Source organism: Gordonibacter urolithinfaciens (assembly GCF_900199375.1).
Lineage (GTDB): Bacteria > Actinomycetota > Coriobacteriia > Coriobacteriales > Eggerthellaceae > Gordonibacter > Gordonibacter urolithinfaciens.
In genome coordinates this window covers 2,868,770-2,925,699 of the sequence record NZ_LT900217.1, presented here as the reverse complement: position 1 = coordinate 2,925,699, position 56,930 = coordinate 2,868,770, and the positions used below count along the sequence as shown (strand labels likewise).

Annotated in this window: 47 protein-coding genes and 4 tRNA genes (1 of these 51 cut by a window edge); 13 read left to right on the top strand and 38 right to left on the bottom strand. The window is 68.3% G+C overall.

Features of this window, described 5'->3' with window-relative positions; genetic code table 11:
- The 4 genes from BN3560_RS12525 to BN3560_RS12510 all read right to left on the bottom strand — a co-directional run.
- Positions 1-659, bottom strand: the 5' portion of a protein-coding gene (locus tag BN3560_RS12525) for an HAD family hydrolase (RefSeq protein WP_087190546.1). 94 nt of this gene lie to the left of the window's left edge; 659 of the gene's 753 nt are visible here — the first part of the coding sequence; it begins with the start codon at positions 657-659; the stop codon falls past the left edge of the window.
- An 84-nt stretch (positions 660-743) separates the two neighbouring features.
- Complete coding sequence (locus BN3560_RS12520) at positions 744-2,624, bottom strand: ABC transporter ATP-binding protein (protein ID WP_096228308.1); 1,881 nt, start codon at positions 2,622-2,624, stop codon at positions 744-746.
- The gene (locus BN3560_RS12515; RefSeq protein ID WP_096228307.1) at positions 2,621-4,783 is read right to left on the bottom strand and encodes an ABC transporter ATP-binding protein; all 2,163 of its coding nucleotides are present in this window, start codon (positions 4,781-4,783) and stop codon (positions 2,621-2,623) included. Before BN3560_RS12515 ends, BN3560_RS12520 begins: the two co-directional genes overlap by 4 nt.
- The gene (locus BN3560_RS12510; RefSeq protein WP_096228306.1) at positions 4,774-5,301 is read right to left on the bottom strand and encodes a MarR family winged helix-turn-helix transcriptional regulator; all 528 of its coding nucleotides are present in this window, start codon (positions 5,299-5,301) and stop codon (positions 4,774-4,776) included. Before BN3560_RS12510 ends, BN3560_RS12515 begins: the two co-directional genes overlap by 10 nt.
- 211 nt (positions 5,302-5,512) lie before the next feature.
- Between BN3560_RS12510 and BN3560_RS12505 the strand changes: the two genes are divergently transcribed.
- The 3 genes from BN3560_RS12505 to BN3560_RS12495 all read left to right on the top strand — a co-directional run bounded on the left by BN3560_RS12505 (position 5,513) and on the right by BN3560_RS12495 (position 6,168).
- A tRNA-Asp gene (locus tag BN3560_RS12505) sits at positions 5,513-5,589 on the top strand.
- Between the two features lie 111 nt (positions 5,590-5,700).
- Positions 5,701-5,777, top strand: a tRNA-Asp gene (locus tag BN3560_RS12500).
- A gap of 211 nt (positions 5,778-5,988) precedes the next feature.
- Positions 5,989-6,168 carry a hypothetical protein gene (locus tag BN3560_RS12495; protein WP_096228305.1) on the top strand — a complete coding sequence of 60 codons (180 nt, stop codon included), beginning with the start codon at positions 5,989-5,991 and terminating at the stop codon, positions 6,166-6,168.
- Positions 6,169-6,445: 277 nt separating this feature from the next.
- On the opposite strand, the gene BN3560_RS12490 is transcribed toward BN3560_RS12495, so the two are convergent.
- From BN3560_RS12490 to mreB, 8 genes are read right to left on the bottom strand one after another with little or no spacing between them, the layout of a single operon-like run.
- Positions 6,446-7,165, bottom strand: coding sequence for a TIGR03936 family radical SAM-associated protein (locus BN3560_RS12490; protein ID WP_096228304.1), 720 nt, complete (start codon positions 7,163-7,165; stop codon positions 6,446-6,448).
- Entirely contained in the window at positions 7,158-9,122 is a 1,965-nt protein-coding gene (locus BN3560_RS12485; RefSeq protein WP_096228303.1) for a TIGR03960 family B12-binding radical SAM protein, read from the bottom strand. Before BN3560_RS12485 ends, BN3560_RS12490 begins: the two co-directional genes overlap by 8 nt.
- Positions 9,123-9,153: 31 nt before the next feature.
- The gene (locus tag BN3560_RS12480) at positions 9,154-10,410 is read right to left on the bottom strand and encodes a YcjF family protein (RefSeq protein ID WP_087190539.1); all 1,257 of its coding nucleotides are present in this window, start codon (positions 10,408-10,410) and stop codon (positions 9,154-9,156) included.
- Positions 10,394-11,629 (bottom strand): rod shape-determining protein RodA, encoded by a 1,236-nt coding sequence (gene rodA, locus BN3560_RS12475; protein ID WP_096228302.1) that lies wholly within the window; start codon positions 11,627-11,629, stop codon positions 10,394-10,396. The genes BN3560_RS12480 and rodA overlap by 17 nt, the downstream gene beginning before the upstream one ends.
- A gap of 14 nt (positions 11,630-11,643) precedes the next feature.
- On the bottom strand, positions 11,644-13,818 hold the full coding sequence (gene mrdA / locus BN3560_RS12470) for a penicillin-binding protein 2 (RefSeq protein ID WP_096228301.1): 2,175 nt from the start codon (positions 13,816-13,818) through the stop codon (positions 11,644-11,646).
- Between the two features lie 10 nt (positions 13,819-13,828).
- Positions 13,829-14,353 carry a rod shape-determining protein MreD gene (gene mreD / locus BN3560_RS12465; protein WP_087190536.1) on the bottom strand — a complete coding sequence of 175 codons (525 nt, stop codon included), beginning with the start codon at positions 14,351-14,353 and terminating at the stop codon, positions 13,829-13,831.
- Entirely contained in the window at positions 14,350-15,294 is a 945-nt protein-coding gene (mreC, locus tag BN3560_RS12460) for a rod shape-determining protein MreC (RefSeq protein ID WP_096228300.1), read from the bottom strand. Before mreC ends, mreD begins: the two co-directional genes overlap by 4 nt.
- 18 nt (positions 15,295-15,312) lie before the next feature.
- Positions 15,313-16,368: a rod shape-determining protein gene (mreB, locus tag BN3560_RS12455; protein WP_080142680.1), complete on the bottom strand. Its 1,056-nt coding sequence runs from the start codon at positions 16,366-16,368 to the stop codon at positions 15,313-15,315.
- Positions 16,369-16,476: 108 nt separating this feature from the next.
- Between mreB and BN3560_RS12450 the strand changes: the two genes are divergently transcribed.
- Entirely contained in the window at positions 16,477-17,352 is an 876-nt protein-coding gene (locus BN3560_RS12450; RefSeq protein ID WP_096228299.1) for a transposase, read from the top strand.
- 76 nt (positions 17,353-17,428) lie between these two features.
- Here the strand turns inward: BN3560_RS12450 and BN3560_RS12445 are convergent, their stop codons facing one another.
- The 10 genes from BN3560_RS12445 to BN3560_RS12400 all read right to left on the bottom strand — a co-directional run bounded on the left by BN3560_RS12445 (position 17,429) and on the right by BN3560_RS12400 (position 27,293).
- The gene (locus tag BN3560_RS12445; protein WP_096228298.1) at positions 17,429-18,721 is read right to left on the bottom strand and encodes a Ni/Fe hydrogenase subunit alpha; all 1,293 of its coding nucleotides are present in this window, start codon (positions 18,719-18,721) and stop codon (positions 17,429-17,431) included.
- A 9-nt stretch (positions 18,722-18,730) separates the two neighbouring features.
- Entirely contained in the window at positions 18,731-19,516 is a 786-nt protein-coding gene (locus BN3560_RS12440; protein WP_015539889.1) for an NADH-quinone oxidoreductase subunit B family protein, read from the bottom strand.
- A gap of 1 nt (position 19,517) precedes the next feature.
- The gene (locus BN3560_RS12435) at positions 19,518-20,429 is read right to left on the bottom strand and encodes an FAD/NAD(P)-binding protein (RefSeq protein WP_041239489.1); all 912 of its coding nucleotides are present in this window, start codon (positions 20,427-20,429) and stop codon (positions 19,518-19,520) included.
- Positions 20,419-21,456 (bottom strand): 4Fe-4S dicluster domain-containing protein, encoded by a 1,038-nt coding sequence (locus BN3560_RS12430; protein WP_015539888.1) that lies wholly within the window; start codon positions 21,454-21,456, stop codon positions 20,419-20,421. The genes BN3560_RS12435 and BN3560_RS12430 overlap by 11 nt, the downstream gene beginning before the upstream one ends.
- A gap of 74 nt (positions 21,457-21,530) precedes the next feature.
- Positions 21,531-21,935 (bottom strand): nucleoside-diphosphate kinase, encoded by a 405-nt coding sequence (ndk, locus tag BN3560_RS12425; RefSeq protein ID WP_096228297.1) that lies wholly within the window; start codon positions 21,933-21,935, stop codon positions 21,531-21,533.
- A 73-nt stretch (positions 21,936-22,008) separates the two neighbouring features.
- Positions 22,009-23,370: a tetratricopeptide repeat protein gene (locus tag BN3560_RS12420; RefSeq protein WP_096228296.1), complete on the bottom strand. Its 1,362-nt coding sequence runs from the start codon at positions 23,368-23,370 to the stop codon at positions 22,009-22,011.
- A 52-nt stretch (positions 23,371-23,422) separates the two neighbouring features.
- The gene (locus BN3560_RS12415) at positions 23,423-23,956 is read right to left on the bottom strand and encodes a peptidylprolyl isomerase (protein ID WP_015539885.1); all 534 of its coding nucleotides are present in this window, start codon (positions 23,954-23,956) and stop codon (positions 23,423-23,425) included.
- 195 nt (positions 23,957-24,151) lie between these two features.
- Positions 24,152-25,177, bottom strand: coding sequence for a 5-methylcytosine restriction system specificity protein McrC (locus BN3560_RS12410; RefSeq protein ID WP_331712904.1), 1,026 nt, complete (start codon positions 25,175-25,177; stop codon positions 24,152-24,154).
- Positions 25,178-25,253: 76 nt separating this feature from the next.
- Positions 25,254-27,098 (bottom strand): AAA family ATPase, encoded by a 1,845-nt coding sequence (locus BN3560_RS12405; protein WP_096228294.1) that lies wholly within the window; start codon positions 27,096-27,098, stop codon positions 25,254-25,256.
- Between the two features lie 119 nt (positions 27,099-27,217).
- Positions 27,218-27,293: transfer RNA gene (locus BN3560_RS12400), tRNA-Arg, on the bottom strand.
- 64 nt (positions 27,294-27,357) lie between these two features.
- Between BN3560_RS12400 and rlmD the strand changes: the two genes are divergently transcribed.
- Positions 27,358-28,716 carry a 23S rRNA (uracil(1939)-C(5))-methyltransferase RlmD gene (rlmD, locus tag BN3560_RS12395; protein WP_096228293.1) on the top strand — a complete coding sequence of 453 codons (1,359 nt, stop codon included), beginning with the start codon at positions 27,358-27,360 and terminating at the stop codon, positions 28,714-28,716.
- 14 nt (positions 28,717-28,730) lie between these two features.
- Here rlmD and BN3560_RS12390 read toward each other — a convergent pair whose 3' ends face one another.
- Together BN3560_RS12390 and BN3560_RS12385 are read right to left on the bottom strand one after the other, a co-directional pair.
- On the bottom strand, positions 28,731-29,150 hold the full coding sequence (locus BN3560_RS12390; RefSeq protein WP_096228292.1) for a GtrA family protein: 420 nt from the start codon (positions 29,148-29,150) through the stop codon (positions 28,731-28,733).
- A gap of 40 nt (positions 29,151-29,190) precedes the next feature.
- Positions 29,191-31,404, bottom strand: coding sequence for an ATP-binding protein (locus BN3560_RS12385; RefSeq protein ID WP_231897403.1), 2,214 nt, complete (start codon positions 31,402-31,404; stop codon positions 29,191-29,193).
- Between the two features lie 233 nt (positions 31,405-31,637).
- Between BN3560_RS12385 and BN3560_RS12380 the strand changes: the two genes are divergently transcribed.
- Positions 31,638-32,630, top strand: coding sequence for a glycosyltransferase family 2 protein (locus tag BN3560_RS12380; RefSeq protein ID WP_301155081.1), 993 nt, complete (start codon positions 31,638-31,640; stop codon positions 32,628-32,630).
- A 317-nt stretch (positions 32,631-32,947) separates the two neighbouring features.
- On the opposite strand, the gene BN3560_RS12375 is transcribed toward BN3560_RS12380, so the two are convergent.
- Both BN3560_RS12375 and BN3560_RS12370 read right to left on the bottom strand, forming a co-directional pair.
- Positions 32,948-36,598: a UvrD-helicase domain-containing protein gene (locus BN3560_RS12375; protein WP_096228291.1), complete on the bottom strand. Its 3,651-nt coding sequence runs from the start codon at positions 36,596-36,598 to the stop codon at positions 32,948-32,950.
- A 3-nt stretch (positions 36,599-36,601) separates the two neighbouring features.
- Positions 36,602-39,583, bottom strand: a complete 2,982-nt coding sequence (locus BN3560_RS12370; RefSeq protein WP_096228290.1) for a PD-(D/E)XK nuclease family protein — start codon at positions 39,581-39,583, stop codon at positions 36,602-36,604.
- Positions 39,584-39,633: 50 nt separating this feature from the next.
- On the opposite strand from BN3560_RS12370, the gene BN3560_RS12365 reads away from it, so the two are divergent.
- Positions 39,634-40,554 (top strand): EamA family transporter, encoded by a 921-nt coding sequence (locus tag BN3560_RS12365; RefSeq protein ID WP_231897402.1) that lies wholly within the window; start codon positions 39,634-39,636, stop codon positions 40,552-40,554.
- Between the two features lie 81 nt (positions 40,555-40,635).
- On the opposite strand, the gene BN3560_RS12360 is transcribed toward BN3560_RS12365, so the two are convergent.
- A complete protein-coding gene (locus BN3560_RS12360) occupies positions 40,636-40,851 on the bottom strand; it encodes a helix-turn-helix domain-containing protein (RefSeq protein ID WP_096228687.1) in 216 nt (71 codons plus the stop codon).
- Between the two features lie 64 nt (positions 40,852-40,915).
- A tRNA-Glu gene (locus tag BN3560_RS12355) sits at positions 40,916-40,990 on the bottom strand.
- A gap of 417 nt (positions 40,991-41,407) precedes the next feature.
- On the opposite strand from BN3560_RS12355, the gene BN3560_RS12350 reads away from it, so the two are divergent.
- The 3 genes from BN3560_RS12350 to BN3560_RS12340 all read left to right on the top strand — a co-directional run bounded on the left by BN3560_RS12350 (position 41,408) and on the right by BN3560_RS12340 (position 45,767).
- Positions 41,408-42,898, top strand: coding sequence for a glycosyltransferase (locus tag BN3560_RS12350; RefSeq protein ID WP_096228288.1), 1,491 nt, complete (start codon positions 41,408-41,410; stop codon positions 42,896-42,898).
- A gap of 75 nt (positions 42,899-42,973) precedes the next feature.
- On the top strand, positions 42,974-43,882 hold the full coding sequence (locus BN3560_RS12345; RefSeq protein WP_123649931.1) for a hypothetical protein: 909 nt from the start codon (positions 42,974-42,976) through the stop codon (positions 43,880-43,882).
- Between the two features lie 259 nt (positions 43,883-44,141).
- A complete protein-coding gene (locus BN3560_RS12340; protein ID WP_096228286.1) occupies positions 44,142-45,767 on the top strand; it encodes a DEAD/DEAH box helicase in 1,626 nt (541 codons plus the stop codon).
- Between the two features lie 318 nt (positions 45,768-46,085).
- Here the strand turns inward: BN3560_RS12340 and BN3560_RS12335 are convergent, their stop codons facing one another.
- The 3 genes from BN3560_RS12335 to BN3560_RS12325 form a co-directional block, all read right to left on the bottom strand.
- The gene (locus BN3560_RS12335) at positions 46,086-46,340 is read right to left on the bottom strand and encodes a hypothetical protein (RefSeq protein WP_087190648.1); all 255 of its coding nucleotides are present in this window, start codon (positions 46,338-46,340) and stop codon (positions 46,086-46,088) included.
- A gap of 77 nt (positions 46,341-46,417) precedes the next feature.
- A complete protein-coding gene (locus tag BN3560_RS12330) occupies positions 46,418-46,792 on the bottom strand; it encodes a DUF1667 domain-containing protein (protein WP_231897401.1) in 375 nt (124 codons plus the stop codon).
- Positions 46,789-49,887 (bottom strand): FAD-dependent oxidoreductase, encoded by a 3,099-nt coding sequence (locus tag BN3560_RS12325; RefSeq protein WP_096228285.1) that lies wholly within the window; start codon positions 49,885-49,887, stop codon positions 46,789-46,791. Before BN3560_RS12325 ends, BN3560_RS12330 begins: the two co-directional genes overlap by 4 nt.
- 86 nt (positions 49,888-49,973) lie before the next feature.
- Here BN3560_RS12325 and BN3560_RS12320 point away from each other — a divergent pair, with 86 nt between their 5' ends.
- Positions 49,974-50,366 carry a NifB/NifX family molybdenum-iron cluster-binding protein gene (locus BN3560_RS12320; protein ID WP_331712899.1) on the top strand — a complete coding sequence of 131 codons (393 nt, stop codon included), beginning with the start codon at positions 49,974-49,976 and terminating at the stop codon, positions 50,364-50,366.
- 190 nt (positions 50,367-50,556) lie between these two features.
- Here BN3560_RS12320 and rplT read toward each other — a convergent pair whose 3' ends face one another.
- The 3 genes from rplT to infC are packed head-to-tail and all read right to left on the bottom strand — an operon-like array spanning position 50,557 to position 51,713.
- Positions 50,557-50,910, bottom strand: a complete 354-nt coding sequence (rplT, locus tag BN3560_RS12315; RefSeq protein WP_096228284.1) for a 50S ribosomal protein L20 — start codon at positions 50,908-50,910, stop codon at positions 50,557-50,559.
- Positions 50,911-50,931: 21 nt separating this feature from the next.
- The gene (gene rpmI / locus BN3560_RS12310; RefSeq protein ID WP_015540216.1) at positions 50,932-51,129 is read right to left on the bottom strand and encodes a 50S ribosomal protein L35; all 198 of its coding nucleotides are present in this window, start codon (positions 51,127-51,129) and stop codon (positions 50,932-50,934) included.
- The gene (gene infC, locus BN3560_RS12305) at positions 51,129-51,713 is read right to left on the bottom strand and encodes a translation initiation factor IF-3 (RefSeq protein ID WP_172623289.1); all 585 of its coding nucleotides are present in this window, start codon (positions 51,711-51,713) and stop codon (positions 51,129-51,131) included. Before infC ends, rpmI begins: the two co-directional genes overlap by 1 nt.
- Positions 51,714-52,192: 479 nt before the next feature.
- On the opposite strand from infC, the gene BN3560_RS12300 reads away from it, so the two are divergent.
- Positions 52,193-52,606 carry a YbaN family protein gene (locus BN3560_RS12300; protein ID WP_087190516.1) on the top strand — a complete coding sequence of 138 codons (414 nt, stop codon included), beginning with the start codon at positions 52,193-52,195 and terminating at the stop codon, positions 52,604-52,606.
- Between the two features lie 180 nt (positions 52,607-52,786).
- The gene (locus BN3560_RS12295) at positions 52,787-53,608 is read left to right on the top strand and encodes an arylamine N-acetyltransferase family protein (RefSeq protein WP_096228283.1); all 822 of its coding nucleotides are present in this window, start codon (positions 52,787-52,789) and stop codon (positions 53,606-53,608) included.
- Positions 53,609-53,794: 186 nt separating this feature from the next.
- Here the strand turns inward: BN3560_RS12295 and BN3560_RS12290 are convergent, their stop codons facing one another.
- From BN3560_RS12290 to BN3560_RS12275, 4 genes are read right to left on the bottom strand one after another with little or no spacing between them, the layout of a single operon-like run.
- Positions 53,795-54,982 carry a histone-lysine N-methyltransferase gene (locus BN3560_RS12290; RefSeq protein WP_096228282.1) on the bottom strand — a complete coding sequence of 396 codons (1,188 nt, stop codon included), beginning with the start codon at positions 54,980-54,982 and terminating at the stop codon, positions 53,795-53,797.
- 32 nt (positions 54,983-55,014) lie between these two features.
- The gene (locus BN3560_RS12285) at positions 55,015-55,377 is read right to left on the bottom strand and encodes an SURF2 Surfeit locus protein 2 (protein WP_096228281.1); all 363 of its coding nucleotides are present in this window, start codon (positions 55,375-55,377) and stop codon (positions 55,015-55,017) included.
- Between the two features lie 40 nt (positions 55,378-55,417).
- Positions 55,418-56,212 carry an ABC transporter permease gene (locus tag BN3560_RS12280; protein WP_087190512.1) on the bottom strand — a complete coding sequence of 265 codons (795 nt, stop codon included), beginning with the start codon at positions 56,210-56,212 and terminating at the stop codon, positions 55,418-55,420.
- Positions 56,209-56,898, bottom strand: a complete 690-nt coding sequence (locus tag BN3560_RS12275) for an ABC transporter ATP-binding protein (protein WP_096228280.1) — start codon at positions 56,896-56,898, stop codon at positions 56,209-56,211. Before BN3560_RS12275 ends, BN3560_RS12280 begins: the two co-directional genes overlap by 4 nt.
- Positions 56,899-56,930: the final 32 nt, after the last annotated feature.

Below are 56,930 nucleotides of genomic sequence, written 5' to 3'. Positions count from 1 at the left end.
ACCGCGCGATCTGAGTGGTGGTCGCCGTAGGCGCTGTCCAGCACCCAGTTCCCCGGCCCGAAGCGGTTGTCGCCGAAGCGCTGCACGGCCGCTATCTTCTCCTCGCCCTCCACGGGCAGGCCCTCCACCTCGCGGGTGTACGTGCCGTCGGGCGCCTTGCGCATGCGCGTGGATATTTGGAACGCGAAGGGATGGTGCTCCATGGCGCGCAGGATGATGGGCTCGAACGTGGCCGAGATGACCACCACCGTGTCGCCCGCCGCCGCATGGGCGCGCATGGCGGCATCGGCTTCGGGGCGGAACAAAAGCGCGATGCGCTCGTCGTAGAAGTCGGCCAGGAATCGGTCCACCTCCTCGGCCGATCGCCCTTCGAACGCCGTGAACACCAGGCTGCGCACCTTGCTCTCGTTCTGGGGCAGGCGCAGCTTGTAGGCCGCCGCCCACAAGAGGATGCGGAAGATCACCCGCTTGCGCAGCATGCCGCGCTCCATGAGGTGCTGCACGAGCAGCACGGGCGAGTTGCCCTCGATGCTCGTGCCGTCGAAGTCGAACACTGCGAGCCGCGCCGGCCCGGTGCCCTCGCGGCCCGTGTCAGGGCCGGCGAACGGCACGCCGTCGCCCTGGTGTTCTTCCGTATTCGTCTCCCCCGGTCGGGACATAGGCCATCCTCATCGTCGCGACGAGGTCCGGCCCGCATGCCCGGCCGCGGGCCCGCGCGCGGCCGGGCCCCTCCCGCGGTCGCGCTAGTCCTCGATCTCGTCGATAGTCTCAGCGAACTGTGAATTATACAGCTCCGCGTAGAAACCGCCAAGTTGAAGCAGCTCCTCGTGCGTGCCCTGCTCCACGATATCGCCGTCGCGGATGACGAGGATGAGGTCCGCGTTCTTGATGGTGGACAGGCGGTGCGCGATGACGAACGAGGTGCGCCCGGCCATGAGGTTGTCCATGGCCTTCTGGATGCGCTCCTCGGTGCGCGTGTCCACCGAGCTTGTGGCCTCGTCCAGGATGAGCATGCGGCGGTCGGCCAGGATGGCGCGCGCGATGGTGAGCAGCTGGCGCTGTCCCTGGCTGATGTTGCTGGCGTCCTCGTTGATCTCGGTGTCGAAGCCCGCAGGCAGCGTCTGGATGAAGTGGTGCACGTAGGCCGCCTTCGCCGCCGCCTCCACCTCCTCGTCGGTGGCGTCCAGCTTGCCGTAGCGGATGTTGTCGCGGATGGTGCCGTGGAACAGCCACGTGTCCTGCAGCACCATGCCGAACATCGAGCGCAAGTCGTCGCGCGCGAAGTCGCGGATGTCGTGGCCGCCTATCTTGATCGAGCCCGACTGCACGTCGTAGAAGCGCATGAGCAGCTTCACCATCGTGGTCTTGCCGGCGCCGGTGGGGCCCACGAGCGCCACGGTCTGCCCCTCGGTGACGCGCGCCGAGAAGTCCTCGATGACGGGCTTGGCCGGATCGTAGCCGAAATGAACATGGTCGAACTCGACCTCGCACTCCACCTCGCCAGACGTCACCGTCGCATGGTCCGGCTCCTCCTCGGGCTCGTCCAGGAACTCGAAGATGCGCTCGGCGGCGGCGGCCATCTGCTGCAGCACGTTCGACACCTGCGTGAGCTGCGTTATGGGCTGCGTGAAGTTCTTCACGTACTGGATGAACGCCTGGATGTCGCCCACGGTGATGACGCCCTGCACGGCCAGGAAGCTGCCGGTGATGGCCACGGCCACGTAGCCGAGGTTGCCCACGAAGTTCATGATGGGCTGCATGAGGCCGCTGAAGAACTGGCTCTTCCACGCCGAATTGTACAGGCGCGCGTTCGTCTCGTTGAAGTTGTCCACCGTGCCGTCCTCACGGTTGAACGCCTTCACGATGGCGTGGCCGGAGAACGTCTCCTCCACCAGGCCGTTGATCTCGCCCAGCGTGCGCTGCTGCGCCAGGAAGAACTTCTGCGAGCGCTTCACCACCACCATGATGAGCACCACCGACACCGGAAGGATGACCACGGTGATGAGCGTCATGAGCGGGTTGATGGTCAGCATCATGACGAGCACGCCGACGATGGTGGTGACGGACGTGATGAGCTGCGTGACGCCCTGGTTCAGGCTCTGCCCGAGCGTGTCCACGTCGTTGGTGATGCGCGAGAGCGTGTCGCCCACCGAGTTGCGCTCGAAGTAGCCCATGGGCATGCGGTCGATCTTCTCGGCGATGGAGCGGCGCAGCTGGTAGCTGGTGCGCTGCGACACCGACGACATGATCCAGCCCTGCACGAACGAGCAGGCCGCGGACAGCAGGTACAGCCCCAGCGTGAACAGCAGGATCTGCGCGATGGCGTCGAAGTTGATGCCGCCCGAGCCGTCGATCTTCGCCACAATTCCGTTGAACAGCTCGGTCGTGGCCGTGGACAGCACCTTCGGCCCGATGATGTTGAACACCGTGGAGCCGATGGCGAACACGAGCACCACCACGAGTGCCGCCTTGAAGCGGCCCATGAAGGCGATCATCTTCTTGAGCGTGCCCTTGAAGTCCTTGGCCTTCTCGCCGGGCATCATGCCGTGGCCGGGCCCGTGGCCGCCCATGGGGCCGCGGCGCAGCGGGCGGCGCGTGGCCGCCCCATTCGCCTGAGCGCTCATGCCGCATCACCTCCGTTCAGTTCCTCGGCCGAGAGCTGCGACATCGCTATCTCCCGGTACTCCTCGCAGCTCTCCATGAGCTCGCCGTGCGTGCCCTGGCCGACGATCCGGCCGTCGTCGAGCACGACGATCTTGTCGGCGTGCAGGATGGTGGAGATGCGCTGGGCCACGATGACCACCGTCTTGCCGCCCAGGCGCGTGTGCAGCTCCTGGCGCAGCGCCGCGTCGGTCTTGTAGTCCAGCGCCGAGAAGCTGTCGTCGAAGAGGTACGCCCGGGCCTCGGTGGCGAGCGCGCGGGCGATGGCCAGGCGCTGGCGCTGGCCCCCCGACACGTTCGTGCCGCCCTGCGAAACCTCTGCGTCGAGCCCCTCGGGCTTAGAGGCGATGAAGTCCGATGCCTGGGCCACCTGGGCCGCCAGCTCGACGCGCTCCTCGGGCATGCCCTCGTCCGAATAAGCGATGTTCGATTGGATGGTGCCGCTGAACAGGAACGCCTTCTGCGGCACGTAGCCCAGCTGCGCGCGCAGCGCCTCCTGGCTCACGTCGCGGACGTCCACGCCATCCACGGTGATGGAGCCGCAGGTGACGTCGTAGAAGCGCTCGATGAGCTTCACCACCGTCGACTTGCCCGACCCGGTGGAGCCGATGATGGCCGTGGTCTGCCCCGGCTCGCAGGCGAAGTCCAGGTTCTCCAGCACGCATTCCTTCGAGTCGCCGTACTTGAAGCTCACGTCGTCGAACACGATGCGGGCGCCGCCCGTGCGGCCGGCCAGCTCGGCGTCGCGCGCCGTCTCGGGCGCGGGGTCGCAGATGGTGGGCTGCTTCTCCAGCACCTCGTTCACGCGCTGCGCGGCCACGTCGGCGCGCGGCAGCATGATGGAGATCATGCCGATCATGAGGAAGCTCATGATGATGACCATGGCGTAGGTGATGAACGCGATGAGGTCGCCCGTCTGGATGGTGCCGTTGTCGATGTAGCCGCCGCCCACCCACACGATGAGCACGGACACGCCGTTCATGATGAGCATCATCAGCGGCATCATGAACGTCATGACGCGGTTCGTGAACAGCTGCGTCTTCATGAGGCGCGTCGAGGCCTCGTCGAAGCGCTGCTCCTCGAAGGGCTGGCGGTCGAACGCGCGGATGACGGGCAGGCCCGTGAGCATCTCGCGCGAAACGAGGTTCACGCGGTCGATGAGCTTCTGCATGATCTTGAACTTGGGCATGGCCACCTTCATGAGCACGACGATGAGGATGCCGATGACCACCACGGCCAGCACGATGATCCAGCTCATGGCCAGGTTCGTGCGCGACACCATGATGATGCCGCCGATGGCCAGGATGGGCGAGTACAGCACCATGCGCAGCAGCATGACGGTGACCATCTGGATGAGCTGCACGTCGTTGGTGCCGCGCGTGATGAGCGAGGCGGCCGAGAACGACTGCACCTCGGCGTCCGAGAACGACACGACGCGCCGGAACAGCTTCGCGCGCAGCGTCGCGCCCACCTTGGCGGCCGTGCGGGAGGCGAGGAAGCCCACGAGGATGGCCACCGCCATGCCGAGGGCCGCGAGGCCCAGCATGGTCAGGCCGATGCGCACGAGGTAGCGCATCTGGATATCGGACAGGTTGTAGCCGAGCTGCTCGTACTCGGCGCGCGCGGCTGCGATGGCCTGCTGGTCGACGATGGAATCCCCCATGTCGCCCATCTGCTCCTTCGCCTTGTCCAGCATGTCGAGTATCTGCTGCTTCTGCACGGCGCCCGCCTGGTAGGCTTGCAGGGCCTGGTCGAGGTCGAGGTCGGGAACCTGATGGGAGTAGTGGATGGCCACAAGCGGCAGAGACACCATGCGGTCGAGCTCGGCCTGCTCCTTCTCGCCCTGGGCGTTCAGCTTGTACGTGCCCCGGTCGGTCTTGGCGTAGGCGGCATCGAACGTCTTCTCGTCGCCCTCCGGCAGCATCATGGCCACGAGGTCGTGGGTGCGGGCGGTCATCTCCTCGGTGGCGGCGTGCTCAACGCCCGACTGCTGGATGCCCACGTCCACGATCTGGGACGTGTAGTTCGGCAGCGCCAGGTCGGTGAACGCCTGCACGATGAGCAGGCACACGATGAGCACGACTGCGATCTTGGAGTTCTTGAGGTAGCGGACTATGCGCACGGGGCATCTCCTCCTTCGGGGTCGCGCGGCACAGAGGACGCGGCGCCAAAGGGGCATGGCGCCGACCCGTCGCTCGTGTGCGTGAGGTCGTGGAACGCCACGACGCGTTTGAGGATGCGCACGAGGTGCGCCATGTCCTCCTCGCCCACGAACGCCATGACCTGCTCCATGTGCTCGTCGCGCATACGGCGCCCCTCGGCGGCGAACCGGCGCCCCTCGGCGGTGAGGTTCACCGTGACGGCGCGGTAATCATCTCCCGAGCGATGCCGCTCGATGAGGCCCTTCTCCTCGAGCGCCTTGAACGTCTGCGACAGCGCGCTGGGGGTCGTGTGCGAGAGCTCCGCCACACGACCGGGCCTGATAGGCTCGCCGTGCTCCTCCAGCATCGCCACCGTCATCATGGTGCGCGCCTCGGAGGGCGTCACGCCTTCGGGCGTGGGCGGGGTGATGCGGTCATGCCGCATGCGCTGCATGAGCTCGTACAGCTCGCGCTTCGTCTCGGCGAACGATTCGTCCACGGCGTCTCCTTTCCCTGCTCCTTATAGTTTAGCTGCTAAACCTTAGCATAATTTATATTTTAGACTCTAAATTGTTTACACGTACACACAACCTGCACGGATGCCGCGCGGCCGCCCTCTCGGCAAGGCCGAATCGCGATCCGAAATATTTCAAAATAGGGTATTGCGCCGAAGGGGCGCTACCGGTAGAATAATCCGCGCTGCAAAGCACGGGGTGTTAGCTCAGTTGGTTAGAGCGCCGGCCTGTCACGTCGGAGGTCGCGAGTTCAAGTCTCGTACATCCCGCCATTCGAATCTGGAAAGCCCGCCTTCGGCGGGTTTTTTCTTTGAGGCGAAAAGTCTGGATTAGGGTATTGCGCGAGAAGGCAACACCCGGTAGAATAACCACCACTGCTTCACGGGGTGTTAGCTCAGTTGGTTAGAGCGCCGGCCTGTCACGTCGGAGGTCGCGAGTTCAAGTCTCGTACATCCCGCCATTCGAACCCAAAGGCTCCGAGCGAAATCGCTCGGAGCCTTTTTCTGTTGGCGATGCCCCGGGGCGCCTCCGGGCAGCCCATACGGCCGCGGGATGGGGTTGCGCTGGAATTAGTCCTCTGGGCATATACCTCCGTCCGGTCGCATTCACTATACTCGGGGAAAAGCGCCCTACGGCGCGCCTGCGCACTCGCAACCGAAAGGAAGGTCCCCGTGAAGGAGAAGCCCCTCGCCTCGCCCGGCGCCGCACCGGCAGACGGCTCCATCCCCGAACCGCGGAAGAAGGTCGCGCGACCGTCGCGCGACGGCATACCCAGCCGCAGCGACAAGGAGGCTTACGAAGCGTGGCTCAAGCAGCTGAAGGCGCCCGACCGCTCTAACTGCCGGGCTTGATAGCCGTCCGCGGCATCGGTCGATGCCGGAAGAACCCCGCTTCGCCGCAAGCGGTCGAAAGCGAGAAAGGGAACGGGAACGGAGGCTGCACCGAAAGCTTAGCCTCGCCGCTTCTAACAGGTTGGGCGTAGGGCAAGGGCCCTTCCCTTGCCGGCAAGCGGGACCGCCCCGCAGGCTGCGGCAGGGGCAGGGCCCTTGCCTACGAGGCGATCCCATGACGGGCCTGCGTTTTAGGGCTTTCGATACGGCCCCCTGCCTCCCCCCATCGAGCAGCGTGTCAGGCGCGTTGCTCGATGCGCGTGAGGGTGACGATGCGCAGGCGCTCGCCCGGCGCGCAGGGCTCGGCGGAGAGGCCGCCCTCCGGAAGGCCGCCGGCCACCGCATCCGCCGCAGCGCTGCCTGCGGGCATATCCGCCTCCGCGGCGTTGTACGCGTCCACGCAGGCGCGCAGCAGCACGTCGGGGCGCAGGGAGCCCGTGGGCTTCGCCTCGAGGGTGAACGTTGCCACGGCGCCGGCAAGCTCGATGCCGCCTACGAGGAAGCCGGCCGTGCGCAGAACCTTCTCCTTCTTCTTGCGCACGACGGTTATCTCGTCGGGCACGGGCAGCGCGGCGGGCGCGCACGACAGCAGCGCGCGGTACGTGCTCAGCGGGTACGCGACGGAGGCGGCGGGTGCGGAAGCCTCGATGTAGCGGCATTCCTTCGCCATGAGATCGGGGGCGCTGGCCGCCTGGAGCGCCTCGAGCGCCCGCTCGGGCGGCACGTAGCGCGTAAGCTGCAGGTCGAACACCTCGTGCAGCCCTCCCACGCCCACGGGCAGGGCGGCCCCGAAGGCGATCTTCATGTGGGGCGAGAAGCCCTGGCTGATGGCGAACGGCAAACCGGCGCGCCGCACGGCGCGCTCGAGCGCACGGGCCACCTCGAGGTGGCTCAGCAGCGCCAGGCGCCCCTGCTTGCAGAACTCAACGCGCAGGCGGAAGTTGCGAGGATCAGCCACGGGAAGCCTCCTTACCTTCGGCGGTCGCAGGCGCGGCCTCATCGCGGCCTCCTCCGGCAGGCTCGCCCGCGGCACGCTGCAGGGCGGCGGGCGCCGTGCGCGGCGCGGCCAGCTCGTTGTCGGCCCCGAGCGCGGGGCAGGCGCCGCACGCCGAGCACCGGCCGAACGTGCAGTCCGGCGTCGTGCGGCCCTCGTCGGCCAGGCGGCGCTCCCGTGCGAGGAAGCGCGGGGACACGCCCGTGGAGATATGCTCCCACGGCATGACGCGGTCCGTCGGGTAGCCCGTCTGCGCGATGGCCTCGGGGTCGACGCCCGTCTCGTCGGCAGCCGCCCGCCACGCCTCGCCGTCGAAGCACTCCGTCCAGGCGTCGAAGCGAGCGCCGCGCCGCCAGGCGGCCTCGACCCACGCCGCCGCCTCGCGGCCCGCGCGGCTCATGACCGCCTCCACGAAGCTCGTGGCCGGATCGTGCCAGTGCACGTCAACGGCCTTGTACTTCACGCTGCGACGCAGGATGCCCACGCGACGCAGCGCCTCCTCGGGCGTTATCTGCCCGTCCCACTGGAACGGCGTCTGGGCCTTCGGAACGAAGAGCGCGCACGACACGCTCACGCGCACGTTGCCCCGCTGCTCGGGCGGCACGGCGGCTTTCGCGCGGTCGTAGGCACGGCTCGCCAGGCTCGCAATGCCCTTGATGTCGTCGTCCGTCTCGGTGGGCAGGCCTATCATGAAGTACAGCTTGACGCGCCGCCATCCGGCCGCGAACGCCGCGTCCAGGGCGCCGAACAGATCCTCCTCGGTCACGTTCTTGTTGATGACGTCGCGCAGGCGCTGCGTGCCGGCCTCGGGCGCGAACGTGAGTCCGCCCTTCTTCTGGCCCGCCACCAAACCCGCCATGTCCACGCCGAACGCGTCCAGGCGCTGCGAGGGCACCGAAATCCGCACGCCCTTGCCGTCGCAGGCATGGTTGAGGCGCGTGAGGATGTCCGCGATCTGGGAGTGGTCCGTCGACGAGAGCGACGTCAGGCTCACCTCGTCGTAGCCCGTCGCGGCGAGCCCCGCCAGCGTGGACGCCACCACGTTGTCGGCCGAGCGCTCGCGCACGGGGCGGTACATCATGCCCGCCTGGCAGAAGCGGCAACCGCGGGCGCACCCGCGCAGCACCTCCACGTTCAGGCGATCGTGCACCACCTCGGTGAACGGCACGATGCACGGCTCCCAGCCAGGGCTTTCCGCAAAGCCCCCGAACAGGCGCTTCTCTATGCGCACCGGAAGGCCCTCCTCGAGGGGCTCGATCCACGAGCCCGCTTCCTGGGCCTCGGGCTCGCTGCGCCAGCGGTAGAGCGACGGCACGTACCAGCCCGGTTCGTGGGCAAGCGCCCGCAGGATGGCCGCGCGCGGCGCGCCCTCGGCGCGCAGGCGCCTGACGAGCGCGAGCGCCTCGGGCACGGCTTCCTCCCCCTCGCCGATGCTGAAGGCGTCGAAGAACGGCGCGTACGGCTCGGGGTTGAACGCGCAGGGGCCCCCGCCCAGCACCAGCGGGTCGCCCTCGCCGCGCGCGTCGGCACGCAGCGGGATACCGGCCAGGTCGAGCGTCTCCAGCACGTTCGTGGCAGCCAGCTCGTGCGGCAGCGTGATGCCCACCGCGTCGAACTCGGCCACGGGAGCGCAGCTCTCGATGGAGAACAGCGGCAGGCCCTCGGCGCGCATGGTGTCGCAGAGCGTCGGCGCCGGCAGGAACGCGCGCTCGGCGGCCATGCCGTCCACTGCGTTCACCGCGTTCACGAGGATGCGCACGGCCTGGTTCGCCTGCCCCAGCTCGTAGGTGTCGGGATAGACCATGCAGAAGCGGAAGTCCGCGTCGGGCTTGTACACGCATCCCCATTCGCGGTTGATGTAGCGCGCGGGACGCTCCGCATCGCCGAGCAGCGCCTCGAGGCGCGGCCAGAGATCCGTCATTGGATTCGACCTTCTTTCGTTGGGAAGCGCGCTAGTGCGCGGAGGGACGCGTGACCTTGAGACGCGAGCGCGCGGCGCCGGCCACCGAGCGCGCGGCGCTCCGGGCCGCCGCAGGCGCTTCCACACCGGCAGCCTGGGCGCCGGCCTGCACGACCGACGAGGCGAACGGCACGGCCGACCCGGCGGCGCTGCGCGCGACGCCGGCCACCCTCGTCGCGGCCGAGCGCGCGGCATCGGCCACGCGACCGCCGCCCCGCACAGGCGCCGCAGCATGGGCCGGCGCGGGAGAAGGCTCGCCGCACACGGTCTCGCGGGCGTCCTCGGCCAGCTCGACGGCTTTGTCGCGGGCCCGGACCACCACCCCGGCGAGGCCCGCCATGCTGCCGCCCTCCTCGAAGTACTCGATGGCGGCGCGGCCCATGGCCTGGGTGCCCGTGTAGCCGATGGCAGCCTTCACGGCCCAGCCGAGCGCGGGCACGAACGCCACCACTTGGCGTGCCACCGAGCGCAGCGCGAATGCGCCGCCCACGACGGCAGCCAGCTCCTTCACGCGCTCCATGCTCATGGGCTCGCCGTACGCGGCGGCTATCTGGAGCAGCATCTTCGCCTGGTTCAGCGTCATGATGGGCAGGTCGGCGCCGGGAATGAACACCACGAGGCCGACGCCGGCGTTCTGCATGGCCGTTGCGTTCACGGCGTCCACGGACAGCGGACGGCGCACGAACGGGAACGCCAACGCGAACGCCAGGCGCTTGTCATGGCAGGCGGCGATGATCCACTCGCCCATACGGCGGTCGAGCGAGGCGGCGGCGTGCTCGTCGAGCACGTACGGCTCGGCGGCGGCCACGGGCGCCGCGCCGTCCGTGCGGGCGGGCAGCAGGCGCCCCCCGCGCCCCGGCGCATCGGGCGCCACCACGTCGGCATGCGGGATGGGATGGCCTTGCGACTGCGCGATCTCGGCCACGAGCGAGGGCATGGTGGTGGCAACCATGACGGGCACGCCTGCGGCGCGCAGCTCATCGGCATAGGCTCCCACCTGGTCGGAGAAGCCTGCCACGATGACGGCCATGTCGTCGCCGGCATACGGCGCGAACGGACGCCCGTCCAAGTACATCAGCGACACCCGCGCATGCGGGCTCGCGCTGGCGAACGCGCCGCGCACCCGCGCGACGACGTCGCCGGGGGCGCTCTCGTCGATGTACACGCTCACCGATAGCGGCGTCTGCCGCGCCTCGTCGATGTTCGTCGCCTCGTCGATGACGGCCTTCACGTCAACGGGTATCTGCATAGCTGCCCTTCTTCCCGGTCGCAGTGTTGTGGGCCCATACCGAGCCTACGAGCCCCAGCATGATGAAGTTCATGATCGTGCCCGTCGAACCGTAGCTCATGAACGGCAGGGGTATGCCCGTGATAGGCATGAGCCCGCAGGTCATGCCAATGTTCTCAAGTATCTGGAACAGCCACATGCCCACCACGCACATAACGATGAGCAGGCCGAACAAGTCGCCGGCCGAGCCGGCTATGCGGAAGCTTACCAAAACGAGCGCGAGGTACAGCCCCAGCAGCACCACTACACCGAAAAACCCGAGTTCCTCGGCCAGCACGCAGAAGATGAAGTCGGTGGGCGCCTCGGGCAGTATTCCCAGCGCATGCTGGGATCCCTGCATGTAGCCCTGGCCGAACAGGCCGCCCGACCCGATGGCTATCTGCGCCTGCTTCAGGTTGTAGCCGTCACCTGTGGGATCGAGCTCGGGGTCGAGGAACACGAGCAGGCGGGCGCGCTGGTAGTTCTTGAGCAGCTTGTACTCCACGGTGCCGTCGGCGTTGCGCACGGCCAGCACCTCGTCGAGCGCGAACACGCAGGCCACGGCCACGATGCCGGCAGCTAGCGTGACCAGCAGGAACTTCGGCCGCGCGCCGCCCACCACGAGCGCCACCGCGCCGATGAACAGGTACACGAGGCCCGTGCCCAGGTCGGGCTGCGTCATGATGCACAGAAACGGGATGAGCATGATGCCGAGCGCCTTGAGGTACTCGCGCAGATCGTCGAGCCTGCCGCCGTAGCGCGCCATGACGCTCGCGTCCAGCAGGATGACGGTGATCTTCGCGAACTCGCCGGGCTGGACCTGCGGGAGCGGGCCCATCTTGATCCACGACTGGGAGCCCATGCCCGCATCGGTTCCCAAGCCGGGGATGTGCGGCGAGAGGATGAGCACCACGTTCACGATGAGGAACAGCGTGGTGAACTCGGACAGGCGCCGGTAGTCGAAGCGCCAGAGCACGATCATGACCACGGCGCCCGCCGCCACCAAGGCTGCCTGGCGCGGGAAGCTGTAGTCGGGGTCGCCGTACACGGCCGAGTACACCACGACGAGGCCGTAGCCTGCGAGCAGCGCCACCACCACGACGAGCGGCAGGTTGAGCGAGGGGAAACGGCGCGAGCGCGTGGCATCGACGACGGCCTTGTCGGGCGTCCTCACCGAGTTTATCTGCGGCGGCTGGGCCATGGCTGCCTCCCTTCCTAGTCCGTTCGCCCCGACGAGCCGGACGTCGCCAGCTCCTGCGACTTGCCCGTGGACCCCGCGACGGAGCCCACGTCCGTGAGCGCGCCCGCATCGGCGTTGAGCGCGGCGGCCAGCACCTCGATGCCGAGCGGCGCGCCGACGGCCGAGCCGCCGCCGCCCTGCTCGACCACGCATGCCACGACGTACTTCGGGTCGTCGAAGGGCGCGTAGCAGGCGAACCAGGCGTAGTCCTCCTTGCCGGAGACCTCGCCCGTACCCGTCTTGCAGGCCACCGTGGCGGGATCGAGGCCGAACTTGTTGAACAGCGCCACGAGCTCAGCGTTCTCGGTGGACACACCCTTCAGGGCGTCGCGCATGACGGCCAGGTTCTCGGGCTTCACGTCGGGCGTGCCCACGACCTCGGGCTCGAACGACCTCACCACCTCGCCCGAGGAGTTGCGCACCTCCTTCAACAGGTGCGGCTTCATGAGGTTGCCGGTGGCGATGGCACCGTAGGCAACGGCCACCTGGATGGGCGTTACCAGCACGTCGCCCTGCCCGATGGCCATGTTCGTGTTGAAGCCGCCCTTCCACACCGCCTCCGTCGGGTAGTCGCGGAAATGCTCCGCACGCCATTCCGGCGTGGGGATGCGGCCGACCTCCTCGATGTTGCCCAGGTCGATGCCCGTCTTCTTGCCGAACCCGTACTTCGCGATCTCGTCCTGCATGGCCGTGTCGCTGATGGAGCCGCCCTGGCTCCTGCTGGCCTGGAAGAACTGCTTGCCGATATCGTAGAACACGACGTCGCACGAGTTCACGACGCCCCCGCGGAAGTCGAGCACGCCATGCCCGCTGTGCTTCCAGCACATCTGCCGCTGACCGGTATTGAAGCCGTCCCACGAGCCGCCGCAGTCCCACGTCCTCTTCGTGTCGGCGAACCCGTAGGCGAGCGCCGCGAGGCCGGTGAACGCCTTGTAGGTGGATGCGGCGGGGTACGTGCCCGAAACGGCGCGGTTCAGCATGGGGTGGTACGACTCGTCGGTGTTGAACAGGTCCCAGGTCTCCAGCGATATGGTCCCCGTGAACGTCTCCGGCGAGAACGTGGGGTAGCTCGACAGCGCCACGATGCCGCCGTCGCGCACGTCCATGACCACGACGGCGCCGGCGCAGCCCTTGCCCGTGCCGATGACGCCGTCCTTCGGGGCGATGAGCTCGGCGAGGGCACGGTCGCACACGTACTGCACGGGGGCCTTCACGCACAGGTACACGTCGCTGCCGCGCTCGGGCTGCGTCTCGCTCGCCACCTCCACCACGTTGCCCTCGGCGTCGGCCACGACGGTGCGCTGGCCGTGGTCGCCCGCCAGCAGGTGGTCGTACACGCTCTCCACGCCCGCGCGGCCCACCGTGTCGCCCAGCTCGATCTCGCGCCCGTCGGGGATCACGGCCAGGTCGTCGGCCGTCACGGAGCCGGTGTAGCCCACCGCATGCGCCGCGAGGGCGCCGTAGGGGTAGTCGCGCACGGTGCGCGTCTGCACGGCCACGCCGGGGAACGCGTCGGCGTGCTCGGAGATGAAGGCCACGTCGCGCAGGCGCACGTCGCTGGCCACCACGCGCTGGCTCTGCGCGCCGCCCGTGGCGTCCTGGATGCGCTGGCGCACCACGTTGTACGGCACCCCCAGCACGGTGGACAGTCGCTGCACCACGTCGCGGTCGTTCGCCACCTCGGCGTCCGCCAGCACGGTGAGCGACGAGCGGTTCTTCACGATGGCCACGCCGTCGGCGTCGTAGATGTAGCCGCGCGGGGCGGGCGTGGGCACGACGGTGAACTTGTTCTTCTGGGCCGCGCTGGAGAACGTCTCCGAGGCCAGCACCTGCATGCTCCAGAGCTTCGCTCCGAGCGAGCCGAAGATGGCCGCCGTGAGCACGCCCATGGCGAGGAAGCGGGGCTTCAGCCCCTCGGAGGCCGCCTTGGAGGCCGGCTGCGACGAGTTCACGCGCGGTGCCGCAGCGCCGCCCGCGCGCTTGCCCGCGCCGCCCAACGTCGAGGACACGCCCACATTGCCCACCGAGCGCACGTCCTTCTTCTGGCCGGCGTAGGGGGTCTTCGTGCGGCTGCGCACGACGAGCACCGCCACGATGACGGCGACGGCCGCCACGAGCGTGACGGCGGCTGCGATGAGGGCGGCGATCACGGGCGGCCTCCTAGCGCAGGCGCGGCGTGCCGGGTTGGGCCGGCGCGGCGCCCGCAAGGACGCGCGCGGCAAGCGGGTAGAGCACGAGGCCTATCACGCAGTCGTAGAGCGCGCACGGCAGCGCGCGGTACAGGAACACGTCGAGCGCGCCGGCGTCGAAGCCGAGCGCCAGCAGGAACGCGGCGTAGAGCGCCTCCACGAGCACCGTGGCCGCCACGAAGATGACGAGCGGCATGAACAGCGTGTCGTTGTCGAGCACGGCGAAGGCCCGCGCGGCCAGAAACGTCATGAGCACCAGCAAGAAGGCCATGGCCCCCACCGGGCCGCCGGACACCAGGTCGAACACGAGGCCCAGCACGAACGGCATCACCGGGCCGGCCGTCGCCGGGCGCACGATGGCCACGAGCAGCGCGTAGGCCACCACGAAGTTGGGCATAGCGCCGAACAGGGCGATGTTGGGAGCCACGACGATCTGGAGGAGCACCGCGATCACGGCGCCCACCGCGACCGCTATGCCGTCGCGCGTCACGTTCACGATTCACCGCCTCCTTCGCCGTCTCCGTTTTCGCCCGCCGTGTCGCCGCCTGTCGCGCCGGAGCCGCCGGCGCCGGCCTGCGGCGTCGAGCCGAGCGCGCCCTCGGAGTTCAGTCCGCGCACCACCAGCACCTCGGAAAGCGACTCCGCCGTGTCGTTGGGCTTCACCACGATGCGGCCCGTGGCGTTGCCCGCCGCGGCGTCCACCCGCACCACCGTGCCGATGATGAGACCGCGCACGTAGCTGCCGCCCAGCCCCGAGGTCACGATCACGTCGCCCACCACGGGCCAGTTGGCCTCGTCCACGTTCTCCAGGTACAGCAGGCCCTCGAGCGAGCCGCGCACGATTCCCTCACCGCGGTTCGACTGGATGATGGCCGCCGCGCCTGAGTTCTGGTCGGTGAGCAGCCGCACCTCGCAGGTGCGGGCGTCGGTGCTCCTCACCTGGCCCACGACGCCGGTCGCGCCCATGACGGTCATGCCGCTCTCCACGCCGTCGTCGCGGCCCACGTCCAGGGTCACGGTCTGGTTGTACGCCTCCACGCTCTTGCCCACGACGCGCGCGGCCACGCCGTCGATGTCATAGGATTGCTTGAGGTGGAGCAGGCCCTCCAGGCGCTCCGCCTCCTGCTTGTACTCGTCGGCCTCGGCAAGGCGGCGGCGCAGCTCCTCGTTGCTCTCGCGCAAGCCGGAGAGCGTCGACTCGTCGGCCGTGAGGTTCTCGATCCCCTCGCCCGCCGAGGAAACGCCCGCGTCGGCCGCGGCGCCGACGAGCTTGAAGGGCCCGACCGCCACCGCCACGGCCCCCTGCACGGCGTGCAGCGGCCCGCCCTCGCCCTCGCGCGCGTACAGCGTGGCGAGGGCCAAGGAGACCACGAGCAATGCGACGAGCAGCACCCGCTTCGCCGATGCCGATCCGCTCTGTTGGAAGTTGAGGGCCATGCGGTGAGGGGCGCTGCCTTACTTCGACCGCATGAGCGTCTGCTTGAGCGCCGTGGGCGTCTCGAGCACCTTCAGGCATCCGGTGACGACGTTCGTGAGCGCCGTCTCGCTCACCCACACCGGGATCTCCAGCTTGTCGGTGAGGTAGCGGTCCAGCCCGGACAAGAGGCCGCCGCCGCCCGTGAGCAGGATGCCGTTCTGTATGATGTCGGACGCGAGGTCCGGGTTCGTCTTCTTGAACGTCTCCTTGATATGGATGACCATCTCCTCGCAGGGGCCGATGAGCGCGGCGCGCACGTCCTCGGACTGGATGGTCACCTCCTTCGGCTGCTCGGTGATCACGTCCTGGCCGGAGATGATCATGTCGCGTTCGCGGCCGTCCTCGAACGGCAGGATGGAGCCGATCTTGATCTTGATGATCTCGGCCGTGCGCTCGCCGATCTTGATGCCCAGAAGGTCGCGTAGGTGCATAGCGATGGCCTCGTCCATGCGGTTGCCGGCCAGGCGCAGCGACGACGACGTGACGATGCCGCCGAGCGAGATGACGGCCACCTCCGTGGTGCCGCCGCCGATGTCCACCACCATGGAGCCCGTGGGCTCGGTGACGGGCAGGTCGGCGCCCATGGCCGCGGCCATGGGCTCCTCGATGAGGTAGGCCTGGCGCGCGCCGGCCTGGATGGCGGCCTCGAACACCGCACGCTTCTCCACCGACGTGGCGCCGCACGGGATGCAGATGACGATGCGCGGCTTGGCCTGCCACGGGTACTTGCGCACCGCGGCCTTGTTGATGAACGCCGAGAGCATGGCCTCGGTCACGTCGTAGTCGGCGATGACGCCGTCCTTGAGCGGATGCTCGGCCGAGAACGCCTCGGGCGTGTGGTTGATCATGTTCTTCGCCTCGTGGCCCACCGCGAGCACCCGGTGCGTGCTCTTCTCGATGGCGACGACGGAGGGCTCGTTGATGACGATGCCCTCGCCCGTGATGGCGACCAGTGTATTGGCAGTCCCGAGGTCGATGGCCATGTCCGTAGACATTTGGCCGGTCAGCCCGGAGAACGCGTCTAAAAAGGACATAGAGGCAAACCCCTTGAATTCTCGTATTCCAAGTAAAAACGCATTCTAGCACAGGCGTTGCCCCGGCGTTGAAAATCCACGAGGGGCACACCCCGCCCGGCGGGCGGAATGAGACACGGGGACGGGGATGATGTCTCATTCTGGATTCGCGGACACAACCCCTCCTTGCCGAGCACAACCCCCCCCCATCGTGCAATAATCACGGCATCGCGAATAGCGCCGAGGACAGGAGCCGACATGCCGAGACAAGCCCGTCGAGAATCGAACAGCGGCATATACCATGTCACAGCGCGAGGAGCGGGGCGACGCAGGCTGTTCGAAGACGACAAGGACCGTCTGCGTTTCGTCGAAAGGCTCCGCGCGCTTCCCGAGAAAGACGACGTCAGGCTGCTTGCCTGGTGCCTTATGGACAACCACGCACACCTCCTGGCACAGGCTTCCGTCGCCTCTCTGTCCAACGGGCTCCATCGGTTGGCAACATCGTACGCCCACTACTTCAACGGAAGGCACGGACACGTGGGCCCCGTATTCCAAGGCCGTTTCGACAGCGCCCCCGTCGAAACGGAAGCCCACCTTCTCGCCGCGATCCGCTACATCCATCTCAATCCGCTGGACACGGGGGCCTCGCATCCACGCGACTGCCCCTGGAGCAGCTACGGCGAATACGTCGGAAAGCCGCGAATCTGCGACACATCGCTGGTGCTGGAGCTGGTTGGGGGCGCAGAATCCTTCGAGGGATACTGCGACCCGTCCCAAGGCCACGACTACCTGGTAAGCCTGAAGGAGCGGGGGCCCTATTTAAGCGAAGCCGAGGCGGAGCGGGTAGCCGCCTCCCACCTCGGAGCCGATTTCGCAGACCGGCTGGCATTGCTCGACAAGAGCGAGCGGGATCGCGCCCTCAGGAAGCTGCGGGCGCTGGGACTTTCCGTACGACAGATCGAACGGCTCACGGGTGTCGGACGCAACATCGTTGCCCGAGCCTGACGGGCGCAGCGCACAGCCAACGCGTTGCAGGGGGACGGGGATGAGACATCATCCCCGTCCCCCCCCCTGTCTCATTCTAATGAACGCTGCAGGACAGGCAGGGGTCGTAGGCGCGCACGAGCTTCTCGATCTCCAGGCGCACGGCGTCCTCTTCGGCGCCTTCGGCCACGAGCTGCTCGGCGAGCACGCGCATGTCGGCCTCGAGGTTCGCCACGTTCTGGGCCGTGGGCGTCATGATGGAGGCATGCACCACCCGTCCCTCGCCGTCCAGCTCCAGGTCGTGGAACAGCGCGCCGCGCGGGGCCTCGGTGAAGCCCACGCCGCGGCCGGCCCGCACCTCGAAGCCCACCGGCTCGCTCGAGCCCTCCACGGCGCCCGGCTCGGCCAGCGCGCGGCAGATGCCCGCGCAGCGGTCGAGCGCGTCGACCAGCTCCACGGCCTGGGCCACGTTGTTCATGAAGGGGTTGCGCTCGGGCGGGCGCAGCCCGGCCTTGGCGGCGGCCACCTTGGCGTTCTGCCCCAGATGCTGCCACGAGGCGTTGATGCGGGCGAGCGCGCCCGTGAAGAAGGGCGACCCCGTCTCCCTCACGCGCGCCAGCAGCGCGGCGGAATGCGGCACGGCGTACTCCTCCAGGTGCGCGCCCACGTCGTTCGCGTCGAACTCGATGCCGGCGTCCAGGAAGCGCGCCGTGTCGGAGCACTCCACCGGGTAGTAGTCGGGCTCCACCATGGCCAGCATGTCGCCGGCCGTGGCGATGCGCGGCACCGGGAAGCCGGCGAACAGGTCCACGGCCGCGGCCGCGAACGCCGCGAACGAGTCCATCTTGTCGGCCAGGGCGCGGTACTCCCCCGCCCCTATCTCGTGGGTGAAGCCGCCCACCACCGCCGTGATGGGGTGGATGGACCGGCCGCCCACGGCCGTGCACAGCTCGTTGCCGAGCGCCTTCAGGCCGAGCGCCCCCTCGAACAGCGCCGGGTCGCTCTCGGCCAGCGGGAACACGCTCTTCTGTCCCACGAAGTCGGGCGCTGCCAGCACGAACAGGTGCGTGGCGTGGTTCTGCAGGTACGACCCGTACACCAGAAGCTCGCGCAGGGCCCGGGTGCGGGGCGTGACCTGCACCCCGAAGATGCGCTCGATGGCCTTGAGGTCGGTGACCACGTGGCTGGCCGAGCAGATGCCGCAGATGCGCGAGGAGATGTAGGACACCTCGCGCCAGCTGCGGCCGCGCACCATGCTCTCGAACAGGCGCGCCGGCTCCACCACGTTCATCTCCACGGTCTTCACGGCGCCGTCCTCGATGACCACGTGCACGTTGCCGTGGCCCTCCACCCGTGCGATATGGTCCACGTGTATGGCGGTTTTCGTCATGGAAGCTCCCTACTCGCTCGCCGCTAGGGCGGGATTCACCTGGTTGAACATCTCCAGCGCCTTGTCGAAGTCAGCCACCGGCACGCCGTAGCGCTCGCACGCCTCGCGCGCCGAGGGCAGGTTCGCGTCGGGCGACAGCCCGCGGCACCCGTTGCAGGGCCTCCCCAGGTTCACGCAGCGCGCGCCGCACCCGGCCCGCGTCACCAGACCCAGGCACAGCTGCTGCTTGCCGAAGAAGCAGCTCGTCTCGTTGCGCTTGCAGTCGCCGCACATCGTGCGCGTGGGCACGGCCTTGTTCGAGCCGTAGAGCGCACGCTGGAGCACGTCGATGAAATCGAGGGAGTCCACCGGGCACGTGCGCACCTCGAAGTCGACGTCGATGACGGACCCCACGGGCTGCGGCGCAACCATGTCGCCGCAGGCCTCGGGCACGAGGTCGTACACCTGGCCCGGCCGCTCGGAGAAGCCCGCCGCCGCCATGCCGGGTATGCCGGCCGTGGTGGCGCAGGCGCCGATGGCGATGACGGCGCCGGCGCGCTCGCGCAGCTGCCGCACGGTCTCCTCCGCCTCCACGGTGGTCACCGCGCCCTCGATGACGGCGACGTCGAAGGCGTCGGGCATCGGCTCGCTCGAGGTGAGCTGCCAGTAGCGCAGGTCGATCTGGCCGAGCACGTCCAGCAGGTGCTCCTCGACGTTCGTGATCTGCAGCTGGCAGCCGAAGCAGCTGGCCAGGCCGACCACCACGACGCGGGGAGGCTGCGGTTTCTCTTGGCAGGCTATGCAGTATCCGCTCATATCACATCGACCCCTGAATGTTCTTCGCTTCCCAGTAGTTGAACACGGGCCCGTCGATGCATACGTACTGGTGCCCGATCTGGCAGTGGCCGCACTTGCCCATGCCGCACTTCATATGGCGCTCGAAGCTCACGTAGATACGGTCGTAGCTGATGCCCTTCTTGCGCATCTCGTCGATGGCGAACCGGTACATCACCGGTGGCCCGCACAGCGCCCCGAACGTGTTGGGCGCGTCGATCTCCAGATGCTCGAACGGCTTCGTGACCAGGCCAACCTCTCCATCCCACGTATCGTCGGGATGGTCGACGGTCAGGTAGAGGTCGAAGTCCTTGCGGTGGCGCCACATCTCGAACTGCTGGCGGAACATCACCTCCGAGGGGTTCTTCGACCCGTAGATGATGGTGACCTTGCCGAACTCGGAGCGCTCGTCGTGGATGTTGTTGATGAGCGAGCGCAGCGGCGCGATGCCCAAGCCGCCCGCCACCAGCAGGATGTCGTGGCCCTTCATGTCCTCGATGGGGAACCCGCGCCCGAACGGGCCGCGCAGCCCCACGACGTCGCCGCACTGCATCTCGTGCAGCACCTTGGTGAACGCGCCGGCGCGGCGCACGCACAGCTCGATGAAGCCGCGCTTCGTGGGCGAGCTGGAGATGGAGATGGGCGCCTCGCCCACGCCGAAGATGGAGACCTCGACGAACTGGCCGGGCTCGTGGGAGAACGCGTCGCGGATGCGGTCGTCGATGAGCCGGAACTCGAACAGCTTCTCCGTCGCCGTCACGTCGATGATGGACGTGATGCGGGCCGGCCAAGGCCGATACGGGTTGGCGGCCATCATCTCCTCGCCGGTGAGCGGTGCGGGCCCGCCCTCCAGCGGATGCACCTGAACCGTGGAAACCGCGCAGCTACTCGGCATCGCAGGCCCCCTTCCTCTCGAAGAACTCCAGCACCTCGATGGGGTTGATGTTCGCCTTGCACGCCGTCACGCAGCGCCCGCAGCCCACGCAGAGCATGCGGTCGTGGTTGGCCAGGAAGCCGTTGAGCTTGTGGTACATGCGGTGCCGGACGCGGTTGCGCCCGTCGGCGCGGAAGTTGTGCCCGCCGGCCACCTGGGCGAACTGCGGCGAGGTGCACGAATCCCACGTGCGCTCGCGCACGCCGGTGCGCCCGTCGGGGTCGAGCGTGTCCTGGATGTCGAAGCAGAAGCACGTGGGGCACACGGCCGAGCACGCCGTGCAGGCCAGGCAACGGCCCCCGAGCTCCTCCCAGTACGGGTCCTTGTGGAACGCGTCCATGAGCATGGCCACGTCCTGGATGTCGGGGATGTCGCCGTTGAACGCCTCCTGGCGCCGCCTCGTCGCATGGCGGAACTCGATGCGGTCCTCGTCGGTGGCCACGCGCGGGCTGCACGCCGCCTCCAGGATGTTCGCCGCCTCCACGCTGGAGATGCTCACGAGGTACTTGCCGCCGATATCCTGCAGGAACAGGTCGTAGCCGAAACGGGCCTCGTCGGCGCCCCAGAGGTGGCAGAAGCACGTGTCGGTGGGCATGCAGCTCACGCCCACCACGAGCGTGGCCGCCCGGCGCGCCACGTAGTAGGGGTCGGGGTAGCGGCCGTCGCGAAACACGAGGTCGAGCCGGTTCAGCGCGTTGATGTCGCAGGCATGGGCGCCGAAGATGACGCGGGGCGTGATCTCGGCGGCGAAGGACGCCACCTCCTCCGCGCGGGCATCGAAGGGAAACAGCGTCTCGGTGGGCGGCAGGAAGTACTTCTTGGGCGATGAGACGGTCGTGTCGTAACCCAGCTCTATGTCGTGATAAGATTCCACGGCCTCGAACACGTAGCTCCGGTCGCGCTTGACCGGAGCTACCACTTCATAGGATTCCATGAAAGCCGACACGAGCGAGGGAAGTTCTGAGGCATCGATGACGCGATAGAGCATGCTCTCGTCCTTTTCTCGTCTGGTGACCTGCTAATGCGTAACAGAATACCCGCCCAGCGGACCAGCCGCGAGAACTATTCGAAGAAGATGCCGATTTCTCGCTCGGCGGACTCGGGGCTGTCGGAGCCGTGGATAACATTCTCGTCCATGATGAGGCCGAAGTCGCCGCGGATCGTGCCGGGGGCCGCCTCCGCCGGGTTCGTGGCGCCCATGAGCGAGCGGCACTTCGCCACCGCGCCCTCGCCGGACACGACCATCTTCACCACGGGGCCGCTGGTGATGTAGGAGATGAGGCCCTCGTAGAACAGCTTGCCCTCGTGCTCGGCGTAGTTGGCCTTGGCCTGCTCGTCGGTGACCATGCCCAGCTCCATGCGCTCGACGGTGAGGCCCGCGCGCTCGAAGCGGTTGACGATCTCGCCGATGTGGCCGTTGCGCACGCCGTCGGGCTTGATCATGGTGTAGGTCTTCTGCACTGCCATGTGGTTCCCTTTCTCTCTTTTATACAGACATGAAGAAAGTGCGCGCACGCGCGCGCACTTTCGGTGAACCCGGTTAGTTCTGGCTCGGGAAGTAGAGCTCGACGCTCGACACCTTCCAGCCGATCATATCGCGCACGAGCGACACCTTGTACTGCACGTCGCCGCCCTGCTCGGTCTTGGCCGTCACGTACACCGTGGAATCGCTCATGGACTTGTCCACGCCGTCGATGGCGGGGTTCGCGTCGGCCACGAGCGGCTCGACCATGGTCTTGGCCTTATCGGCATCGACCTCCTTGGCGAACACGGTGGAAGACGCGGCCTCGGGGTTGGCGAACAGCTCCTTGACCACGGTCTCCTGCGTCGGGTAGCCCCAGCCCTGCGTGTACAGGAACACGGCCGCGCCGAACGCCACCACCACCAGAAGCACGATGGCCACGAGCACCTTCAGCCCCACGTTGCGGCGCTTGCGGTCCTGCTTGGCCAGGCCCTTCGACCATTTCTCCAGCTCTTCGTCGCTTGCGTTGAAGAAGTGGTCGCCCGCCTCGGTGCCGGAGTACGCCTGCTCGCCGTAGGCGTCGGCGTAGTAGTACGGGTCCTGCTGGCCGTAGGCGTAGGCGCCCTCGTCGGCGTACATGGGGGCGCCGTCGGCCGCCACGTCCAGGCCGGACAGGTCGCCGGCAGAGGCCACGGCGGGCATGACCTGCGTGATCTCGGAAGTGCCCTGGGCCACGGCCGCGATGGCGCGCTGGTAGTCCACGCTCGCGGAGTCGGAGAGGTAGTACGTCTTGTCGGCGATGGACTGCTCGAAGGCGTTCACGGCCTTCTGCATCTGGCCGCACGCCACGTAGGCCTGCCCGAGGTTGGCATAGAGCTTGTTCTTCGTGTCGGGCTGCATGCCGAACTGCAGCGCGCTCTCGTAGGAAGCCACGGCGTCGGCCGGACGGTCGAGCGCCATGAAGCACACGCCCAGGTTCAGCAGCGCCTTCGTGGGGTCGGGGTTGCCCTCGTCGAGCGCCGCCTCGCGGAACGCCACGCCCGCCTCGGCGGACTTGCCCAGCTTCAGCAGCGCGTTGCCCATGCCGGTGTAGGCCTTGTACGGCGTGTCGTACTTGGCGTCTGACACGGCTATCTCGAAGTGCTTGACCGCGTCCTCGTAGTCGTGCAGCGCCGCGTAGGCCATCCCTAAGTTGTAGTTCACCGCGCCGCACGCGTCGTAGGCCGCGTCGGCCGTGGCCTGCGTGTAGGCATGGATGGCCTCGTTGCAGTCCTTGAGCTTGACGAGGCAGTTCCCTATCTGGTGGTAGAGCAGCCCCATCTCGCCCGGCGCGAGCGGGTGGCTTCCATCCTGCAAGCACTGCGTGAACGCCTGGAGGGCGCCTGCATAGTCCTTCGCGGCATAGGCCGCGCGGGCTTGCTGGAATAGGTCGTTGTTCATCTGCTTCCTTACGTTTGGTCGAGGGCGCCCGGCTGGCGGGCGCCCTGATGCGCTATTCGGCGGCGTTCTCGATCTCCACGTGCTCGATCACATCGCCCACGCGCAGGCTGCCGATGACGTCCAGGCCCTCGATCGTGTCGCCGAACACCGTGTAGCCCGAGTCGAGCATGGGCTGGGCGCCCAGGCAGAAGTAGAACTGCGAGCCGGCGGAGTTCGGGTCCTGCGAGCGGGCCATGGCCAGCGTGCCGTCGTTGTGCTCGTTGTGCGGGTTCGTGGTGTACTCCTCCTTGATGGAGTAGCCCGGGCCGCCCGTGCCCAGACGGGAGCGGGGGCTCTTCGTCACGTTCACGACCTCCTCGGAGGACAGCTCGCGCGTGTTCGGGCAGCCGCCCTGGATCACGAAGCCCGGCACGTAGCGGTGGAACTTCAAGTCGTCGTAGAAGCCCTTGCGCGCCAGCTCCACGAAGTTGCCCACGTGGATGGGGGCGTCCTTGCCCTTGAGCTGCACGCGGATCGTGCCCTTCGACGTGGTGATGACCGCGATCTCGTCGCCGGTCGGCTGGTATTCGGGCGTGTACTGCGCCATGGTGGCTCCTTTTCCTCACTTGCGTTACGTCGCGTCGCACCCCGGCCGGAGCCGGTTGCGCCGCGTTGGCGAATTACCACATACGATTGGGAATTTTAGCAGGTAACGCCCGGCCCAGGTGAAAAATCGTATAACATTCACGCGCCTGTGGACGGGGCGTTTCCCTCAACCAATAGACAGCAGAAGCCCGTACTTTCACCCGTCCATGCTGTCGAAAAGCTCGAGCATATTGGCGGCGATATCCGTCCACTCGTTATCGAGATCCACCGTCCTCACATGCATGTCCCCAACAGCAAGGGCAACATCCTCACACAAAGGCGTACCGTTGAGCGGATAGAGAAGGCAGCCATGAAGGTCTTCGAGATTTTTGCCAAGCTCTAACTTGGCATTGCAAAGGTAGCTGAACAGCTGGTAGAGATGAGGCGACCGGAAGGTCGTGCTCCCTCCCAAGGCATCGTGATAGAATTTTGCGTCGATGACGAACAAGCGCCTCCGCCTGTCATCCAGTACCCTCTCGATCCAGACATCCGTGATCATCCTAGGCATGAGGGCACTTTGGGGGCTATCTGGCTTCACTGCCCATGAGACCTCTCGGCCGCCCTCCCAAACCGAATAGCTGGACCCTTTCGATCTCGGCAGCTCCTGACGATAAAACGAACGTACAAAGCCTTCGAAAAGGTAGTTGAGCCGAGTGCGCTCCACCTCACTCATGATCTGACCTCCCATGCGATCGATGGGAAGCCGCCGGTCATGGAGCAAACTGCAAAGCGATATGACGAATCGGTATCGGGACGTGCGACGATCGAAGGATAGCCGGGCAATGCGCTCCCGCGTCGGCTCAACCTTCCTGATACCGTCGAAAAGCGGACGAACCTCTCTAAGGAAGGCGTCTGTCTTGGCATGCCCTCCCTTGATCCGATCGAGTGTGAAGGCGATCATGCCGTTCATGTCCTGGTCGGCAGTATAGTCATCGCTCTCGCATGCCAAGGCAAGCTTTTTCCGTGCGCAAAGGGCAAAAGAAGCAGCCATCTCGATACGCCCGCGTGGAGTTTGAAGCTCTTCTGACTTCTCATGGTAGTCTCGTACCAGGCCTGATTCGACGAGTCGGAACGACTCGCGGGCAACGAGGAAGGACATCAGCTCGGTAACGCCTTCAAACTCCCCATCGTCGTCGCTCGGGCAAGAATCCAACAAGTCTTGGCATCTCAGCGCGTAGCACATCATATAATAGATATTTCGCACGGGAATGCCCCGGCAGCGTGCTCGAAAGCGCTTCGACATATCGTTTCGCCCCGAATCAGCGTTCGCCGGAGGCGAGAGACAGAAGTCCCCGGACATAGCCCTTGATCTGATCGGACGATGCGTCGAACCAGTACTCACGAAGCAACGGCACAATCTCGTACTCCACGATGGACAAAAGCCAGACGCGACACTCATCCTCGCTCATTGCCCCATCGGATGAGGGAAAGCTGAGGAAGTAACTATGTCCTATCCGGTACGCTCTGCCACGCTCGTTTTCTATGCGGGCGTTTAACGCGATCATCTCCTGCACGAGGATGCGAGCGAAGTCTTCGGGCATGCGCTCGGATAGATCACGAAGCAAGCTCTCGCGTCCGAATGCGGGTTCCAGCTCGAAGAAGGCAAAGCGGCGTCGCAAGGCATAGTCCATCATGGCAATAGATCGGTCCGCCGTGTTCATCATACCGATGATGTAAACGTTATCGGGAACGGAAAAACCGTTTCGGCCTCCTTGCAGGCGAACGTCCACGATAGCCGCCCGATGGCTTTTCTCGACGGCAACGAGCATCTCGCCCATTACCTTGGATACGTTAGCTCGGTTAATCTCATCGATAATGAAGAAGTGCTTTTTGGACGCAGAGTTCGCCGCCTGCTCGCAAAACCTCGTGAATACGCCGTTCCTCAAATCGAAACCGCCGCTTTCGGTGGGACGATACCCGACGATCATGTCCTCGTAGGTGGTGTTCTGGTGAAACTGGACGAAACGTATCCGGGTGTCGGCTTGCTCGCCCATTAAAGACCAAGCCAGCCTCCGCGCCGCAAACGTCTTGCCCGTGCCTGGCGCACCTTGAAGTATCACGTTGCCCTTGCGCTCGAGCAAAGATACGAGCTTCGCATACTCCTGCTCGTCCATGAACACCTCGCGCAGAAAATCTTCTGCGTTGTAGGCGCCCGGCATCTCCTCTTCTTCGACATCACCCGAAGGCTCGATCACCCCCTCCTCAACGATGGAGTCGTATTGGCCGGCCCAATAGGGATCGGCAAGGAAAGCCTCTATATCCTGCACGTCATCGGCAAACGCAAAATCGAGCAGGGCACCCCGCTTCCAGTCTTCGAGATCGCGCTCAATAAGATAGAACGTCTGGCGCAAAGTGAGGAAATACCAATCGCGAGGCTCGTACCCTTTCTCCCAATCGACACGGAGGGTCTTACCGTCTCGAGGATTGTAACGAACCACGCCCCGTGCCTTAATCCTCATAGCTGATACGTTCTCGCCATGGTTGTCGAAAGGAAGGTTGTATTTACGGGTAAACGTGGCTTTGATGACGATGCGGTCTCCAGGCTCGATCCTATTGATCTGATCGGCATACTTCGCCTCATAGCCACAACGCCACGTACCCTGCTCAACGAACTCGTCGGTCTTGTCCTGTCCGTCAATCGAAGCACCGACAAAATAGGCCTTTTCGAGAGAGTCAAGGCTCTCGGAGCCTTGCGGATCCAAACCGTCGAGATCGACCGAATATTCCGGATCGCCCTCGACGGCTCGAGAGCTTTTGGAACCAGTCCTCTCCAGCGCGCGCATCGCCCTTATGCGTTTCACAACTTCAGAAGAATCCCCGTTAGCCGCCTCAATGCCTTCGGGCTTTATTTCCCAAACGCCCATAGAGGGATTGTCGATCATCCCAACTTTTTTCAGGTCGGTTCGAGCCCATGCCAAGCGGTAGGCAATTTCGGTTCTGCTCGTATCACCATGAGGAAAAGAAGCAACTTCGTTCGATAGGCCCATAATGTCGATAACCCGCTGATCGATATCGGCGTAGGGTGCCTTTCCTCCGAGTTCTTGCAAGGCTTGGAGAACGTAGGGCGCCATCTTCAAGTGCGTCGGTCCGGTGAAGCCAGGCATCGCATACCCTCCCCAAAAATAACAAAAATCCGTGATCGCTCCAGTATAAGCGCTTTACTCATTGTATGCGAGACGGAGCACGGCTGCCTCAAAAGACATGCAATGCGAGTTAGAAAGATTGGTGCCCTTGACAGGATTCGAACCTGCGGCTTTCTGCTCCGGAGGCAGACGCTCTATCCCCTGAGCTACAAGGGCACGACGGCAGATTATACGCTATGATGGTCGAAAACGTCGATCAAAGCTAAGGAAATCCAAATTCATGGAAGAGACGCTGCGCATCGAGCGCATGGGGAACGGGGCCGAGGCCGTGGGGCGCTTGGCGAGCGGCAAGGCGGTGTTCGTGGCGGGCGGCGCGCCCGGCGACGCCGTGCGCGTGGAGGTGGTGGAGGAGAAGGCCTCGTTCGCGCGGGCGCGCATCGTGGCGGTCGAGGAGCCCTCCCTCCAGCGTGTGGAGCCGCGCTGCCCGCAGGGGGGCGCCTGCGGCGGCTGCCCGTGGCAGCACCTGTCCTACGAGGCCCAGCTGGAGGCGAAGCGCGCCAACGTCGTAGGCGCGCTCGTGCACACGACGGGCTTCGACGCCGCGCGCGCCGAGGACCTCGTGCGCCCCTGCCTGCCGAGCAAGCGGCAGTGGGGCTACCGCAACAAGCTGGAGCTGGGCGCCGCGCGCGCGGAGAACGGCGAGTTCCTGCTGGGCTTCCATCGCGAGGGCACGCACGAGATAGCCACGCCGGCCGTCTGCCCGCTCGCCCATGATGCCGTCGCCAAGGCGCCCAAGGCCCTGCGCGGCGCGTTGCGGTTCGCTCAGGGCTCGGCCGACCTGGGGATCTTCCGGGTGGGCGTGCGGCACAGCCTGCGCACGCGCGAGACCGAGATCGCGCTGTGGACCAAGCCCGGCGCGTTCCCCCGCGCGCATGTGGCGAAGACGCTCAAGAGCGCGCTCAAGGCCACGAGCATCGTGCGCGTGCTGGCCGACCCCGGGCGCGCGCGCAAGATAAAGGGAGTGGAGACCCTCGACGGCAAGGGCTGCTGGGGCGAGGAGCTGGCCGGTGCGCGCTTCCTGACCAGCGCGCCGTCGTTCTTCCAGGTGAACACCGCCCAGGCAGAGAAGCTGGCCGCCGAGGTCGTGGAGGGCCTGGGCGGCCGGATGGGCGAGGAGGGCCCCGAGGGCCTGGACGGGCTGCTCGTGGCCGACCTGTACGCCGGCGGCGGCACGTTCTCCGTGCCGCTCGCGCAGGCCGGGGCCGACGTCATCGCCATCGAGGCCGCCGGGTCGTCGGTGCGCGACCTGCGCCGCAACGCCGAGATGAACGGCGTGGACATCGAGGTGGTGGGCGGCGACGCCGCCCGCGAGCTGCCCGAGCTGGGCGGGCTGGACGCGCTCGTGGTGGACCCCCCGCGCGCCGGCCTCGCCGACGGCGTGGCGGAGAGCATCGCCGAGGCGGCCCCCGCGCGCGTGGCCTACGTGAGCTGCAACCCCGCCACCTGGGCGCGCGATGTGGCCCGCTTCGAGCAAAACGGATACCGCCTGGTGCGCGCGCAACCCGTCGACCTGTTCCCCCAGACGCACCACGTGGAGGTGGCGAGCCTGTTCGAGAACGTCAACCGTAGACGATTGTGAATGATTTGCGCTCCCTACTCGATGTCCGAGAGGATCTCGCCCGGCTCGTCGCCGGCGTCGAGGAACTTCTTGCGCGTGACGAAGTTCCACACCATGACCACGAAGGTGGCGAATATCTTCACGATCAGGTAGTGGACGCCCAGAAGCTCCACGCCCGCCCACATGCAGAGGTTGTTGATAAGAAGGCCGATCACCGACAGCACCACGAAGATGACGAACTCGCGGCGGCGGCTCATGCCCTCCTTGTGCCTGAACACGTAGCGCATGGACGCCACGTAGTTGAACACCACGGACACGGTGAACGAGACGGTGGCGCTCACCAGGTAGTTCACGCCGAACGCCTCGGTCAGGAGCGCAAGGAGGCCGTAGTCGATCGCGAAGGCGATAACGCCCACCACGCCGAACTTCATGATCTGGGCAATGAGCTTCTTCACGTTCGCGCCTCCCCGCCGCCGGCCGCACGGCGGCCGGGCCTCAGCGCCCGTTGCGGCGCTTCTCCAAAAACCCGTCTATTGTGGCATAAACGCGGCGAATATCAAGGGGCTTGCTCAAGTGTCCGTCCATCCCGCTCTCCGCGCTGCGCTCCTCGTCCTCGGTGAAGGCGTTGGCCGTCATGGCCAGGATGACCACCGTGGAGGCGTCGGGGCGATCCATGGCCCGGATGGCGCGCGCCGCCCCGTATCCGTCCAGCTCGGGCATCTGCACGTCCATGAGCACGAGGTCGAAATGGCCCACGTCGGAGGCCGCGAACGCCTCCACCGCCTCACGGCCCGTGGAGGCCGTCTCGACGCTTGCGCCCGCCATGGTCATGAGCTCCACGGCAATCTCCTGGTTCAGCGCGTTGTCCTCGGCCACGAGGATGTGCGTGCCCGCGAAGTCGTGCGCTTCCGGCTGGATGCCGACGGGCACGGCCCCCTCCTCGGCGTCCGGCTCCTCGACAATGGAGGGCTCGCCGGTGGCGCGGCCGAGGGGCACGTCCACCGCGAACGACGAGCCGTGGCCCACGACGCTGGCCACGCGGATGCGCCCGCCCATGAGCTCCACGAAGCGCTTCGTGATGGCCAGCCCCAGCCCTGTGCCCCCGTGCTTGCGCGCCACGGAGGAGCCGCCCTGCTCGAACGAGGCGAATATCTTGTCCAGGTGCTCGGGCTCGATGCCGCAGCCCGTGTCGTCCACCGCGAACCGCAGCCAGATGCAGCCGTCCCCCGCATCCGCGAGACGCTCGATGCGCAGCGTGACGCTCCCGCCTTCGGGAGTGAACTTGAACGCGTTGCCCATGAGGTTGTAGATCACCTGGTTGAGCCGCAGCGGATCGCCCACCACATGGCCGGGCACGTCGCCCTCCACCACGGCGGCGAAGGCGACGTCGCGCTCGGAGGCCTGCGCGCGGAACACGGCCGCCAGCGACCCGATGAACGTGGACAGGTCGAACGGCTCTTTCTTTATCTCCACCTTGCCGCTCTCGATCTTGCTCATGTCGAGGATGTCGTTGATGAGCGACAGCAGGTGCTCGGAGGACAGCGTAACCTTCTCCAGGCACGTGCGCACTTTGCCGTCGTCGCCGATGCTCTCAAGCGCGATGGCCGTCATGCCCATGATGCCGTTCATGGGCGTGCGTATCTCGTGCGACATGCGCGACAGGAACTCGGTCTTGGCCAGGCTCGCCTGCTGGGCCTCGGCGAACGCGCGCTCGGCGCGGTCCTTCTCCTCGGCCAGCAGGCGCGTGTTGCGCCTGGCCATCCGGTAGTAGATAAGGAACACCAGCAGCACGAACAACAGCACGGCCACGCCCACGATGGCGGCGTTTGCGGCGATGGTGCCGCTAAGGTCGCCGATATCTCCCTCGATGACGCTGTAGGGCATGACGGTGCACAGGTACCATTCCGCATGCCCGAGCGGGTAGAAGTACAGGTACTCGCTGCGTCCATCGAACACGATGGGCACGTTGACGGTGTCGCCACGCGCGAGAACCGAGCGGATCCTTTCCTCCTCGGCGCTGCCTCCGACAAAGGAGCCCCGCTCGTCGATCAGCGAGAACAGGCTCTCGCCTGGATTCAGGCCGCTGTTCCGGTCGCTCACCACGCAATCGCCGTTGCGGTCGATCATGATGGAGCGCGAGAAGCCGTCGAACAGCGTGAGGTTGAGGCGGTCGCCCACGCCCAGGGAGGCGAAGCCGCAGACGGCGGCCACGATCGTGTCGTCGCCGCAGCGAAACGGCTCGACGTCGTCCACCAGCACTATCATGTCATCGTACAACACGACCCGGCGCCCCTGCGCATCGCGGTACGCGGGCAGCTCACCGTCGTCGTCGCAGGCGCACACGTCGCCGTCGGCGGAGACGAGCTCGCCGGAGGAGGTCCGCACGGCGAGAAACGCGTAGTCGTCGTTGCCCGCCTGCGTCCGCAGGTAGCCCGCCATCTGCTCCCGGCTGTCGGGAGCAGCCAGCTCTAGACCGCTCGCCACCGTCTCCAGCTGGCTGAACTTGTTCTCCACGCCCGTATCGAAGTGGAAGACCAGCTGCTTGCTAAGCTCGCCGAGGTACACTTCGCTCACGTTCGCGATGACCTCGTCGGTGGCCTTGCGCGTGGAGACGATGGTGTAGGCCAGCACCAGCGCCACGGCCACGGCCACCGCCACGATAGCCGCCGCCACGCGCCTGCGCCCGTGCGAATCGAAATGCACGCCCATGCTGAAAGCCTCACCCATCTTCGTCGTCGGAACCTCGGGCATTCTACCATCGCCGCGGGCGGCACCCTCCCCCGCCGTCCTACCGCTTGGCAACGGCTTCCTGACGGCCGGCCGGGAAAGGGCGCCGGGGAAGGCTCCGCCCTTGCGAATCCACGGTGAAACGCCCCGCGACGGCTGGCGCGCGAGGGGCCTTTCGGGTAGGATAGGCGCATACGAGAATCGAGGAGCGAAACGTGCAAGAGACGAAGGACGCGCAGGCCGGGGCGCCGCGCACCCAGAACGTGCCCGAGCAGGGCAGCGTGGCCGTGCTCATCCCCTGCTACAACGAGGCCGTGACCATCGGCAAGGTGGTGGACGACTTCCACCGGGTGCTGCCCGATGCCACCGTCTACGTCTACGACAACAACTCCTCCGACGGCACGGGAGAGATCGCGCGCGAGCACGGGGCCGTGGTGCGCGCCGAGCGGCGCCAGGGCAAGGGCAACGTCGTGCGCCAGATGATGCGCGACATCGACGCGGACTACTACCTCATGGTGGACGGCGACGACACCTACCCGGCCGAGGCCGCGCCGGAGCTCCTCGCCCCGCTCATGGCCGACGAGGCCGACATGGTGGTGGGTGACCGCCTCTCCAACGGCACCTACGGCGAGGAGAACGACCGCGCGTTCCACGGCTTCGGCAACGACCTCGTGCGCGTGCTCATCAAGTGGATCTACGGCTTCGAGTTCTCCGACGTCATGACCGGCTACCGCGCCTACAACGCCGTGTTCGCCAAGACCATGCCGGTGCTCAGCCCCGGCTTCGAGATAGAGACGGAGCTGTCCATCCACGCGGTGGACAAGCGCTGGCGCATCGCCGAGGTTCCCATCGACTACCGCGACAGGCCCGAGGGCTCGGAGAGCAAGCTGGACACGTTCTCCGACGGGTGCAAGGTGCTGCTCATGATCCTGTCGCTGTTCAAGGACTACCGGCCGCTGGCCCTCTTCAGCTGGGTGGCGCTGCTGTTCTGCGTGCTGGGGCTCGTCGCGGGCGTGCCCGTGGTCTGGGAGTTCGCCGCCACGGGGCTCGTGCCGAAGCTGCCCTCCGCGCTTTTGGCCGTGGCGCTCGTGTTCATCGGCATCTTGAGCTTCACCTGCGGGCTCATCCTGGACACCGTGGTGAAGGGCACCCGCAAGCAGTACGAGCTGCAGGTGACCGAGGCGTACCGCGAGCACGGCAGGCGGTAGGGCACGTTCGCGCGCGGTCCTCGAAAGCGCAGGGGCGGATACACGATGCTCGCGTCGGGCTGATGCGTTGCCTCGCTCTCTTCCGCCCCTCTTTGCATTCCGCATAATACCTGCTCGTCCTTCAAAATTGCAGTCGTGATTAGTCGCCCCCGACTTCGCATAATAAAAGGTTCGGGCTTTTTCATTCAGGCATTGGGCGATGATATCGCTACGTAACCTTTAGGTTACACTACGAGCACAGGAGGCGGGAAGGAGGCTCTCGCAGCGAGCGGGAGCACCAAGGCGACCGGTCTTAGCGAGCCGCAGTTCGGTCGTGCTCAGGTGCTGGCGGCACGGGCTCGCACTATGGCATCCCGCAGGGCCTCGAGGTCGGGTTGGGCGAAGCGGTACGACACAACCTGGGGTTCGCCAGGACCGTCCGCGGACGCGGTACCCGCCCCGCGCGGGCGCTCGGGGCGCTCGACGCGCACGAAGCGCAGCTCCGCCTCGTCGAAGCCCTGCGACAGCAGCGCATAGGCATAGCATTGGGCCTGCAGCAGGTGCTTTCCGTTCAGCTGCGCGGGGGTCTCGGCGTCCGAGCCGCCCGTCTTGTAGTCGATGGCGAGCGCCGTGCCGCCCGGTTCGGCGCCGTGCGTACACAAAAGGTCGATCTCGCCCTCCATGAGCGCATCGTCCAGCGCCACGACGAAGGGCACCTCGGCGCGGCGCAACTCCCAAGCATGGGTTTCCGCGCAGGCGGCGCTGCCGAACCAGCGCGCGCAGGCATCGGCAAGCCGGCCGCGCTGCGCAGGCGAGAGCGCGAGGGCTTCGGCGATCGCCGCGAGCCGCGCGTCGTCGGGGACGGCGCCCGCCTCTACGGCGAACTGCGCGGCGCGGTGGAACGCGCTGCCGAGCGCCGTGGCCTTGTCAGCGTCGGCTTCCAGGTGCGCCTCCTCCCCTTCGTCCCGGAGCGTCGACGGCAGCGCACCGACGATGGGGTCGACCGAGGACGGCGCACCGACACCCGCCACCGTGGCGCCCCCCGGCGCTTCGTCGAAGGCTGGTGCGTATGCGGGGGCTATGGACGAGTAAGAGAAAGCATCCTCGCCGGCCGGTCGCCAGGGTCGGCGCGGCAGAGGCTCGAACCCGGCCATGCGCGGCACGGCGAACGGCGCGCGTGCCGCATCGGAGCCGCAGGCCGGCCCTTCCGCCTCCGCATCGGGATCGGCGTCGCCGAATGCGGCACCCGCCGCCTGCACGGCGATGCGCTCGAAGCGCGCCGGCGCGCTGCCGCCGTACTCCAGCAGGGCCTCGCCCTCCGGGAAGTCGGCCGCGTCGCAGAGCGCGCTGCGGACGTCGTCCACGAGCGCCGGATACGCGGGAGGCTTGCCGGCCGCGGGCGCCTTCGCGTCCATGGCCACGACCAGCGCCTCGCTCGCCCGGGTGAGCGCCACGTACAGCTTGCGGCGCGCCTCGGCCAGCTCCTCGGCCGCTGCGCGGCCGCGCAGCGCCGCGCGGTAGGCGTCCTGGGTGCACGCGGGCGCGCCCCGGCCGTCGCGCGCGGGGCCGCCCTCCTCCAACAGGCGCCGGGCGGCGGCCAGGTCGGCATCCTCATCGTCCTCGAAGCCACCGGCGCCCGCCCGCTTCGCCACGCCGGGAAAGGCGTCCAGCGAGCCGCCCGCTGCAAGCGAGGCGTGCGCGGCCGCACCGCACGTCTCCACCACGAGCTTGCCCGGGGGCAGCGCCGGGCCGGCGAAGTCCGCCACGGCCACGATGGGGAACTCGAGGCCCTTCGAAGCGTGGATCGTCATGATCCTCACCACGTCTCCGCCGCTGCCCGAGAGCGCGCCGGGCGCCTCCTTCATCCCCGCTGCCAGCTCGGCCGAGAACGCGCGTGCCGCGCTCGCCAGGCCCAGGCCGCGCTCCCCCTCCAGCTGCTCGATGAGGCGCACGGCCTTGAGCACGTTGGCTGCGCACGCCAGGCCAGCGGCGCCCTGGCCCTCGAGCCGCGCCATCCAGCCCGAGCGCACGACGGCATCGCGCACGACGCGCGAGAGGGGGCGGGTGCGCGCGTCGCGCTGGGCGCGCGCGAGCAGGCGCACGGCATGGGCCAGGCGCGGCGGAAGCCCGTCCGCGCGCTCCGCCAGGCGAGCGAACCCCTTGTCCAGGTCGCGGCGGCGCAGCTCGCCCGTCTCGTCGTCCCGCTCGGTCGCCAGCTCCAGAAGGTCGTCGGCCGACAGGCGCACCATGTCGCTCGTGAGCACCTCGAACAGCGCCGCCGTGTTCGCCGGGTTCGCCAGCGCCTCCACGAACCGGGCCACCACGCGCACCTCGGGAGCCGCCGCGAACAGCGACCCTCCCGTCACGGCGCACTCGAAGCCCTCGTCGCGCAGCGCCCGGGCGTACGTCTCGGCACGCGACATCTTGCCCAGCAGCACCACCATGTCGCCCGGCGCGTGCCCGCACGCCCGCAGCGCGGCGAACCGCCGGGCGATGGCGCGGGCGCAGGCGGCCTTCGCGTCGTCGACCCCCACGCCGCTCCCGCGCGCGGCGGGGCGCAGGGCCAGCACCAGATCGATGCGCGGGCCGTCACCGCGGTACGCCGACGGGCGCCCCTCGTGCGGCTCGAGCGACATGAAGCCGTCCCCGAATACGTGGGGCTGCTCGAACACACGGTCCACGAACGCGAGCACGTCGGCATGGCTGCGGAAATTCTTCGCAAGCTCCACGTAGAGCGCGCCCACCTCGCCCGAGCGCATCGTGCGCTTGTGGGCCTCGTACACGTTCACGTCGGCCCCGCGGAAGCGGTAGATGGACTGCTGCGCGTCGCCCACGGTGCACAGGCGCGCAAGCCCCGGCCCGGCCAGGTGGGCCACCAGGTCTATCTGCAGCTGGCTCGTGTCCTGGAACTCGTCCACCATGACCAGCTTGAAGCGGTCGGCGTAGCGGCCGGCCACGTGCGGGTGCTCCTCGAAGGCGGCCAGCGTCCTCACCAGCAAATCATCGTTGTCCAGCTTGCACAGGGCGCGCTTCTTGTCCTCGTAGCGGCGCGCCACGTCGCGCGCGAGCGCCATGAGCTCGGCCGCGCGCGGCCAGGCCAAGCCCAGCGCCAAGCTGCGGCACACGTGCGCGTGGACCTGCTGGTATGCCGCCACCCGCTCCTTCACGTCGGAGCCGCCGAACGTCTTCGGCAGAAACGCGCACCCGTCCACCACGGCCGCGAGGTCGCGCAGGCAGCCGTCCGGCTGCCCGGCGATGAACGCCGAGAGCGCCTCCTGGGCCTCGGTCGCCTGCACCCGCGCCCGCTCGGCCGCGGCGCTCTTGCCGGCCTGCTCGAGCGCGCCCGCCACGTCCTCGTACGCCAGCAGCAGCTCGCGCGCGAGCGCCGATGCTGCCGGCGGCTCCGGCCCCAGCTCAACGGCGTCCAGCCCGCCCCTCAGGCCCACGGCCTTGTCGAGCAGCGTCTGCAGCATCGACGCCACCGAGGGCGCCGAGGGCAGTGCCGAGCGCGCCGGGAACTCGTCGAACAGCGCCCCGTACGACCCGCGCTCGATGATGTCGTTGTCGGCGCCGAGCGCCTCGTCGATGCTCGCGGCCACGAGGTCGGCGCGCTCCGCGTCGCCCACGATGCCGAACGCCGGATCCAGCCCCAGCTCCAGCGCGTGCGTCCGCAGGATACGCGCGCACATGCCGTGGATGGTGGATATCCAGGCGGCGTCCACCTTCAGGGCCTCCTCGCACATGCCCTCGGCGCGCAGCGTGCGCTTGACGCGGGCCTTGATCTCGGCGGCCGCCTTCTCGGTGAACGTGATGGCCAGCACCTCGTCGATGCCGTCCGCCGCCGGCCCGCTCTCGGGCAGGAGTGCGTAGGCGATGCGCTGCGTGAGCGTGAACGTCTTGCCCGAGCCCGCCCCGGCGGACACGAGCAGCGGGCCGTCCACGCGCATCACGCTCTCGCGCTGGCCCGGCGTGCAGGAATCCAGGTTCACGGCCTAACGCCTCCTCTCGCAGGCGAGCACGGGGCAGAAGCCGCACGGGTCAGCGCCGCGCGGGTCGGGCGACACCTGCCCCGCCCCCATGCTGCGGGCCGCCCGGGCGATGCCCTCCTCCACCCGGTCCGCCAACTCGGCGAACGACCCGGCGCCCACGGCCTCGGCGGCCGGCCCCGGCGCCCCGCAGGCTTCCGCGTCGATGCCCGGCACGTCGGCCGCGCCCACGAAGGTGCGGTCGAAGGCGCCGGCGACGCGCCCGTCCCTCCCGTACGACACGTAGAGCGCTCCCACGACCTCCAGCCCCAGCAGGCGGCGGGCCACCTGGGCGTACACGAGCGCCTGCACCTTGTGCGGCAGCACCGCCCCGCCGGCGGTGGCCGCCGGCGACGCCGAGGCCAGCGCGTAGTCGGGCGAGAGCGATCCCTTGTAGTCGATGACCACGGCCTGGCCGCGCCCGTTTACGTCGATGCGATCGACGCTGCCCCGCAGCTCGAAGCCCCCGTATGCGAACGGCTCCTTCGCACCGAAGTCGAGCTCGAAGTAGGCGGGGGCAAAGCCGGGCAGCAGCGCGGCCTCGCGGTCGAGGTAGGATACGAGCCGGCGCTCGAGGCCGTGCGCCTCGGCGCGCTCGAAGGCCGTGAGGGGCAAAAGCGGGTTGGCCTTGCGCTTGAGCTCGGGCTGGAACGCCAGGTGGCGGGCGAACGTCTCGCGCATGAGCGAGCGCGCCTCTTCCAAGTTGCCCGGCGCCACCTTCGCGTTGCCCGCCTCGATGAAGTGCTCGTAGAAGCTCTTAAGCACGCCATGGGAGAAACTGCCCATCTCCAGCGGCCCGAAGCCCGCGTCGGGCTCGGACAGGCGCAGGCGCCTCAGCGAGAACCACTTGCAGGGGCACTCGAGGTAGCTCTCGATGGCCGAGGGCGACAGGACGGGCGTCGCCGGGCGGTCGCCGGAAGCCGACCCGCCCTCGCGCGGCAGCACGACGCGCCCGCGCGCGGCAGGCGACACGTCCCCGCTCGTAGGAACCTCCCACGCCTCCGCATCGGACGCATCGTCGCCGGGCGCCAGGTTCGCGTGAAGGGCATCCTCGCCCGCACGCTCGGCGAAGGGCACGAGCGCCTGGGGCAGCCCCGTCGCGCGGTCGAGGTCGCCCATGCGCGTGGGGTCGGGCCGGTAGCAGTCGATCAGCTCCTCGTACATGACGGCCGGGTAGGCCTCGTCCGCGTCCGCCGTGCTCAGCACGCGCTCGCACACCACCGCGTCGCGCGCGCACGACAGCGCCCGGAAGAAGCGGCGGCGCGAGGCCGCCAGCGCGTCGCCGCACGCCGCAAGCCCCAACCTCTCCAGGAGCAGCGTCGCGGCGTCCTCGGCGGGACGCACTGGATACGAGCTCGCCTCCAGGTCGCACAGCACGAGCACCGCGCACGAGCACGGCGGGCGGTCGGCGGCGTCGGCCAGGCTCGCGAACAGCACGGAGGGCTCGCACGGGGCATCCGGCGCCGCGCCTTCCGAGGCGCCCTCCCACGCGCCCGACGGCACCGGCTGGCGCGCGAGCAGCTCCAGCGCACCTGCCAGCGGCTCCCCCGCCTGGGCGCAGGCGGCCGCGAAGCGCCGCGCGCAGGCGACGGCGGCCAGCTGCCCGGCGCGGTACGCCTCATCCAGGCCGCCCATGCGGCGCAGGCGCTCCTCCAACACCGCGAGCGCCGCGTCCGCGTCATCGCGCCCGAGCGCCGGCAGCGCCGCGTCCAGCACCTCGCTTGCCGCGCGCAGGTCGGCCTCGATGCGGGCGTGGTCGGCCGTGCGGTCTCCGCGCCAGGCGGCGTCGAGCGCCCAGGCCGCACGCTGCGGCACGCCCGAGAACGGGCTGAGCGCGAAATCGGCGGCCTTCGCCGCGCAGGGCCCGGAACCCCAGGCGAACTCCGCGAGCGCCAGGAACGCCCGGCCGAAACCGGTCTGTGCGAACGGCGTGCGCGCCGACACGGCGGCGTCCACGCCGCGGCGCGCCAGGAAGTCGGACGTCTCGGCGAACAGGGCGGCCGGCTCTCGGCAGGCCGCGCACACGCACAGCGGCGCGCGGCCCTCCCGGCGGGCCGCGGCGCGCTCCGCGAGCGCGGCGTCGGCCAGGGTGCGCGCCACGAGCGCAGGCGCGGCGTAGCGGCCGGCCGGAAGCAGGAAGCGCACGGCCCCCGTCGGCTCCACGGCCGTGCCGTCGGCGGGCGCGAACAGGCGCCCCAGCAGTGATTGCAGCTCGCCGTTGCGCCCAGGGGCGCCGTCGGGCGCGCTGCAGGCGTCGTCGACGCGCACGACGTCGGCACGCTTGGAAAGCGCAACCAGCAGATGGGCGAGGGCGCAGCCGGGCTCGTCGAATCCCAGCGTTACGACCGGCGACGCGGGAAGCGTCCCGGAGAGCGCCTGAGCCGCCTCGGAGAGCTCGCAGAGCCCGGCCGCGCGCAGCTTCGCGGCGTAGCGCGCGAGCGCCGCCACGACGGCCCGCTCGCCGTCGCTCAGGCTCGCCTCGCCCGACGAGCCCGCGTCTGCGAGCCAGGGCAGCGCCTCGCGCGCGAGGCCCGCCACGAGGTCGACCGTCCCCGGCGTCGCCTCCAATGCCTCCAGGCCGGCCGGCGCGAGCCCCCGTCCGGCCTCGGCGGCGCCCGCATCCGCCAATGCGCCGCCCGCCGTCGCGCCGCCGTCCGCAGCCTCGCCGATGGCGCGCCGCACGAGCAGCGTGCGCTCCGCCGAGGACACGAGGCGGCGCCCGTCCCCGAAGAGCTCCCAGCGATCCGCGATCCACGAGGAGAACGTCGCCACCCGCACGCCGAGCACGCCGCCGCCGTCCGCGAGCGCGCGGCGCGCCCGCGCGGCGGCGGGCGGCGAGGGCACCAGCATCGCGGGCACGGCCCCGCCGTCGGCAAGGTCGCGGGCGCAGGCCACGGCGGCGCCCAGGGCCGCAGCGGCGTTTTCGGCTATGATGGTTCGGTAAGGCATGGCGCTATTGTAACCGCGCACCGCGCGGGGAATGCGCTAGAATGGCGTCCATGCAGAAGAACATCTTGAAATACTCGGCCCTCGTGTTCGCGGGCGGCGCCAGCTACGGCATCATGGCCACCACGGTGAAGTTCGCGCTTGCGGACGGCTTCCAATGGACGCAGGTCGCGGCGAGCCAACCGCTGTTCGGCACGCTCCTGTTCGCCGTGGCGCTGGCGGTGCTGGCGCTTGCGGGCAAACGCCCCGTGCATCTCTCCCCCCGCGGCGTGCTGCGCCTGCTGGGACTCGGCCTGACCACCTGCACTACCTGCGTGCTGTACAACTTCGCGCTCACGAGGCTGTCCGTGGCCGTGGCCATCACGCTGTTGTTCCAATTCACCTGGATAGGGGTGGTCATCCAGATCGTCGTCACGCGCCGCCGTCCGAGCACGGCCGAGCTCGCGGCGGCCGCCATCATCCTGGGCGGCACGCTGCTCGCCAGCGGGCTGTTCTCGGAGGGGGCGGGCGCCATGGATCCTCTCGGCGTGGCGTGCGGGCTGCTCTCGGCCGTGAGCACGGCGCTGTTCATGTTCCTGTCGGGGCGCATCGGCGTGGACCTGCCGCCCATCCAGCGCGGCCTGTTCGTATGCCTGGGCGCGTGCATCCTCGGCTTCGCCGTGTGCCCCGGCTACTTCGCAAGCGGCGCGCTGCAGGCCGGCATCTGGAAGTACGGCCTCGTACTGGGCGCATTCGGCCTGCTCATCCCCGTGGTGCTGTTCGGCATCGGCACCCCGCACCTGCCAACCGGCCTGTCCACCATCATGGCGTCCTCGGAGCTGCCCTGCGGCATCCTCATCTCGGTGTTCGTGCTGGGCGAGCCCGTGAGCACCCTGCAGGCCGTCGGCGTCGTCGTCATCCTGGCCGGCGTGGTGGTGTCCCAGCTGCCGAACCTGCTCCCCGCCAAGACCGGCGTTCTGGAAGATGCCAGGTAAAGATCATGAGAACGCAGGCGACTTTCGCGGGCGTCCAGGCATGCATGAAGCAATGCCCCCCGTCGGGGATAAAATCTCGACTTAGAATGAGATGAGGTCTCTTACCCTCACTTTAAGAGCGGACGCGATGCGACATAGAACGTCGATGGTAACGTTCTTCGCGCCGTTTTCGATAGACGAGACGTACTGCTTGCTGCCGTTTCCTATGGCCACGGCCAGTTCCTCCTGAGTGAGGTCGAGCCCCTCACGGAATTCCCGTATCTTCCTTCCAAGCATTTTTCTCTCGTCGATTCCCATTTCCATTCCATCCTTCGCATGAAACAGAAAACCCGACTCCACGAGGGTAGCCGGGTTGCAAGGGTGGTGCCCCCAACGGGAATCGAACCCGTGTCTCAGCCTTGAAAGGGCCGCGTCCTGACCTCTAGACTATGGGGACGAAGTCGTTTTCCGCCAAGGAAAACAGCCTGAACATTATTGCAAAGCCAGCGCGGCAATGCAAGGGTGAATTTTCAGGCATCGAAGCGCCGATCGCAGCGATGCCGCGGATGTCGGAGCAGGATGCCAGGGCGGCCCGCGCGTATCGGAACGGGCCCGGGTTCCAAGACGGCCCGCGCAAAGCCGAGAGATGGCGCTTCCGGCGCACGGTCGTGCCTTCCGAGTTCCCGTGCGCCGGAGTACCGCCGGCGACCAGTTTACCGGACGGCCGGGCGCGCACCTTCCCGTTCGCCGTCCGTCACGAATCCCTAACCATCGGGCGCCCCGCTTTTGGAAGGGTTCCACTCGTTCCGTGAATCCGGGTGCTGGCGGACCGGGAAATCGCCCGCAAGCGGGGACGTTGCGGTATGATGGAAGCATGGACACGGACAAGGCGGCTCGGCCGCAACCCCTAATCGATCGCCCCGGCGAGGCCGAGGAGCCCCCCTCGGGGCCCGTCGGAAATGCGAGGCCTTCCGATGCAGCCGACACGCCGGCCGCCGCGCCGGCATTGCCTGATGTCGCGGAGCCCGCGGGCGACGAGGCCGCAGCGCCGCCCAAGCCGCGCGTAATCGTCATGCACGCTTCCGTGGGCTCGGGCCACCGCAGCGCGGCCATGGCCGTGGCCCAGGCCTTCGAGCTGCTGCGCGACGAGGCGGCGGCCGCCCGGGCCGGCGCCGGAGAAGCCGCAGACGGCGCGCCCCGCCCCCATGCGCCGCAGGGCGCGCTTGCCGGCGTACCCGTTCCCGAGGACCTGGAAGTAGAGGTCGTCGATATCCTGGACTGGGGCCGCATCGTGTTCGACGGCGACCACGCCGCATCGCTCTTCACCGGGGCCACGCGTCCCATCTATGACCTCACCTGGCGCTTCACGCTCACCGGCCGCCTTTTGTGGGCCGGCGGCACCGCTTGGTCGCGCATCATGTACCCCGCCTTCACCGAGTACGTGCGCGAGGTGCGCCCGCTGGCCATCGTATGCACGCACATCACGGCGGCGAACGTGGCCGTGGGCGCGCGCATGCTCTCGGGCCTGGAGTTCCCCATCGTGTGCGTGCCCACCGACTACGAGACCGAGGGCCTCTGGCCGCACCGCTACACCGACCTGTTCTGCGTGGCGAACGAGTCCATGGCCGAGACGCTGCGCCCCCGCCGCGTGCCCGAGGAGGGCATCCGCATCACGGGCATCCCCACGCGCGAGGACTTCCGCCGCACCTACGACCAGCGCGAGACGCGCGAGCGCCTGGGGCTGCCGCAGGACAAGACCGTGGTGCTGGCGCTGGCCGGCGCGCAGCTGCCCCGCCCCTACGTGCACTTCCGCGACGCGCTCGACAAGCTGCTGCCCTACCTCCACGCGCTTTCGGACATGCACTTCGTCATCGTGGCCGGCAACGACGCCGATTACGCCCGCCACCTGCGGCAGGAATGCGCCGATCTGGGACTTGCCAACGTGAGCGTGCTCGACTACGTGGAGGGCATGGCGGCGCTCATGGCGGCCAGCGACGTGGTCATCTGCAAGTCCGGCGGCCTCGTGGTCACGGAATGCCTGTGCGCGCAGGTGCCCATGGTGCTGTTGGGCCGCGCGTACGGCCAGGAGAAGGTGAACGTGCGGATGCTCACCTCGCTCGGCGCGGCCATGCACGTGACCACGTCCCGCGAGCTGCTGGACGCGCTGCGCCACATCGAGAAGAACCCGGAGAGCATCCGCTCCATGTTGATCAACGGCAGCTTCCTGCGCCACCCGGACGCCGCGCGCGACGTCGCCCGTGCCACGCTGGAGCTGGCCGCGCACCCCAAGGGCCCCGACGACCCGCAGCGGAGGAAGCATTTCCTGCGCTTCTACTGGGGCGGGAAGCCTGCGCACACGCGCTAGAGCCGAGCGGCGCATCGGACGGGGGCCAAGCGGCGGCGCCCGATACGGCCCTCAAGCGACACGGAGGTGAACCGATTGGACGCAGCACCGAGCCCCGCGCGCGGACACCGCGGGCCGAGACGAGCCGCCCTGGCCGCGGCCTGCGCGGCCGTGGTCGCGCTCGCGGTCCTCGTCGCCGTCGTCGCCCTGACCCCGCGCGAGCGCCAACAGGACGCCTCCGCCATCCGCCATAGCGCTCCCGAGCTGATGGTGGCCGTGGACGAGTACCTCGACCCCCGCGAGGCCAAGGAGCTGTCCGAGGTCGGGGAGAACTCCCTCGACTTGCTGGTGGGCATATCCATGCTGTCCGAGGTGCGCTATTGCGAAGGCGCCGAAGAGGCCGCAACCTACTACGACTCGCCCGGGGCGGCGCTCGCGGCGGCCCGGGCGACACACGGCGAAAGCTCGCTTTACCAGAGCATGTCCGAACCGCTGTTCGTGTTCGAGGGACCGCCCTACGGCGGCAACCGCACCGCCGTCGCCGTATGCCTGGCCGCCGGCGAATCGGACGGCGATTGGCTCGCTTTCGCCTTCCTCGACCAGAGGGGAGAACGCTACTCGAACCCGCTCTACCTGGAATCCGCGCCCGCCAACTTCGACGTGGTGCCGCAGCATCGCAGCCAGCCGCTCGCCTACGCCTCGGAGGAGGAGAAGGCAGCCGAGATGATCTTCGACTACCTGGACGGCGACAAGAACCTGTTCGTCGCCAACGGCAAGGTGCCCGTCTACGTGGGCTGCTCCACGAACCCCGCCGTGCTCGGCATCACCGTCCTGGGCCGCCCGCCCGACGAGACCGCCACGTGCGAGCTCGGCGGAACCGTCTACCACCTCTGGGCGTACCGCACGTTCGACTTCAACCGCTACCTCATAGACAGCGGCTTCAACCTGGACGAGTTCTACCTCCCCAACCTCGTGCGGGCCCTGGAGATATCCGTGCCCGACTAGCGCGGCGGGCGCGGGCGGCCCCCGCCGCCTGCTTTTCCCGCCTCCCGACTCCCCGCCCGCCGCCGCGGCGGTTCTGTGGCGATTCCGCGAGATCGCCCGCATGACCAGCGTCTTGGGGGATAATGGGGGCATTGCGCGCCGGGCGGAGCCCCGCTGCGCGTCGATCTTCCGAATGCGCGCTGCGGCGGATCGAGCCCCGCACGGCATCGACGGCCGCGGGCCGCCGTTTTGGAACCTTACGAAGCAGAAACAGAGGAATATGAAGCAGTTCAACGAGCTGGGGCTGTCCCCGGAAGTCCTCGACGCCGTAACGCGCCTGGGATACGAAACGCCCACCCCCGTACAGGAGCAGGCCATCCCGCTGGTGCTGGAGGGCCGCGACCTCATTGCGGCCGCCAAGACCGGCACGGGCAAGACGGCCGCGTTCTCGCTGCCCGCCCTGGACGGGCTCGGGCACGCGAAGGGCGGGCAGGGGCCGCTCATGCTGGTGGTCACGCCCACGCGCGAGCTGGCGCAGCAGATCGGCGAGGTGTGCGCCGCCGTGGCCGTGTCCACCCACCACCGCATAGCCACCGTGGTGGGCGGCCTGTCCTATGAGCCGCAGATCCAGAAGCTCAAGCACGGCACCGACGTGCTCATCGCCACGCCCGGCCGCCTCGTGGACCTCATGGACCAAGGGGCCGCGCGCCTGGGCGACGTGGAGGTGCTCGTGCTCGACGAGGCCGACCGCATGCTGGACATGGGCTTTCTGCCCTCAATGCGCAAGATCATAGGGGCGACGCCCGCCAGCCGGCAGACGCTCCTGTTCTCGGCCACCATCGACCGCTCCATCATGGGCAGCGTGGGAAAGCTCCTGCACGACCCGGCCATGGTGGAGATAGCCCACAAGGGCGAGACGGCCGACACGGTGGAGCAGTTCATCGTCCGCGCCCCGCAGACGCTCAAGCCGGCCCTGCTGAAGGCGGTGCTGGCCGAGAAGGGGCACGAGCGCGTCATCGTGTTCGCCCGCACCCGCAGCCGTGCCGACGCCACGTGCCGCCGGCTGAAGAAGGCGGGCTACACGGCCGAGGCCATCCACTCCGACCGCAGCCAGAACCAACGCCGCCGCGCACTCGACAACTTCATGAGCGGCACCACCGACGTGCTCGTGGCCACGGACGTGTTGGCACGGGGCATCGACGTGGAGAGCGTCGACCATGTGATCAACTACGACCTGCCCACCGTGCCCGAGGACTACGTGCACCGCATCGGCCGCACGGGCCGCGCCGGCGAGGAGGGCTGGGCCATCTCGTTCGTGAGCCCGGAGACCGAGGACGCGCTGCGCGACATCCAGAAGCTCATCAAGCGCGAGATCCCGGAGATGGAGATAGCCTCGTTCGACGAGCAGGAGGCGCTGGCCGAGGCCGCTGCCCACGCCACGCGCAAGGCCGCGCGCACCGACCCCGAGATAGCCCAGGCCTCACGCGAGATGGCGAAGCGCGAGCGCAAGAAGGAGCGCGCCCGCGAGGCCGCCGCGGAAGGGGCGCAGGATGCCGGCGGACGCGGGCAGGGTCGCGGTGCCGGTGCCGGCGGGCAGGGCGGCAGGAAGCGCGCGGCGAAGAAGCCGGCCGGCGTGGCAGGGGGCCAGCCGACCCGCCAGCGCCCCGCCCAGAAGGGCCCGAAGAAGCCGGCCTCAGGCGCGACGGCGAAAGCCGGCAAGGGCCAGCCGACGGCACAGCCCTCGGCGAGAAAGCCCGCGCAGGGGGCCTCTGGCCGTCCCGCCCAGCCGAAGCAGCAGCCGGCGAAGGGATCTTCGCCGGCGAAGTCCGCCCGCGGCGGCAGCGACCTGCGGCCCGGGCGCGCCCACCGCGCCGACGTGGCGAAGCGCCGCGGAAAGCAGCGCTAGGAAGGAGAATCGCACTGCCGGAAGCTGCGGCATCGGGCAATACCCAACCTAAAGGCACAGTGACGAGATCCGGGGCCATGGCATGTTTTCCGCCTGCGCGATTGGAACGATCACAGAGAAACACCTGTTCGGGAGAATCTGCCCTGCGTTATCCGGACGGCAAACATGCCATAGCCCCGGATCTCGTCCACCCGACCCTCTCCCGGCACCGGAACGGGTCGCCGGCAAGGCACCCGCATCCCCGCCGCCAGCTGGCCGTGGCCGTCCTCCCGTCATGGGCCAGCCGGGACGCCCTTCCGCCATCCGCGGGCGAGGGTCTTACCCCAGCGGGTCCTTGTTCTGGTTGGCGGCGACGCGAACCAGGCGGTTGGCGGCCCACACGAGGCCGGCCAGCACGACGAGCGCGCTGCCGGCCAGGAGCCACGCTCCCTGCAGCAGCTCGGCCAACAGGAAGAACGCCGCCGCGGCAGCGGCGAATATCAGCGCGACCACGCCCACAGCCACGATGGCCGTCCCCGCGATGCGGGCACCGCGCCCTTCCTCCTGCTGTCCCCGCACGTCTTCGTCCGCCATGGCGGCCACCTTGCCCCTTCGCCCTCGCCTCGCCTGCCGGCGCCCTCGCTCCTGGCAGCCCTTTGCAATCCTCGCCGCTATGGTACGCTTTTCGTGGCGACGACGTCCACGCCGGTGCCGCACGCGTCGGCCACGATGACGTCGCCCGCCGCGACCGGTGCCGCCAAGCGCGCGGACAGGCAGGCTGCCAGCACGTCGGCCACCCGGGCCTTCGGCACGGGGGACGCCGTCTTCACGCTCACGGGTTCCAGGCAGCCCTCCACGGGCAGCACGGCCGTCACCATGCGCTCGGGCGCCGCAGCCTCGCGCTCCGCGTACGCCGCACCGCGCCCGCACGTATTGCCGGACACCTCGGTCACGCTGCCATGCTCGTCGAAAGACACCTCAAGCTGACAGCCCAACGGGCAGCAGATGCAGGTGAACGTGGTTATCTCGGTGGCAAGCTGCATCATTCGGCTCCCCCTCCCGCCACGTCGGGCCGCTTGTCGGCGCCTCGCGCGGCCTGCAAAGCCGCCGCTTGCGACGCAACGGACGGCGGCGCATCGTCCGGACGCCCCTCCACCCGCACGTGCAGCGAGGAGAGGCCCGCAACGTCGGCACCCGATAGCTTGATCTGCACCATCTCGGCCGGCACCGCCACCATGGTCTTGGCTTTCTTCACCGTGCGCACCGACCCGTCGGCAGCCACGCCCTCCACGAAGAAGCGCGGCCCGCGCAGGGCGCGCGACACGCGCAGCGACAGCGTCACGTCCTCGTCGGCACCCGTGGCCGGGTCGATGGCCTGGGGAACCACGTAGCGAACCCCCTCGTCCGGGAGCACGGGAACGGCCGTCACGGCGGCAACCGGCAACGCGGTACCGCGCGCCCCCTCCCCGGCAGCATGCCCGCCGAGGGCAACGCGGCGCGCATAGGCCGCCGCAGCCGCGCCGGCCGACTCGCCCTCGGCGGACGCATGGTCCACCAAGTCGTGCACATGCAGCGCGTTTCCGCAGGCGAAGAGCCCCGGCACGCCGGTGGCCAACCGGTTGTCGACCCGCGGGCCGCCCGTCACCGCATCGAGCGCCGCGCCGGCCGTCTTCGCCACCTCGTTCTCGGGGATGAGGCCCACGGACAGCAGCAGGGTGTCGCAGGCCACGCGCCGCTCGGTACCCGGAACGGGCTTGAGCGTGGCGGGGTCGACGTGGGCGATGTGCACGGCCTCCAGCCGGCCCGCACCCTCCAGCCGCACGACCGTGCGGCTCAGGTGCAGCGGGATGCCGAAGTCGTCCAGGCACTGCACGATGTTGCGCCGCAGGCCCGAGGGATGGGGCATCAGCTCGTAGACGCCCTCGACCTGGGCGCCCTGGGAGGCCAGGCGGCGCGCCATGATAAGGCCGATGTCGCCCGAGCCCAGGATGACGGCGCGCCGGCCCGGCAGGCACCCCTGCAAATTCATGAAGTTCTGCGCGCTGCCGGCCGAGAACACGCCCGACGGGCGGCTGCCGGCCAGGTTGAGCGCGCCGGCGCCGCGCTCGCGCGAGCCCGTGGCCAGCACGACGGCGCGGGCGCGCAGCACGTGGACCCCCGCCCCGCTCACTGCGCGCACCACAAGCTCCCCGGCATCGGCGCGCGCCGCGTCTACCGAAAGCACCGACGCTCCGAGCAGCACCTCCACGCAGGCCGTCGCACCGGGCGCATCCTGCGCCCCGGCCTCACCGCCAACGGCGGCCGGGCGCCCTTCGAGCGCCGCGGCCTCGCGCGCGGCGTACTCGGGCCCGGTGAGCTCCTCGCCGAAGCGGTGCAGGCCGAACCCGTTGTGCACGCACTGCTTCAGGATGCCGCCCAGCTTCGCCTCGCGGTCCACCAAAAGCACCCGGCGCGCTTCGGCGTCGGCTGCGGCGCGCGCAGCGGCCATGCCCGCCGCGCCCCCGCCCACCACGACCACGTCGTAGGGGGAACCCGCCACGTAAGGGGCATCGGCAAGCGACCCGACCGTGTCGGTGCCGCGCCCTGCCGCGCCCGAAAGCGCGTGCGCGCCGGCCGCAAGGCCCCCTTCGCCTTCGATCCGCGCCAGCGCCGCATAGTCCGGCCGCGCCGCGGCCACGAGCGGCGAGCCCGGCAGCCGCTTGTCCAAGGCGTCCGGAGCCGTGCCCGTCTCGCGCGCGACGATCTTCGCGATCTCGGGCGAGCAGAACCCGCCGTGGCACCGCCCCATCGTAGCGCGCGTGCGCCATTTGAGCGCGTCGAGCGAGAGCACGGGCACCGGGCCATGAAGCGCCGCCACGACCTCGGCCTCCGTCACCTCGCAGCAGCGGCACACCACATGCCCGGCGCGTGGATCGGCCGCGATGGCTCGGGCACGCTCCTCCTCGCCCATCCCGGAGAACGGAACGGCGTGCCGGCGGCGCGGGTCGAAGTCCGGCCTTGGCGAAGCCCCCAGCAGCCCGGCCACGCCGGCGGCCACGTCCACGGCCACGGCGGGCGCCGAGGTGAGGCCCGGAGAGTCGAAGCAGGCAACGTTGAAGAAGCCCGGCGCGTCGTCCGGCTGGCCGATGACGAAGTCGCCCTCCGCGCACGAGGCACGCAGACCCGCGAAGTTCGCGATGACTCCGCGCGTGCCCGCATCGGGCCACGTTCGCCGCGCCGCCTCCAGCACGAACGCGAGGCCCTCGGCGCTCGTGGACACGTCCTCCTTGCTCCCCTGCTCCACGGCGTTCGGCCCCACCAGCAGGTTGCCGTGCACGGTCGGCGTCACGAGCACGCCCTTGCCCGCGCGCGAGGGCGCTTGGAACACCGTGTGGGAGAACGCGCCGCCCTGGTCGGTGTCGTAGAGCAGGTACTCGCCCCGCCGCGGCACGATGCGAAGCTTGAGGGCGCTCACCAGGTTGTTCAATTCGTCGGCATGCACGCCCGCCGCGTTCACCACGGCCCGGCAGGCAATGCGCGCGCCTGACGAGGTCGACACGAGATAGCGCCCGCCCGAGCCGTCCGGACCGCCCTCGCCGGCCTGCCCCGACCGCCCGATGCCCACCACCCGCTCGCCGAAGAACAGCCGCGCGCCGTGCTCCGCGGCCTGCTCCAAGCAGGCGAGCGCAACCTCGTACGGATCGCATAGGGCGCCGGTCTCGGCCAGCAGCGCGCCCTTCGCAGACGGGGCGACGGCCGGCTCCAGCGCGCGCACCTCCGCAGCGTCCAGCTCGCGCACGCCCTCCACGCCGTTCTCCGCCGCCCGTGCCACGAGCGCACGGACGCTCGCCAGCTCCTCGTCGGTGAACGCCAGCACGAGCGAGCCGTTGCGCCGGTAGGCGAAACCCAGCTCGTCGGCCCACCGAGCGAAGAGCCGCGAGCCCTCCCGGTTGTAGCGCGCCTTGAGCGTGCCGGGCACCGGGTCGTAGCCGGCATGCACGATGCCGGAGTTCGCGCGGGTCGCCCCGCAGGCCACGTCGTTGCCGGCTTCGAGCACGGCCACGTCAAGCCGGTAGCGGGACAGCTCGCGGGCACAGGCCGCGCCGGCTATGCCCGCTCCAACCACGACGACGTCATAAGAAAGCTCTTCAAAGGTATCCATGTCGTTCAGCTTACTATTTTTCCCCGCTGGGCGAAAGGGCGGACACGCAATCGGGCAAACACGCTATCGTAAGGGAGTCAGATCGAATGGAAAGGGTGCTCATGAGGATCGCAGTAGCCAGCGAAGGCTTGGAAGTTGCTCCCCGTTTCAGGCAATGCGCCAGCTACATGTGTTACCGGGTCGACCGGGGCATCATCGTGGAATGCCAGAACCTGCCGAACCCCGGCTTGGCCGCCCCCAAGCTCGTGGCTCTGCTCGTGGAGATGGGCGTGGACACGCTCATCGTGGGAGCCATCGACTACGACGTGGCGAACGTGTTCTGCCATGCAGGTATCGAGGTCATAGCCGGCGCGCACGGAAGCGCGCGCGAAGTGGTGCAGGCCTACCTCACCCGCACGCTCACCGGCGTGGACGAGCTGTGCCACCTGGATGGCTGGGAGCACGAAGATGGCCACGACCGGGATCTTGCCGAAGCGTAAGACGCCCGTCCCCTCCACGGGGCGTGACATTGTCCCCGTCCCCCTGTCACACACGTCCCCCTGTCACACCCCTGTCACACCCGGCGCCCCATCGAGCACCGCAAAAGGCCCCGCGATGCGGGGCCTTTTCTTCATGGCGCCGTTCGTTCCCGGCGCAGAAAGCTCTGCAGGCCCGAAGGCCCGCAGGTTGCTACAGGGCCTTCTTGGCAACCTCGGTGATGGCGGTGAACGCCGCGGGGTCGTTGACGGCCATGTCGGACAGCACCTTGCGGTCCAGCTGCACGCCGGCCTTCTTGAGGCCGTTCATGAGCACCGAGTAGCTCATGCCGTTGATGCGGGCGGCCGCGTTGATGCGGGTGATCCAGAGGCGACGGATCTCGCGCTTCTTGTTGCGGCGGTCGCGGTACATGTACTGGAGCGAATGCTGCACCTGCTCCTTCGCGGCACGGTAGGAACGGGACTTCGCACCGTAGTAGCCCTTGGCGCGGTTGAGGATGGTACGACGCTTCTTATGGGCGCTGACTGCACGCTTGACACGAGCCATGTTCTATCACCTGTTCCTTCTCTAGCGAAGGCCGAGACCGCGCGCGACGGTCTTCTGATCGGCCTTGGACACTTCGGTTTCGTGGCGGAAGTTGCGCTTGCGCTTCTGGCTCTTCTTGGTCATGATGTGGCTCTTGTAGGCCTTCGAGCGCATGATCTTGCCGGAACCGGTGACGCGGAAACGCTTCGCGGTGCCGCGATGGGTCTTCATCTTGGGCATTACTCGTCCTTCCCTTCAGCTTCCTTCTTCTCGTTTTCCTTTTTCTTCTTCGCCGCCACCGCTGCGGGCAGGGGGGCGATGAGCATGTGCATGTTGCGGCCTTCCATCTTCGGCTGGTTCTCGATGACCGCCTCGTCCTTCAGGTCGTCGGCCAGGCGCTCCAGGATGGTGAGGCCCAGCTCCGGGTGCGCCATCTCGCGCCCGCGGAACATGATGGTGATCTTCACCTTGTTGCCGGCGTCGAGGAAGCGCATGACGTGCTTCTTCTTCGTCGTGTAGTCGCCCACGTCGATCTTCGGCCGGAACTTCATTTCCTTCGTCTCGACCTTGCTCTGGTTCTTGCGGGCCTGCTTGGCCTTGATGGCCTGGTCGTACTTGAACTTCCCGTAGTCCATGATGCGGCACACGGGCGGTTCGGCGTTCGGGGCGATCTCCACGAGATCGAGCCCCTGGTTGTCCGCGACGCGCTGGGCCTCCGCCGTGACGTAAATGCCCATCTGCTCGCCGTCGAAGCCGATCAGACGGCATTCCCGGACGGTGATTTCTTCGTTGAGCCGAGGCTCTTGAGCAGCTATCGCGCTCACCTCCCATTCTTCCGCGCTTGCGCGCTTCAATGAAAAACCCGCCGCTCCGGAAAGCGACGGGTTCGATTCTCATGACCGGGCCGCGTGCGGCCCCGTATTCGAGCGACCCATCAGCAGCCGAAGCGCCGAATCAGGTGGAGGGTTTCCCCTCGCTTGTGTAAACAGCCTGCCTATTGTAGCACGGCAAGCGGAAGATGCAAGGGGTGAATCGTCCTTTTCGCGTAACCTTCCCTGCCGTCTTCTCCGCCTCCTCGCCAAAGCCAGCCTCTCGCCATCTTTTCGCCAGGCCACGTGCAATCGGCGATGCCGCGTGCCGGCCATGCGCGCAACCTCGCGCATGGCCGGAAAGGACCTTCCGAGGCCGCCCGTCGGGAAAACCCCGCGGATTCCGCCCGCGGAGCTTGGCGTTCGGTATACTGCTGCCAACGGCGAAACGCCGCCGAGGAGCACCGTCCGCCCACCGCTACGGAAGGACTTCCATGAATCGCCTGCCCCGCCTGCTCATGCTCGCCGGAGCCTGGATCGCCTGCGTCATAGGCTGCATCGGCGTGTTCGTGCCCGTGCTGCCCACCACCCCGCTGCTCCTTCTGGCCACGTTCCTGTTCGCGCGGTCGTCGCCGCGCTGCCACGCGTGGATCGTCTCCACGAAGGTTTACCGCACCTACGTGGCCGCGTTCAAGGAGGCCGGGGGCATCCCCGCTGCCACGAAGGTGCGCATACTCACCGTGTCGTTCGTGCTCATGGGCGCCAGCGCCTTTTTCGTCCGCAAGCCCGTCGTCTGGATCGTCCTGGGCTGCGTGGCCCTGTTCCTGCTGTACCTCATGCTCGTGCGCATCCCCACCATCTCGCTCGAGAACGTGCGCGCCGCCCGCAAGGCCGACGAGGCCGAGTAGGCCGCCGCGCCGGTCGCGTTCCGCCCGCCCTGTCGGCCTGCGCCCGCCCGCCATGCAAGCGGCCGCATCGAGCAAGATGGAAGGCCCATCCCACTTTGCGTGCGTTTTGCGTTATCATTGGCACGTGACGCCTCGGGCGCAGGGGAAGCCCGGGCACCGTAGACCGAACAGGGGAGATCTATGGAAGGCGAATTCGCTCTCGGCGCGCAAAGGACGCGCGCCTACCTTGCACGCCTCGGGCTCGAGCGGCCCGAACGTCCCACGCGGGAGGCGCTCGACGAACTCGTCTACGCGCACCAGTGCTCCATCCCGTTCGAGACCATCGACATGTACCGCTGCACCGAGCCGCCCGACCTGGAGCCGGCCCGGGTGTTCGACAAGCTGGTCGCGCAACGCCGCGGCGGCTACTGCTTCGAGCTGAACGCCTTGTTCGAGGCGCTGCTGGCAAGCCTGGGCTACCGGGTGCGTCCGTGCCTGTGCCGCGCCGTATGCGGGGCCAAGGTGAAAGATCCCATCAACCACCGCGCCGTGCTCGTGGAGCTGGACGGCAAAGAGGTCCTCGTGGACGTGGGCTTCGGCGGGCCGCTGCCCTCGGCCTCGCTCTCGCTCGCGGACGGACAGGAGCAGATCATCCGCGGCGAGTCGTTCACCGCGCGCCGCATCGACGCGTACTGGTGGGCCGTGGATCGCGTGACCGGGGCGAAGAAGGATCTCTACGGCATCGAGGGGCCCTCTCGCATGCAGACCGAGCTGGAGCTGTGCCTGGCAACCGTGATGGACAGGGACTTCGACGCGCTCAACCTTGCCTGCTCCCGTCCGGGCACGGAGTTCCACGACCACCGCATAGCGAACCTGCGCACGCCGAACGGCTACTTCGCCATCTGGGACGACATGCTCACCGTGCGAAAAGACGGCAAGAAGGAGCGCATCCCCCTGCCCGACGAGGCAGCCTTCGCCGACGCCTGCGAGCAGTACTTCGGCTTCCGACCGCACGGGGCGTGAGAAGGCGCGAAAACGGGATCGCATATTGTCGTAGCAAGTTAGCGAGGCCGGCCGTGCCCGAGGTTGGCGGTATTGCGGAGGCGAAGCGTACTGCGGTACGCGAGCCTCCGGGATCGCGGCAAGATCGGGCACCACGGCCGGCCGCAGCGTCGGCAGGTTCCGGCGGCCAGGAGGCCGCCGGAACCCCTAAGCGTTGATGTACACGTAGATGATGCGGATGGTGTCGGCAAGGTTGCCGGACATGTTCGCGGTGGTGTAGTTATAGGACAGCACCGCGGACCACTCGTGGGGCGCGCCGTTCAGGTCGACCGTGCCCGAGAACGAGCAGTTCTCCTTCACGACCCTAGTGCCACTGGAATCCATAGTGGTATAAACCATCTTGTCCTCGGGAAGCACGGCAGAGCCTTCGGCAACAGGAACACCAGCCTCTTGCAATGTTCTTTCTACAACATGATCATTCTGGACGATATCAGCGAAACTCCTCGATCCGTAGCCGAGCGCGGCGGTGGAGGCGGAATAGCCCGCCTGCACGACCTTGCCCTCCTCGTTGAGGCCCAGGTACACCGTGGGCGTGCCCGTGCGCGTGTCGGCCGGCTCGTCGGTCAAAGCCACCGTCACGTCCTTCTTGATGGGGTTGCCTTCCTCGTTCACGTCCTTCGAGGCGGTTACCTGGGCGCCATGGGCGAGCGCAGCCAGGGCCTCGTCCTGGCCGAGGCCCAGCACGGCGGCGAGGTTCGGCGCCTCGGTCTTCTTCGTGGTCTCGGTGGAGGCGTCCTTCGTCTCCTCCTGCTGGATGGCGGTCACCTCCTGCGCGTCCTGCTGCTGCTGCGTCTGCTGGGCGGCCAGCGTCTGGCTCTCGGTGACGAGGCGCCAGGTGAGGTAGCCCAGAACGCCGATGAGCACCACCAGCAGCACGATAACCACGATGAGCACGCGGCGCATGCGGCGCGACTTGCGCATATGCGGGGGCACGTCCGTCTTGTCCTTCTTGCCGTGGAGGCCCTTCGGCGGCTCGGGCTCCAGGGGCGCCTCGTCGTCGAGCAGCAGCGACGGCGTGTCGCGCGGCTCGAGGCTGTCGAAGGCGTCCGGGTACTCGTCGTCGGTGTCGCCCTTGTAGCTGAAGCCGCCGGCATGCGCCGGGCCGCTCGGAGCACCGCCCACCGGGGCGAACGCCTGGGTGAGGCCGATGGCGTTGTCCCGGTCGTCGGCTGGAGCCTCGGGCGCTGCGGCCACCGGGTCGGCGCCGACGGGCGCGAACGCCTCCGTCAGGCCGATGCGCTCGTCGCGGTCGTCTGCGGCAGGGCCGCCGGCATCGGGAATGCGATCGGGATCCGACGGGGCCCCGGATGGTTTGCTTGCAGCGTGTTTTGGCATCGTTCGACCTTCCTGCCTTTGAGGAGAGCGCATCAGCGCATGAAGAAGAAGTAGTATGCGGCGAACCCTACGATGAGCAGCAGCGCCGTAGCCAGCACGGCCTTCTGGGCCTTGGGCATGGGTGCTCCCGAAAGATCTTCGAGCCGCTGCTCGCGACAGGGCTCCTCCGAGGACCGCGGCATCTCGCCCGAGCGGCTGGAAGACGGGTTGCCGGATACGTCCTCTTCCGCGGCGGCCTCGCCGGACGCAGGTTCCTCGGCAACGGGCGCGCAATCGGGCTCCGGCACGGGTACGGGGACCGGGCGCGAAACCGCGCGGGCGCCCGCCTGGATGACGACGTCGTCATCATCGTCGGTGGTAACCGTAATATGGGAAAACGCCTTCTCGTCAGCCACGGTGCATTCCTTTCGCGTCTTGCCGATTATAAGGTACGGCCTATCCGCGCAGGCCCTTGTCCAAATAATATCCATCGGGGGCGAAGCGGCGGCGGTACGTGAGATAGCTCGCCATGACGATGGCGATGGTGTTGGCCGCCGAAAGCATGAGCATGACCACGATCTGGTACTTGGCCGCGGCCAGCGGGTCGGCGCCCGCGAGCAGCTGGCCGGTCATCATGCCGGGGAACGTGACGATGCCCGCCGCCGACATGTTGGCGAGCACCGGCGTCATGCCCGCCCCGATGGCGGCCTTGAGCGAGGGGGCAGCCGCCTCGTGCGGCGTCGCCCCGAGCGCCACGAGCGAGAACATCTCGGAGGCGCGGGCGTCCATGTCCGCGAACAGCCGGTCGATGGCCACGGCCACGGCAGCCATGGCGTTGCCCATGATCATGCCCACGATGGGCACGAGCTGCCGCGCGTTGTACCACGGCTCGGCGTGCACGACCCCTTCCACCACGATGAGGCCGATGGCGGTGGAGGACACGAAGAGCGAGACGAACACGGCGGGCACCAGCCCGGGGATGCGGCTCTTCACGCGCGACGTGGCGATCTGCGTGGCGGCGATCACCATGGCCGCCAGCACCAAGAGCACGAGCCACCACGTTTGGAACTCGAACAGGTACGTGAGCAGGAAGCCCGCGGCGAGGAGCTGCACGAAGCAGCGCACCGACGACACGGCGATGCGGCGCGTCTGCCCGAGCTCCAGCTTCCACGACACGAGGCCCGCCACGAGCATGAGGGCGCTCGCCGAGAAGAGCTCCACGTAGCCGATGTCCACCACGCCGTCGGTCACGGGCGCACCCCCTCCCCGCCCGCCGCCGCGAAGGAGAGCGCGCCGTCCGCCAGCGTGAACGTGCCGGACGCGAAGCCGTCGGAGGCGCGGTGGCGGATGCGCAGGCAGGCGGTGCGCGCGTCCACGAGGCTGCGCGTGAGGCGGCCCACCGCAAGCGCGGAGTCGTCGTCGAGCGCCGCGTCCACCTCGTCGAGCAGCAGCACGCGCGGGCGCGTGGCGAACGCGCGCAGGAGCGCCACGCGAGCGGCCTGGCCGCCGGAGAGCTGCGACACGTCGCGGGCCAGGCCCACGTCGGAGAGCTCGGCCGCGTCCAGCAGGCGCGCGAGCTCGTCGTCGGCGGGCGGCTGCGTGCCGGCGTTCACCTTGAGCCTCCACGGGAGCACCAGGTTGTCGCGCACCGTGCCCGCCACGAGCGCGGCTTGCTGCGGCACGAGGCACACCTGGCGGCGCCACTCGGTCGGCTTGAACGCCGAGGAGGGCCGTCCGTCCAGGTAGAGCTCGCCGGAGTCGCGCCCCAGCATGAGCGCGCACGCGCGCAGGAGCGTCGACTTCCCCGCACCCGATGGTCCCACGAGGTCGCAGATCACGCCCGCCTCGAGCGAGAGCGACGCGTCGCGCAGAAGCGGCACGGCTTCGCCGCCGCGACGGTAGGACAGGGCGATATGCTCGGCACGGAAAAGGCTCATGGAACCATGGTAGCACCGTTTCGCCTCATGAG

Excerpts from the sequence above, each read along its gene's own strand:
- BN3560_RS12430 (WP_015539888.1), bottom strand. The coding sequence starts at position 21,456 with ATGCTCTATCGCGTCATCGATGCCTCAGAACTTCCCTCGCTCGTGTCG.
- BN3560_RS12405 (WP_096228294.1), bottom strand. The coding sequence starts at position 27,098 with ATGCCTGGCTTCACCGGACCGACGCACTTGAAGATGGCGCCCTACGTT.
- BN3560_RS12320 (WP_331712899.1), top strand. The coding sequence starts at position 49,974 with ATGGAAAGGGTGCTCATGAGGATCGCAGTAGCCAGCGAAGGCTTGGAA.
- BN3560_RS12295 (WP_096228283.1), top strand. The coding sequence starts at position 52,787 with ATGGAAGGCGAATTCGCTCTCGGCGCGCAAAGGACGCGCGCCTACCTT.
- rplT (WP_096228284.1), bottom strand. The coding sequence starts at position 50,910 with ATGGCTCGTGTCAAGCGTGCAGTCAGCGCCCATAAGAAGCGTCGTACC.
- BN3560_RS12520 (WP_096228308.1), bottom strand. The coding sequence starts at position 2,624 with ATGAGCGCTCAGGCGAATGGGGCGGCCACGCGCCGCCCGCTGCGCCGC.
- BN3560_RS12480 (WP_087190539.1), bottom strand. The coding sequence starts at position 10,410 with ATGCAGATACCCGTTGACGTGAAGGCCGTCATCGACGAGGCGACGAAC.
- BN3560_RS12485 (WP_096228303.1), bottom strand. The coding sequence starts at position 9,122 with ATGACGGATCTCTGGCCGCGCCTCGAGGCGCTGCTCGGCGATGCGGAG.
- BN3560_RS12420 (WP_096228296.1), bottom strand. The coding sequence starts at position 23,370 with ATGAACAACGACCTATTCCAGCAAGCCCGCGCGGCCTATGCCGCGAAG.
- rodA (WP_096228302.1), bottom strand. The coding sequence starts at position 11,629 with ATGGCCCAGCCGCCGCAGATAAACTCGGTGAGGACGCCCGACAAGGCC.
- BN3560_RS12290 (WP_096228282.1), bottom strand. The coding sequence starts at position 54,982 with ATGCCAAAACACGCTGCAAGCAAACCATCCGGGGCCCCGTCGGATCCC.
- BN3560_RS12300 (WP_087190516.1), top strand. The coding sequence starts at position 52,193 with ATGAATCGCCTGCCCCGCCTGCTCATGCTCGCCGGAGCCTGGATCGCC.
- BN3560_RS12350 (WP_096228288.1), top strand. The coding sequence starts at position 41,408 with ATGGACACGGACAAGGCGGCTCGGCCGCAACCCCTAATCGATCGCCCC.
- BN3560_RS12360 (WP_096228687.1), bottom strand. The coding sequence starts at position 40,851 with ATGGGAATCGACGAGAGAAAAATGCTTGGAAGGAAGATACGGGAATTC.
- BN3560_RS12415 (WP_015539885.1), bottom strand. The coding sequence starts at position 23,956 with ATGGCGCAGTACACGCCCGAATACCAGCCGACCGGCGACGAGATCGCG.
- mreC (WP_096228300.1), bottom strand. The coding sequence starts at position 15,294 with ATGGCCCTCAACTTCCAACAGAGCGGATCGGCATCGGCGAAGCGGGTG.
- BN3560_RS12325 (WP_096228285.1), bottom strand. The coding sequence starts at position 49,887 with ATGGATACCTTTGAAGAGCTTTCTTATGACGTCGTCGTGGTTGGAGCG.
- BN3560_RS12340 (WP_096228286.1), top strand. The coding sequence starts at position 44,142 with ATGAAGCAGTTCAACGAGCTGGGGCTGTCCCCGGAAGTCCTCGACGCC.
- rpmI (WP_015540216.1), bottom strand. The coding sequence starts at position 51,129 with ATGCCCAAGATGAAGACCCATCGCGGCACCGCGAAGCGTTTCCGCGTC.
- BN3560_RS12335 (WP_087190648.1), bottom strand. The coding sequence starts at position 46,340 with ATGGCGGACGAAGACGTGCGGGGACAGCAGGAGGAAGGGCGCGGTGCC.
- BN3560_RS12365 (WP_231897402.1), top strand. The coding sequence starts at position 39,634 with ATGCAGAAGAACATCTTGAAATACTCGGCCCTCGTGTTCGCGGGCGGC.
- BN3560_RS12410 (WP_331712904.1), bottom strand. The coding sequence starts at position 25,177 with ATGTGCTACGCGCTGAGATGCCAAGACTTGTTGGATTCTTGCCCGAGC.
- BN3560_RS12435 (WP_041239489.1), bottom strand. The coding sequence starts at position 20,429 with ATGCCGAGTAGCTGCGCGGTTTCCACGGTTCAGGTGCATCCGCTGGAG.
- BN3560_RS12450 (WP_096228299.1), top strand. The coding sequence starts at position 16,477 with ATGAGACACGGGGACGGGGATGATGTCTCATTCTGGATTCGCGGACAC.
- BN3560_RS12275 (WP_096228280.1), bottom strand. The coding sequence starts at position 56,898 with ATGAGCCTTTTCCGTGCCGAGCATATCGCCCTGTCCTACCGTCGCGGC.
- ndk (WP_096228297.1), bottom strand. The coding sequence starts at position 21,935 with ATGGCAGTGCAGAAGACCTACACCATGATCAAGCCCGACGGCGTGCGC.
- BN3560_RS12370 (WP_096228290.1), bottom strand. The coding sequence starts at position 39,583 with ATGCCTTACCGAACCATCATAGCCGAAAACGCCGCTGCGGCCCTGGGC.
- mreB (WP_080142680.1), bottom strand. The coding sequence starts at position 16,368 with ATGTCCTTTTTAGACGCGTTCTCCGGGCTGACCGGCCAAATGTCTACG.
- BN3560_RS12440 (WP_015539889.1), bottom strand. The coding sequence starts at position 19,516 with ATGAGCGGATACTGCATAGCCTGCCAAGAGAAACCGCAGCCTCCCCGC.
- rlmD (WP_096228293.1), top strand. The coding sequence starts at position 27,358 with ATGGAAGAGACGCTGCGCATCGAGCGCATGGGGAACGGGGCCGAGGCC.
- BN3560_RS12330 (WP_231897401.1), bottom strand. The coding sequence starts at position 46,792 with ATGATGCAGCTTGCCACCGAGATAACCACGTTCACCTGCATCTGCTGC.
- BN3560_RS12385 (WP_231897403.1), bottom strand. The coding sequence starts at position 31,404 with ATGGGCGTGCATTTCGATTCGCACGGGCGCAGGCGCGTGGCGGCGGCT.
- BN3560_RS12445 (WP_096228298.1), bottom strand. The coding sequence starts at position 18,721 with ATGACGAAAACCGCCATACACGTGGACCATATCGCACGGGTGGAGGGC.